Source organism: Chromobacterium phragmitis, assembly GCF_003325475.1.
Classification (GTDB): domain Bacteria; phylum Pseudomonadota; class Gammaproteobacteria; order Burkholderiales; family Chromobacteriaceae; genus Chromobacterium; species Chromobacterium phragmitis.
Genome location: NZ_CP029495.1, coordinates 4,565,580 through 4,620,011 on the forward strand (window position 1 = coordinate 4,565,580; position 54,432 = coordinate 4,620,011).

General features: G+C 64.1%; 61 protein-coding genes (2 of these 61 running past the window's edge). 31 read left to right on the forward strand and 30 right to left on the reverse strand.

The genetic code is table 11. The annotated features are described in order from the left end of the window. The 3 genes in view from DK842_RS21585 to DK842_RS21595 are tightly spaced (each overlapping or abutting the next) and all read right to left on the reverse strand, a layout consistent with a single transcriptional unit that may run on beyond the window. Positions 1–263: the 5' portion of a hypothetical protein gene (locus tag DK842_RS21585; RefSeq protein WP_114063331.1), read on the reverse strand. Its footprint begins 2,710 nt before the window's first position; the window shows 263 of its 2,973 coding nt (coding positions 1–263); it begins with the start codon at positions 261–263; the stop codon falls past the left edge of the window. Next, positions 260–685 carry a DNA polymerase III subunit chi gene (locus DK842_RS21590; RefSeq protein ID WP_114063332.1) on the reverse strand — a complete coding sequence of 142 codons (426 nt, stop codon included), beginning with the start codon at positions 683–685 and terminating at the stop codon, positions 260–262. Before DK842_RS21590 ends, DK842_RS21585 begins: the two co-directional genes overlap by 4 nt. Continuing rightward, complete coding sequence (locus DK842_RS21595) at positions 672–2,237, reverse strand: leucyl aminopeptidase (RefSeq protein ID WP_114063333.1); 1,566 nt, start codon at positions 2,235–2,237, stop codon at positions 672–674. Before DK842_RS21595 ends, DK842_RS21590 begins: the two co-directional genes overlap by 14 nt. Before the next feature lie 194 nt (positions 2,238–2,431). Here DK842_RS21595 and lptF point away from each other — a divergent pair, with 194 nt between their 5' ends. The 6 genes from lptF to DK842_RS21625 all read left to right on the forward strand — a co-directional run bounded on the left by lptF (position 2,432) and on the right by DK842_RS21625 (position 9,192). Continuing rightward, on the forward strand, positions 2,432–3,538 hold the full coding sequence (gene lptF, locus DK842_RS21600) for an LPS export ABC transporter permease LptF (RefSeq protein ID WP_114063334.1): 1,107 nt from the start codon (positions 2,432–2,434) through the stop codon (positions 3,536–3,538). Positions 3,539–3,548: 10 nt separating this feature from the next. After that, a complete protein-coding gene (gene lptG / locus DK842_RS21605; protein WP_114063335.1) occupies positions 3,549–4,625 on the forward strand; it encodes an LPS export ABC transporter permease LptG in 1,077 nt (358 codons plus the stop codon). A gap of 1 nt (position 4,626) precedes the next feature. Further along, positions 4,627–7,197 carry a [protein-PII] uridylyltransferase gene (locus DK842_RS21610; RefSeq protein ID WP_114063336.1) on the forward strand — a complete coding sequence of 857 codons (2,571 nt, stop codon included), beginning with the start codon at positions 4,627–4,629 and terminating at the stop codon, positions 7,195–7,197. A gap of 182 nt (positions 7,198–7,379) precedes the next feature. After that, positions 7,380–7,826: a GNAT family N-acetyltransferase gene (locus tag DK842_RS21615; RefSeq protein ID WP_269779803.1), complete on the forward strand. Its 447-nt coding sequence runs from the start codon at positions 7,380–7,382 to the stop codon at positions 7,824–7,826. 16 nt (positions 7,827–7,842) lie between these two features. Then, a complete protein-coding gene (locus DK842_RS21620; RefSeq protein WP_114063338.1) occupies positions 7,843–8,604 on the forward strand; it encodes an alpha/beta fold hydrolase in 762 nt (253 codons plus the stop codon). Between the two features lie 72 nt (positions 8,605–8,676). After that, the gene (locus DK842_RS21625; protein ID WP_114063339.1) at positions 8,677–9,192 is read left to right on the forward strand and encodes a MaoC family dehydratase; all 516 of its coding nucleotides are present in this window, start codon (positions 8,677–8,679) and stop codon (positions 9,190–9,192) included. 50 nt (positions 9,193–9,242) lie between these two features. Here DK842_RS21625 and DK842_RS21630 read toward each other — a convergent pair whose 3' ends face one another. From DK842_RS21630 to DK842_RS21640, 3 genes are all read right to left on the reverse strand, one after another. Continuing rightward, complete coding sequence (locus DK842_RS21630) at positions 9,243–10,019, reverse strand: substrate-binding periplasmic protein (protein ID WP_114063340.1); 777 nt, start codon at positions 10,017–10,019, stop codon at positions 9,243–9,245. A gap of 180 nt (positions 10,020–10,199) precedes the next feature. Further along, on the reverse strand, positions 10,200–11,150 hold the full coding sequence (locus DK842_RS21635) for a GMP reductase (RefSeq protein WP_114063341.1): 951 nt from the start codon (positions 11,148–11,150) through the stop codon (positions 10,200–10,202). A 183-nt stretch (positions 11,151–11,333) separates the two neighbouring features. After that, positions 11,334–11,981 (reverse strand): ParA family protein, encoded by a 648-nt coding sequence (locus DK842_RS21640; protein WP_114063342.1) that lies wholly within the window; start codon positions 11,979–11,981, stop codon positions 11,334–11,336. Positions 11,982–12,084: 103 nt separating this feature from the next. Here DK842_RS21640 and DK842_RS21645 point away from each other — a divergent pair, with 103 nt between their 5' ends. After that, the gene (locus tag DK842_RS21645; protein WP_114063343.1) at positions 12,085–12,744 is read left to right on the forward strand and encodes an HAD family hydrolase; all 660 of its coding nucleotides are present in this window, start codon (positions 12,085–12,087) and stop codon (positions 12,742–12,744) included. A 45-nt stretch (positions 12,745–12,789) separates the two neighbouring features. Here the strand turns inward: DK842_RS21645 and DK842_RS21650 are convergent, their stop codons facing one another. Then, entirely contained in the window at positions 12,790–13,725 is a 936-nt protein-coding gene (locus DK842_RS21650; protein WP_114063344.1) for an exopolyphosphatase, read from the reverse strand. 25 nt (positions 13,726–13,750) lie between these two features. Beyond that, the gene (locus DK842_RS21655) at positions 13,751–14,365 is read right to left on the reverse strand and encodes an IMPACT family protein (RefSeq protein ID WP_114063345.1); all 615 of its coding nucleotides are present in this window, start codon (positions 14,363–14,365) and stop codon (positions 13,751–13,753) included. 121 nt (positions 14,366–14,486) lie between these two features. Here DK842_RS21655 and DK842_RS24170 point away from each other — a divergent pair, with 121 nt between their 5' ends. From DK842_RS24170 to DK842_RS21695, 9 genes are all read left to right on the forward strand, one after another. Continuing rightward, positions 14,487–14,615, forward strand: coding sequence for a hypothetical protein (locus tag DK842_RS24170; protein WP_268877738.1), 129 nt, complete (start codon positions 14,487–14,489; stop codon positions 14,613–14,615). Positions 14,616–14,707: 92 nt separating this feature from the next. Beyond that, positions 14,708–15,130 (forward strand): NfeD family protein, encoded by a 423-nt coding sequence (locus DK842_RS21660; RefSeq protein ID WP_114063346.1) that lies wholly within the window; start codon positions 14,708–14,710, stop codon positions 15,128–15,130. Positions 15,131–15,139: 9 nt separating this feature from the next. Then, positions 15,140–16,081: an SPFH domain-containing protein gene (locus DK842_RS21665; protein ID WP_114063347.1), complete on the forward strand. Its 942-nt coding sequence runs from the start codon at positions 15,140–15,142 to the stop codon at positions 16,079–16,081. Between the two features lie 60 nt (positions 16,082–16,141). Beyond that, a complete protein-coding gene (locus DK842_RS21670) occupies positions 16,142–16,675 on the forward strand; it encodes a septation protein A (RefSeq protein ID WP_114063348.1) in 534 nt (177 codons plus the stop codon). Further along, positions 16,675–16,977: a YciI family protein gene (locus DK842_RS21675; protein ID WP_114063349.1), complete on the forward strand. Its 303-nt coding sequence runs from the start codon at positions 16,675–16,677 to the stop codon at positions 16,975–16,977. The genes DK842_RS21670 and DK842_RS21675 overlap by 1 nt, the downstream gene beginning before the upstream one ends. Beyond that, positions 16,974–17,240 (forward strand): BolA family protein, encoded by a 267-nt coding sequence (locus tag DK842_RS21680; protein ID WP_114063350.1) that lies wholly within the window; start codon positions 16,974–16,976, stop codon positions 17,238–17,240. Before DK842_RS21675 ends, DK842_RS21680 begins: the two co-directional genes overlap by 4 nt. A gap of 20 nt (positions 17,241–17,260) precedes the next feature. Then, complete coding sequence (locus tag DK842_RS21685) at positions 17,261–18,049, forward strand: peptidylprolyl isomerase (protein WP_114063351.1); 789 nt, start codon at positions 17,261–17,263, stop codon at positions 18,047–18,049. 28 nt (positions 18,050–18,077) lie between these two features. After that, on the forward strand, positions 18,078–18,860 hold the full coding sequence (locus DK842_RS21690) for a peptidylprolyl isomerase (protein ID WP_114063352.1): 783 nt from the start codon (positions 18,078–18,080) through the stop codon (positions 18,858–18,860). A gap of 181 nt (positions 18,861–19,041) precedes the next feature. Beyond that, the gene (locus DK842_RS21695; RefSeq protein WP_114063353.1) at positions 19,042–19,770 is read left to right on the forward strand and encodes a peptidylprolyl isomerase; all 729 of its coding nucleotides are present in this window, start codon (positions 19,042–19,044) and stop codon (positions 19,768–19,770) included. A gap of 14 nt (positions 19,771–19,784) precedes the next feature. On the opposite strand, the gene DK842_RS21700 is transcribed toward DK842_RS21695, so the two are convergent. Then, positions 19,785–21,098, reverse strand: a complete 1,314-nt coding sequence (locus DK842_RS21700) for a chitinase (RefSeq protein ID WP_114063354.1) — start codon at positions 21,096–21,098, stop codon at positions 19,785–19,787. Between the two features lie 336 nt (positions 21,099–21,434). Here DK842_RS21700 and DK842_RS21705 point away from each other — a divergent pair, with 336 nt between their 5' ends. Then, positions 21,435–21,881: a globin family protein gene (locus tag DK842_RS21705; protein ID WP_114063355.1), complete on the forward strand. Its 447-nt coding sequence runs from the start codon at positions 21,435–21,437 to the stop codon at positions 21,879–21,881. 52 nt (positions 21,882–21,933) lie between these two features. Here DK842_RS21705 and DK842_RS21710 read toward each other — a convergent pair whose 3' ends face one another. Both DK842_RS21710 and DK842_RS21715 read right to left on the reverse strand, forming a co-directional pair. After that, a complete protein-coding gene (locus tag DK842_RS21710; RefSeq protein WP_114063356.1) occupies positions 21,934–22,614 on the reverse strand; it encodes a DsbA family protein in 681 nt (226 codons plus the stop codon). Positions 22,615–22,619: 5 nt separating this feature from the next. Continuing rightward, complete coding sequence (locus DK842_RS21715) at positions 22,620–23,480, reverse strand: MBL fold metallo-hydrolase (protein ID WP_114063357.1); 861 nt, start codon at positions 23,478–23,480, stop codon at positions 22,620–22,622. A 141-nt stretch (positions 23,481–23,621) separates the two neighbouring features. On the opposite strand from DK842_RS21715, the gene DK842_RS21720 reads away from it, so the two are divergent. The 4 genes from DK842_RS21720 (at position 23,622) to DK842_RS21735 (ending at position 27,969) form a co-directional block, all read left to right on the forward strand. Next, on the forward strand, positions 23,622–24,551 hold the full coding sequence (locus DK842_RS21720; protein WP_114063358.1) for a LysR family transcriptional regulator: 930 nt from the start codon (positions 23,622–23,624) through the stop codon (positions 24,549–24,551). A gap of 164 nt (positions 24,552–24,715) precedes the next feature. Further along, positions 24,716–25,498 (forward strand): class II glutamine amidotransferase, encoded by a 783-nt coding sequence (locus DK842_RS21725; protein ID WP_114063359.1) that lies wholly within the window; start codon positions 24,716–24,718, stop codon positions 25,496–25,498. Between the two features lie 57 nt (positions 25,499–25,555). Further along, positions 25,556–27,361: a putative nucleotidyltransferase substrate binding domain-containing protein gene (locus tag DK842_RS21730; protein WP_114063360.1), complete on the forward strand. Its 1,806-nt coding sequence runs from the start codon at positions 25,556–25,558 to the stop codon at positions 27,359–27,361. Further along, on the forward strand, positions 27,361–27,969 hold the full coding sequence (locus tag DK842_RS21735; RefSeq protein WP_114063361.1) for a 3'-5' exonuclease: 609 nt from the start codon (positions 27,361–27,363) through the stop codon (positions 27,967–27,969). Before DK842_RS21730 ends, DK842_RS21735 begins: the two co-directional genes overlap by 1 nt. 130 nt (positions 27,970–28,099) lie before the next feature. On the opposite strand, the gene DK842_RS23205 is transcribed toward DK842_RS21735, so the two are convergent. After that, a complete protein-coding gene (locus DK842_RS23205; RefSeq protein ID WP_145964117.1) occupies positions 28,100–28,288 on the reverse strand; it encodes a hypothetical protein in 189 nt (62 codons plus the stop codon). On the opposite strand from DK842_RS23205, the gene DK842_RS21740 reads away from it, so the two are divergent. After that, positions 28,272–28,946, forward strand: a complete 675-nt coding sequence (locus DK842_RS21740) for a hypothetical protein (RefSeq protein WP_114063362.1) — start codon at positions 28,272–28,274, stop codon at positions 28,944–28,946. The genes DK842_RS23205 and DK842_RS21740 overlap by 17 nt on opposite strands. Positions 28,947–29,009: 63 nt before the next feature. Here DK842_RS21740 and DK842_RS21745 read toward each other — a convergent pair whose 3' ends face one another. Further along, positions 29,010–30,632, reverse strand: a complete 1,623-nt coding sequence (locus tag DK842_RS21745; RefSeq protein ID WP_114063363.1) for a methyl-accepting chemotaxis protein — start codon at positions 30,630–30,632, stop codon at positions 29,010–29,012. A gap of 216 nt (positions 30,633–30,848) precedes the next feature. On the opposite strand from DK842_RS21745, the gene DK842_RS21750 reads away from it, so the two are divergent. Further along, on the forward strand, positions 30,849–31,046 hold the full coding sequence (locus tag DK842_RS21750; RefSeq protein WP_114063364.1) for a hypothetical protein: 198 nt from the start codon (positions 30,849–30,851) through the stop codon (positions 31,044–31,046). Positions 31,047–31,156: 110 nt separating this feature from the next. After that, on the forward strand, positions 31,157–31,813 hold the full coding sequence (locus DK842_RS21755; RefSeq protein ID WP_168191752.1) for a DUF3313 domain-containing protein: 657 nt from the start codon (positions 31,157–31,159) through the stop codon (positions 31,811–31,813). 1 nt (position 31,814) lies between these two features. On the opposite strand, the gene DK842_RS21760 is transcribed toward DK842_RS21755, so the two are convergent. From DK842_RS21760 to DK842_RS21770, 3 genes are read right to left on the reverse strand one after another with little or no spacing between them, the layout of a single operon-like run. Further along, entirely contained in the window at positions 31,815–32,315 is a 501-nt protein-coding gene (locus DK842_RS21760) for a GNAT family N-acetyltransferase (RefSeq protein ID WP_114063366.1), read from the reverse strand. Between the two features lie 13 nt (positions 32,316–32,328). After that, positions 32,329–32,907 (reverse strand): GNAT family N-acetyltransferase, encoded by a 579-nt coding sequence (locus DK842_RS21765; protein WP_198414596.1) that lies wholly within the window; start codon positions 32,905–32,907, stop codon positions 32,329–32,331. Then, entirely contained in the window at positions 32,904–37,097 is a 4,194-nt protein-coding gene (locus tag DK842_RS21770; RefSeq protein ID WP_168194955.1) for a sensor domain-containing protein, read from the reverse strand. The genes DK842_RS21765 and DK842_RS21770 overlap by 4 nt, the downstream gene beginning before the upstream one ends. 241 nt (positions 37,098–37,338) lie before the next feature. Between DK842_RS21770 and DK842_RS21775 the strand changes: the two genes are divergently transcribed. Next, positions 37,339–38,163: a hypothetical protein gene (locus tag DK842_RS21775; RefSeq protein ID WP_114063368.1), complete on the forward strand. Its 825-nt coding sequence runs from the start codon at positions 37,339–37,341 to the stop codon at positions 38,161–38,163. Here the strand turns inward: DK842_RS21775 and DK842_RS21780 are convergent. Further along, positions 38,160–38,789, reverse strand: coding sequence for an FMN-binding negative transcriptional regulator (locus DK842_RS21780; RefSeq protein WP_114063369.1), 630 nt, complete (start codon positions 38,787–38,789; stop codon positions 38,160–38,162). The two genes, DK842_RS21775 and DK842_RS21780, sit on opposite strands and share 4 nt — an antisense overlap. Positions 38,790–38,897: 108 nt before the next feature. On the opposite strand from DK842_RS21780, the gene gntR reads away from it, so the two are divergent. The 3 genes from gntR (at position 38,898) to DK842_RS21795 (ending at position 41,956) form a co-directional block, all read left to right on the forward strand. Then, complete coding sequence (gntR, locus tag DK842_RS21785; RefSeq protein WP_114063370.1) at positions 38,898–39,917, forward strand: HTH-type transcriptional regulator GntR; 1,020 nt, start codon at positions 38,898–38,900, stop codon at positions 39,915–39,917. A 184-nt stretch (positions 39,918–40,101) separates the two neighbouring features. Next, entirely contained in the window at positions 40,102–40,602 is a 501-nt protein-coding gene (locus DK842_RS21790; RefSeq protein ID WP_114063371.1) for a gluconokinase, read from the forward strand. A gap of 46 nt (positions 40,603–40,648) precedes the next feature. Continuing rightward, positions 40,649–41,956, forward strand: coding sequence for an MFS transporter (locus tag DK842_RS21795; protein WP_114063372.1), 1,308 nt, complete (start codon positions 40,649–40,651; stop codon positions 41,954–41,956). A gap of 46 nt (positions 41,957–42,002) precedes the next feature. Here DK842_RS21795 and DK842_RS21800 read toward each other — a convergent pair whose 3' ends face one another. From DK842_RS21800 to DK842_RS21835, 8 genes are all read right to left on the reverse strand, one after another. Continuing rightward, positions 42,003–42,635, reverse strand: a complete 633-nt coding sequence (locus tag DK842_RS21800; RefSeq protein WP_114063373.1) for a nucleotidyltransferase domain-containing protein — start codon at positions 42,633–42,635, stop codon at positions 42,003–42,005. 132 nt (positions 42,636–42,767) lie between these two features. Further along, positions 42,768–43,217, reverse strand: a complete 450-nt coding sequence (gene nudB, locus DK842_RS21805; RefSeq protein ID WP_114063374.1) for a dihydroneopterin triphosphate diphosphatase — start codon at positions 43,215–43,217, stop codon at positions 42,768–42,770. Then, positions 43,218–43,838 (reverse strand): response regulator transcription factor, encoded by a 621-nt coding sequence (locus tag DK842_RS21810; protein WP_114063375.1) that lies wholly within the window; start codon positions 43,836–43,838, stop codon positions 43,218–43,220. A gap of 9 nt (positions 43,839–43,847) precedes the next feature. Further along, the gene (locus tag DK842_RS21815; protein ID WP_114063376.1) at positions 43,848–45,134 is read right to left on the reverse strand and encodes a mechanosensitive ion channel family protein; all 1,287 of its coding nucleotides are present in this window, start codon (positions 45,132–45,134) and stop codon (positions 43,848–43,850) included. A gap of 39 nt (positions 45,135–45,173) precedes the next feature. Further along, positions 45,174–45,866 (reverse strand): lipoprotein-releasing ABC transporter ATP-binding protein LolD, encoded by a 693-nt coding sequence (gene lolD, locus DK842_RS21820; RefSeq protein WP_114063377.1) that lies wholly within the window; start codon positions 45,864–45,866, stop codon positions 45,174–45,176. Next, on the reverse strand, positions 45,859–47,097 hold the full coding sequence (locus tag DK842_RS21825; protein WP_114063378.1) for a lipoprotein-releasing ABC transporter permease subunit: 1,239 nt from the start codon (positions 47,095–47,097) through the stop codon (positions 45,859–45,861). Before DK842_RS21825 ends, lolD begins: the two co-directional genes overlap by 8 nt. Before the next feature lie 12 nt (positions 47,098–47,109). Then, positions 47,110–47,331, reverse strand: a complete 222-nt coding sequence (locus DK842_RS21830; protein ID WP_168191754.1) for a hypothetical protein — start codon at positions 47,329–47,331, stop codon at positions 47,110–47,112. Between the two features lie 61 nt (positions 47,332–47,392). Then, entirely contained in the window at positions 47,393–48,205 is an 813-nt protein-coding gene (locus DK842_RS21835; RefSeq protein WP_114063379.1) for a C40 family peptidase, read from the reverse strand. A gap of 63 nt (positions 48,206–48,268) precedes the next feature. Here DK842_RS21835 and DK842_RS21840 point away from each other — a divergent pair, with 63 nt between their 5' ends. After that, complete coding sequence (locus tag DK842_RS21840; protein WP_328589937.1) at positions 48,269–49,888, forward strand: ABC1 kinase family protein; 1,620 nt, start codon at positions 48,269–48,271, stop codon at positions 49,886–49,888. A gap of 104 nt (positions 49,889–49,992) precedes the next feature. Then, entirely contained in the window at positions 49,993–50,967 is a 975-nt protein-coding gene (locus DK842_RS21845) for a hypothetical protein (RefSeq protein ID WP_114063381.1), read from the forward strand. Positions 50,968–50,973: 6 nt separating this feature from the next. On the opposite strand, the gene DK842_RS21850 is transcribed toward DK842_RS21845, so the two are convergent. Continuing rightward, the gene (locus DK842_RS21850; RefSeq protein ID WP_114063382.1) at positions 50,974–51,768 is read right to left on the reverse strand and encodes a transporter substrate-binding domain-containing protein; all 795 of its coding nucleotides are present in this window, start codon (positions 51,766–51,768) and stop codon (positions 50,974–50,976) included. Positions 51,769–52,027: 259 nt separating this feature from the next. Here DK842_RS21850 and DK842_RS21855 point away from each other — a divergent pair, with 259 nt between their 5' ends. After that, a complete protein-coding gene (locus DK842_RS21855) occupies positions 52,028–52,381 on the forward strand; it encodes a DUF2325 domain-containing protein (protein WP_114063383.1) in 354 nt (117 codons plus the stop codon). 31 nt (positions 52,382–52,412) lie between these two features. Here DK842_RS21855 and DK842_RS23210 read toward each other — a convergent pair whose 3' ends face one another. The 4 genes in view from DK842_RS23210 to radA are tightly spaced (at most 5 nt apart) and all read right to left on the reverse strand, a layout consistent with a single transcriptional unit that may run on beyond the window. Next, complete coding sequence (locus tag DK842_RS23210; RefSeq protein WP_145964118.1) at positions 52,413–52,835, reverse strand: hypothetical protein; 423 nt, start codon at positions 52,833–52,835, stop codon at positions 52,413–52,415. Positions 52,836–52,840: 5 nt separating this feature from the next. Then, positions 52,841–53,038, reverse strand: a complete 198-nt coding sequence (locus tag DK842_RS21860; RefSeq protein ID WP_114063384.1) for a zf-HC2 domain-containing protein — start codon at positions 53,036–53,038, stop codon at positions 52,841–52,843. After that, a complete protein-coding gene (locus DK842_RS21865) occupies positions 53,035–53,595 on the reverse strand; it encodes a sigma-70 family RNA polymerase sigma factor (RefSeq protein WP_114063385.1) in 561 nt (186 codons plus the stop codon). Before DK842_RS21865 ends, DK842_RS21860 begins: the two co-directional genes overlap by 4 nt. Before the next feature lie 4 nt (positions 53,596–53,599). Next, on the reverse strand, positions 53,600–54,432 hold the 3' portion of the coding sequence (gene radA / locus DK842_RS21870) for a DNA repair protein RadA (RefSeq protein WP_114063386.1). It continues 529 nt past the right edge of the window; the window shows 833 of its 1,362 coding nt (coding positions 530–1,362); the start codon falls outside the window, past its right edge; the stop codon is at positions 53,600–53,602.

Genomic DNA, 54,432 nt, shown 5'->3' on the forward strand with positions numbered 1-54,432 from the left:
TCCGCCGGTTTGGACGTCGCCAGCAACTCGTCCAGCGTCAGCTCGGGAATTTCCAGCTCGGGCTCTGCGCCGCCTTCGTGCTCCAGCTGCGCGGCCAGCGTATCCAATTCGGATGAGAAATCGAATTCGGGAACCTCGACAGGCGCTTCCGCCTCAGCCTCCTCGGCCAAGGTCGGCACCGCCTGCTCCTCCACCACTTCAGTCAGGATCGGCAGATTGAGGCCGCTCCAATCAGGCTCGCCGGCTTTCTGCGACTCAGTCATGGCGTTTGGCTCATGTCGTGATGTTCGATCTCGCAGCCCTGCTCGCGGTAGGCGCGAAAGCGCTCGCGAGCGGTGGACAGCGACTCGGGGTCGCGCCCCACTATTTCCAGAATGCGCTCAAACCTGCCGATTTCATAGGGCAAATGCGGCCCCAGGTTCAACAGGACGGGATGGGACAAGCCGTCCGGCAGGCTTGCGGCAAGCCATACCGGGGTCTCAGCCGCCTCCGGCGCCCCGAGCCGGCAATGCGGCACGAAGCGGGTATCGCCGAAACTCCACAAGCGGTTGCTGAACACCTCCACGCTGCGCTCGCTCTCCAGCCAGATCAGCAACCGTTCCTTCTTGCGCTGCACCGTGTCCGCCAACCGGCAGGCAAAGGCCTGCGGGTCGGAGACATTGGTATAAAAATCAATCTTGGTCATCTTCCGCCACTTCGGGCGCTTCGCGGCGCGGGCGGCCGCGGCGAACCACGTTGCCCAGCGCGATGTCGGCGCGGTCTTGCAAGAACTGAACCAGGAGCGGCACGGGACGCGCGGTGGCGCCCTTGTCCTTGCCGCCCTTCCAGGCAGTGCCGGCGATGTCCAGGTGAGCCCAATCGTATGCCTTGGCGAAACGCGACAGGAAGCAGGCCGCGGTGACGCTGCCGCCCGGGCGGCCGCCGATATTGGCCATATCGGCGAACGGACTCTTCAACTGCTCCTGATATTCATCCCACAGCGGCATGTGCCAAGCGCGGTCGGCGACTTCCTCGCCGGCGGCCAGCAGCTCGCGCGCCAGGCTGTCCTGATTGCTGTATAGGGCCGTGGCGATGTGGCCCAGCGCGATCACGCAGGCGCCGGTCAGCGTGGCTACGTCGATCACGGTGGCCGGGCCGAAACGCTCGGCGTAGGTCAGCGCGTCGCACAGGATCAGCCGGCCTTCGGCGTCGGTATTGAGAACTTCAATGGTCTGGCCGGACATCGAGGTGACGATGTCGCCCGGCTTCACCGCGTTGCCGGCCGGCATGTTCTCGCAGGTGGGAACGATGGCGATGATGTTGAGCGGCAGATTCATTTCCACCGCGGCGCGGAAGGCGCCCAGCACCGTGGCGGCGCCGCACATGTCGTACTTCATCTCGTCCATGCCTTCGCCCGGCTTCAGCGAGATGCCGCCGGAATCGAAAGTGATGCCCTTGCCCACCAACACGATGGGCCTGTCTTCCTTGTTTTTGGCGCCGCTGTGCTTCAGCACGATCAAGCGCGCCTCTTCCACGCTGCCCTTGGCGACGGACAGGAAAGAATGCATGCCCAATTCAGCGATCTCCGCCGGCCCCAGCAGCTCAGCCTCCGAACCGAAAGCCTCGGCCACCTTGCGCGCTTCCTCTGCCAGATAGCTCGGCGTGCAGACATTGCCCGGCAGATTGCCCAGATCCTTGGCCAGCCGCATGCCGTTGCCGATGGCCGTGCCTCGCTGCAGGCCCTTTTCGCCGTCGGCCAAATCGCTGCGGCGCGGCACGGCCAGCGTCAGCTTGCGCGGCTCTCGCACCGATTCGTCCTGCTTGCTCTTGAAGCGGTCGAAGCGATACAGCGCGTCCAGCGTCACCACGGCGGCTTGCTCCACCATCCACTCGACATCGTGCTTTTTGACGGTCAATTCGGACAGGTAGCTGACGGCCTCCGACGCCGAGGTCTGCGTCAGCGCCCTGACCGATGCGCGCACGGCTTCGCGATATTCCTTGGCGCGGAAATCCCTTTCCTTGCCCAGGCCAACCAGCATCACCCTGTCGCACAGGGTATGCGGCACCGAATGCAGCACCAGCGTGCTGCCCAGCTTTCCCTCCATGTCGCCGTGGCGGATCACGTCGCTGATGAAGCCGTTGGAAATGCGATCGAGCAAATCGGCGGCAAAAGTCAGCTTGCGCGATTCATACACGCCGACTATCACGCAGGCGACGCGCTGCTTCTCCGGGCTCCCGCTTTTTATGTTAAATTCCATAGGTACTCCGCTGTAGAACGAGTGTCGTCGCTCACCTCATGACGGCCGTCTAAGCTAGGGTCAGACGGACGGCTACGCCGCCGGTGAACGCAGGATTGTTGTATTGGTCCAAATTTGCCGGAATTGGCGCTTCAGAATTGTCTCATCGAATTATCACAATGCTTTTCACAAAAAGTCAAAAAGGCACTGAATAAATGGTTTTTCAAAAAAGCCTGACACGGGAATTGACTTTAACCGCGCTGGGCGTATTCATCGTGCTCCTCGCCATCATCGTTTCCACCCAGGCCATCAATCTGCTGGGGCGGGCGGCCGAGGGCCAGATCGCCAACGAGGCGGTAGCCGCGCTGATCGGTTTCTGGACATTGGGATTTTTCCCGGTGCTGATGATCCTGACCGTGTTCGTCAGCGTGCTGGTAGTGTTCACCCGCGCCTGGCGCGATCATGAAATGGTGGTCTGGCTGTCTTCCGGCCTGTCGCTGCGCGACTGGATCTGGCCGATCATGCGCTTTACCCTGCCGCTGGCCGTGCTGGTGGCGGGCGTCACCTTGTTCGTCGGCCCCTGGGCGGACCAGCGCAGCCAGGACTACGCGGAAATCATCAAGCGCCGCGAAGAGATCTCGGCGATTTCGCCCGGCGTGTTCAAAGAATCGGCATCGTCGAGCAAAGTGTATTTCATTGAAAATTATTCGGGTTTGCACAGCGCCGCCACCAATATTTTCATGCAGGACATGACTGAAGGAAAAGTCAGCACCATTTTCGCCAAGCGCGGTTATATCTCGATCAAACCCGACGGAGAGCGCGTGCTGGTATTGGAAGACGGCAAGCGTTATGTCGGCGAACCTGGCCAGGCGGATTACCAAATAGGCGAATTCAAGCGTTATACCGCGAGCCTGGGCGACAGCCAGGTGGCGACCGGTCCCGCCAGCAACCGGCAATCCATCCCCACCCGCGCGTTGATAGCAGGCAGCGGCAACCCGGAATATCGCGCGGAGCTGGCCTGGCGGCTATCCATGCCATTCAGCTGCATTTTCCTGGCGCTTCTGGCGCTGCCGCTGTCTTATTACAATCCGCGCAGCGGCCACACCTACAACCTGCTGTTCGCGCTGCTGGCCTTTTTCCTCTACCAGAACGGCCTGACCCTGACCCGCAACTGGGTGGGCCAGGACAAGGTGGGCGTCTGGGCCGTGGCCCTGGTGCATGCGCTGATGCTTGCGGCCGCGCTGCTGCTGCTCAAACACCGCGACCGGCCGCAAGCGCCGTTCTCCCAATCCATGCGCCTGATGTTCAGCAAAAAACGCTAAGCCTGCTTCGATGAAACTCATACACCGCTATATCGTCAGCACGCTGACCCAGTCCACGCTGTTCACCCTGCTGGCGCTGCTGGGCCTGTACGGCTTTTTCGACCTGCTGGGCGAAGTGCCGTCGCTGGGCACCGGCAGCTACACCGCAGGCGTGATGGCCACCTACGTGGCGCTGCTGATCCCAGGCCACGCCTATGAGCTGATGCCGTTGGCCGTGCTGATAGGCGGCATGGTGGCGATGACTCAGCTGGCCAGCTCCAGCGAATACACGGTGATCCGCACCTCCGGCGTCACGCTGCGCCAGATCGCCGCCACCTTGCTCAAATTCGGCCTTGGCTTCGCGGTGGTCACCATCCTGCTGGGCGAGTTCGCCGCGCCATGGGCGATGCAGGAAGCCGAACGCACCAAACTGACTGCCACCCACTCCATCGTCGCCAAGGAGTTCCGCTCCGGCACTTGGGTAAAGGACAACCAGAACTTCATCAATGTGCACGAAATGCTGCCGGACAATACCCTGCTCGGCATTCGCATCTACACTTACGATCAGGATTTCAAGTTGGTGCGCATCCGCATGGCGGAGCGCGGCACGTTCTCCAAACAAAACCGCAGCTGGAAGCTGGAAAACGTCAAGGAAACCGTGCTGGCCGGCGACCATGCCGCCAGCGCCGCTTACCCGACGCTGCAATGGAAGTCCATCGTCGAGCCGGAAATCCTGTCCGTGCTGCTGGTGGTGCCGGAACAAATGTCGGCGCACAACCTGCTCACCTACATCGAACACCTGAAGAAAAACAAACAACAGACCCAGCGCTATGAAATCGCGCTGTGGAGCAAGCTGTTCTATCCGCTGGCCTGCATCTCGATGGCGCTGGTGGCGCTGGCGTTCACTCCGCAGCAGCGGCGCCACGGACAGCTGGGCATCAAGCTGTTCGCCGGCATCTGCCTGGGCGTCAGCTTCCACTTCGTGAATCGTCTGTTCGGCCACCTGGGCCTGTTGTACGACTGGAACGCCATCCTGTCGGCCACGCTGCCCACGCTGATCTTCCTGCTGGGCGGCATCGCCATCATCGCGAAACAGGAGAGGCGCTGACATGACGCTTGCGGCCACTTCCCTGCAACACTGGCGCCAGGCGCTGGCCGACAAGCGACAACAACTGGCCGACGCCTACCATGCCAATCGCGATGCGCCGGCCTTCCTTCGCCGCTACAGCCAGGCGGTGGACGAAACGCTGGCCGCGCTGTGGCGCGAGCAAGGCCTGAACGAAGCGGCCGCGCTCGCCGCCGTGGGCGGCTACGGTCGCGGCCAGCTCTTTCCCAGTTCTGATGTCGACATTCTGATCCTGCTGCCCGACCCCACCCCTGCGGAAATCAAGGACAAGGTCAGCCACTTCATCGGCCTGATGTGGGACATCGGGCTGGAGATCGGCCACAGCGTGCGCACGCTGGACGAATGCCTGCGCGAGGCGGCCGGCGACATCACGATAGAAACCAATTTGCTGGAAAACCGGTTGGTGGCTGGTCCCGCCATACCCTGGCGCGAGATGATGGCCAAGCTGGAAGCGCAACGCGACCCTCTGGCCTTTTTCGAGGGCAAGACGCGGGAGCAGCAACAGCGCCACACTCGCCATTTCGGCGTCAGCAACAATCTGGAGCCCAACCTGAAGGAAAGCCCAGGCGGCCTGCGCGATCTGCACACGATATTGTGGATCAGCAAGGCCGCCGGCCTGGGCGACAATTGGGACTCGCTAGTCCGCCGCGGCATCCTGACCTTGGCCGAGGCCCGGCTGATCAAACACAGCGAGGAAGAGTTGCAGAAGCTGCGCATCGATCTGCACCTGCTGGCCCGCCGCCGCGAAGACCGCCTGATCTTCGACCTGCAGCAACAGGTGGCGCAGGCCTGGGGCCTGGCCGACACGCCGGCCAAGCGCGCCAGCGAGCAGCTTATGCAACTCTACTTCCGCGCCGCCAAGACGGTGAACCAGCTCAACGGCATCCTGCTGCCCAATTTGCGCGGCCGCATCTATTGCCAGGTGCCGCGCGTCACCCAGCACATCAACGAATACTTCCATGCGGTCAACGGCATGCTGGGCATCCGCGAGGTCCACGTCTTCGACAAGCACCCGCATGCGATGCTGGAAGCCTTCCTCACCCTGCAGCGCCATCCGGAGCTGTCCGGCTTCGCGCCGCGGATGTTGCGCGCGTTGTGGCACGGCCGCAGCCAGATCAACGACGATTTTCGCCGCGATCCGCGCAACCGCGCCACCTTCATGCAGATATTCCGCGAGCCGGCCGGCCTGACCCGCACGCTCAGGCGCATGAACCTGTACGGCATCCTGGGCCAGTACCTGCCCAACTTCGGCCAGATCGTCGGCCAGATGCAGCATGACCTGTTCCACGTGTACACCGTGGACGAGCACATCCTGATGGTGGTGCGCAATCTGCGCCGCTTCGCCATCAGCGCCTACAACCACGAATATCCGTTCCTGTCGCGGCTGATCAATGATTTCGAACGGCCGGAGGCATTGTACCTGGCCGGCCTGTTCCACGACATCGCCAAGGGCCGCGGCGGCGACCACTCCCAGCTAGGCATCGCCGACGCCGAAGCCTTCTGCCGCGATCACGGCCTGAGCGACGAGGACACCCAGCTGGTGGGCTGGCTGGTGGGCCAGCACCTGACCATGTCCAGCATCGCGCAAAAGCAGGACATCTACGACCCGGAAACCGTGCAGCGCTTCGCCGAGCTGGCGCAAACCCCGCGCCGGCTGGCCGCGCTTTACCTGCTGACCGTGGCCGACATCCGCGGCACCAGCCCCAAGGTATGGAACACCTGGAAAGCCAAGCTGCTGGAAGATCTGTACCACGCCACGCTGCGCGTGCTGTCTCGCGGCGGCGAAATCGACCTCGCCTCCGAGCTGGAGGCGCGCAAGAACCAGGCGCGCGCCCAACTGCGGCTGCACGCGATACCGGACGGCGCCGAGGCCGGGCTGTGGGCGCAGCTCGACACCGTCTACTTCCTGCGCCACGAAGCCAAGGAAATCGCCTGGCACGCCCGCGTGCTCAATCGCCAGCTGGCGCCGGACGCGCCGCAGGTGCGCGCGCGGCTGGCCGACGACCACGAAGGCCTGCAAGTGCTGATCTATTCGCCGGACAAGCCGGAGCTGTTCGCCCGCGCCTGCGCCTTTTTCGGACGCACCAACTACAGCATCGCCGACGCCAAGGTCTACACCACCCGCCACGGCTACGCGCTGGACACTTTCCATGTCTTCGTCCCCGAGCATCACGATGGCGACTACCGCGACATGATCAACTTCATCGAATTCGAGCTGGCCGCGGCCCTGGCCGCCGACAAACCCTTGCAGCTGCCGCCGCAAGGCCGGATCAGCCGCCACCTCAAGCACTTCCCCATCACGCCGCAGGTCTCCATCCGTCCAGACGACAAGGACAACTATTTCATCCTGTCCATCGTCGCCGGCGATCGCCCCGGCCTCCTGGCGCGCATCGCCAAGGTGTTGGCCGATTACCGGCTCAGCGTGCAATCGGCCAAGATCATGACGCTGGGCGGCCGCGCCGAGGACTCCTTCCTGATTTCGGGCGGCGCGCTGAAGGACGACAAGACCACGCTCTCGCTGGAGGCCGCGCTGATCGCCGCGCTAAGGGTATAAATTATCGTTGGAACATTTCATGTCAAACGATAATATTGCATTGCACAATGCAAGGAGCATGACATGAGCGATATCCTGCGCGACATCCCCGACCAGATCGAAAGCGAACGCCTGACACTCCGCAGCCCGATGCCGGGAGACGCCCCATCGTCTACGCCGCCGTCAGCGCCTCGCTGGCGCAGCTGCGCGCCTTCCCCGCCTCCATGCCGTGGGCGCTGGAGGAGCCATCGATCGAGACCTCCGAATCCTTTTGCCGCCAGAGCCGCGTCGACTACCTGGCCCGCAAAGGGCTTCCCATGCTGCTGTTCTTGAAGGACGGCGGCCATTTCGTCGGCGCCTGCGGCCTGCACCAGCTCTCGTGGCGGCACCGGCAGGCGCACATCGGCTACTGGGCCCATCGCGACTGGCAGGGACGGGGCCTGATCGGCGAGGCCGCGCGCGCGGTATGCGATTTCGCCCGCCAAGAACTCGGCTTGCGCCGCATCGCCTGCCTGGCCGACGCGCAAAACCTGGCCAGCCGCCGGGTGGCCGAACGCGCCGGCTTCGCGCTGGAAGGCATCATGCGCAATGAGCGCATCGCGCCGGACGGCTTCCCGCGCGATACCGCGCTATACGCCCTGATCAACTAAATCGCAGGATCCGACGATGAAATCTCATCAACTCAGCCAACCCGCCGCCCACCTGCGCTATCACGACATTCCCGGCCACGGCGCGCCGCTGATCATGCTGCATGGCCTGGGCTGCGCCTCCTCATTCGACTATCCGCGCCTGCTGTCCGAACCCGGCCTGGCCGGCCGGCGCGCCTTGCTCGTCGACCTGCTGGGCTTCGGCTTCAGCGATAAGCCCGATGATTTCAACTACGCGCCGGATGCCCAGGCGCGAACGCTGGCGGAGTGGATCGCGCGGCTGGAGCTGCGCGAATTCGACCTGTTCGGCCACAGCATGGGCGGCAGCATCGCCATCGAGCTCGCGACGCTGCTTCCGGAGCAGGTCCGGCGCCTGGTATTGGCCGAACCCAATCTGGACAGCGGCGGCGGCGTTTACAGCCGCGCGCTGGCCGTCCAGGATGAGCGGGATTATATCGTCTGCGGGCACGCCGACATCGTCGCCGCCTTCCGCGGCCACAATCCAGCCTGGGCTGGCAGCATGGCCGTCGCCTCGCCGCTCGCCGTGCACCGGGCCGCCAAAGGGCTGATCCAAGGCGGCGCCGTCAGCTGGCGCGAACAACTGCTGGCGCTGGCCATGCCGCGCTGCGTGATTTTCGGCGAGCGCTCGCTGCCGGACCCGGACGCCGATGGCTTGCCCAAACACGCCATCGCCACCCGCATCGTCGCCGATGCAGGCCATTCGCTGGCGTGGGACAATCCGGCCGGACTGGCGGCGGCGATTGCGGCGTCGCTCGATTAGGAATGATTCTTTGACCATTAACTGAGACGGCGCTATGCTGCGAGTCTGACATTACGTTAACGTAAGTTAATCATGCTCTACTTCGAAGACCTGCAGCCAGGCCAGCGTTTTCTCAGCGCCGGCTACACGCTGAGCGAAGAAGAAATCATCTCCTTCGCCCGCCAGTTCGACCCGCAGCCTTTCCACACCGATCCGGAAACGGCGCGGCAAACCTTCTTCAACGGACTGGCCGCCAGCGGCTGGCACACCAGCAGCCTGTCGATGAGACTGGTGGCGGAGTCCGAACTGGGGCGCGCGGCCAATGGCCTGATCGGCATGCAGATCGACAAGATGCGCTGGCCGCAGCCGACACGCGCCGGCGACACGCTGCGAGTGGAAGTGGAAGTGCTGGAAAAGCGCCGTTCTGGCAGCCAGCCCGGATTCGGCGTAGTCAAGGTGAAATGGACCACCCGCAATCAGGACGATGCGATAGCGATGCAGCTGGAATGCGCGATCTGGCTGCAATGCCGCTCCTCGCTGCCAACCGAAACCCAACCCGCCGCCGCGGCTCGGCATGAACGCCGAGCCATTCAGACGCAAAACGGCTGAGCCCGTCTTTTCGCCCGCGCCGCGCCATGCGGCGCACCGGCTCCGCGCGACTATTTGCCGCCGACTCCATCGCCCATGCCGGGAAAGTAGCGCTGAAAGATCGCGCGGTACTCTCCGCTCTGCTTGAACTGGCGCAGAGTCCGGGAGAACGCCGCCACTGTCTTGGGGCTGACCGTGCGCCTGCTGAAGATCAGGTATAACGCGTCCTCCTTCAGCACCGCGCCCGGCAACGCCGCGATCTGCTCGCCGCCGGGAATCCTGAAACGCTCCTGCGCGCCGTTGGCCTGGCTGGCCACGACATAATCGACGCGGCCCGCCAGCAGCTTGCGGAAGTTGGCGTCGTCGTCCACCGCTTCCTCATAGTCGTTGTCGCGCCTCACCGCGGCCCAGAAGTCGGGGGAGACCGCCGCGCCGCGCACCACGCCCACCAGGCGTCCCTTCAGATCAGCCAATGAGTGGTAAGCCAGCCGATTCAGATTGTCGCGCCGCACGAACAACAGCCAGCGATCCTGCGCCAATGGTTCGTCCGGATAATAGCAATGCGCCTCTCGCTCCGCGTTCCGAAAGGCCGAAAACAAGCCATCGTTCTGTCCGGAGTAGGCCATGCTTTGCGCTCGCGCCCAAGGATACTGGCGGATCTCCACCGGCTGCCCCATCAGATCGAAAACGCGCCTGATCACCTCGACGCTAAAACCCGGAGCCTGCTGCTCGTTGACCGTCTCATAAGGCGCCCACTCATCGGTGCCCAGCTGCAAGGCGGCGGCCAAGCAGGCCGCCCCGGCCATGCCGATCGCAGCGCCCAACAGCCAGCATCCAATACGCGGCATCGCATTCTCCCGCCCAAAACGGGAGCGAGCCCACCGGCAATGCGGGGACCGGCATCGGACAGCGCTACGCTCCGTGCTTCATCATAGTTCGCACACGAAACAACAACCCCGTTAACCGCCGCCGCAACAAAAACCCCGCTGCCGCGGGGTTGCGCTCCATCCAGACAAAAATATCCGGCTTCAGCGGTAGACCTGGATCATCTCGACATCGCGCAGCGCGGCCAGCGCGCTGCCGCCTGCGTAGCTGACCGAGGACTGCAAGTCTTCCTGCAGTTCGCGCAGCAGCTTGGGAATGCTGCCCTTGTATTCGACCAGGATCTTCTTGCCTTCGACGTTGACATAGGCGCCCTTGTTGAACTGCGAGGCGCTGCCGAAGTATTCCTTGTAGTGCTTGCCGGCGATTTCTACGATGTCGCCGGCCGATTCGTCGTAGCCGGCGAACAGCGAACCCGCCATCACCATGGTCGCGCCGCAGACCAGCGCCTTGGCGATATCGCCGTGCTCAACGATGCCGCCGTCGGCGATCACCGGAATGCTCACCGCGCCCACACAGTCGCGCACGGTGGAGACCATCGGACGGTGGAAGCCGGTCTTGTTCTTGGTGATGCAGACTCGGCCGCCGGCGATGCCAGCCTTGATCGCGTCGCAGCCCCAGATTTCCAGGTCGCGCGCGGCCTCGGCGGTGGCGACGTTGCCGCCGATCAGGAAGGTATTCGGGAAATGCTGCTTGATGTGCTTGATCATGCGCTCCGCCTTCACGCACCAGGCGTTGGCGATGTCCAGCGTCATGTATTCGGGACTTAGGCCGGCGGCTTTCAGCGCGTCCAGCTGCTCGTAGGTGTCGTCGTTGACGCCGACGCTGATCGACGCGAACAGACCTTGCTCCTGCATGTAGCGGGTGAAGGCGACCGCGTCGACATTGAAGCGGTGCAGCGTGTAGAACCAGCCTTCGCGGGCGAACAGCTCGCAGGTCTCGGCCGACACCACCGACTTCATATTGGACGGGTAGACCGGCATCGCGAAGCGGCGCGGGCCGAATTGCACAGAGGTGTCGCACTCCTTGCGGCTGTCCACCACGGTTTTCTTCGGCACCAGATATACGTCGCCGTAGTTGAGTTCGGTCTTGATCATGCGTGTGCTCCCACAAAAACAGGTTTGGATGAAAAAAACAGGGGCCCCAAACAAAGACGGGAGCCCTATAGGCTCCCATTTGCAGCTACCCCTGCGATGCCTGTCTTCGGCTCGCACGTAGTTACGACGCAAAGCTACGCCGATTAAATCTCGACGTCAAGAGTCTGCATGTAAAAATTGTTGCTATTTGTCGCACCAGGCCGCCGGGTCTTCTCCCAGCCAATGCAAAATGGGCAGCCAAGCTTCGCGATCCCGCCCGGTTCGCGACACCGGCAGGTCGAACAAGGACATCCCCGCCGAAGCCGCCTGCACGTAAAGCTGGGTATCCCGCAGCCAGCTAAGCACCGGCACGTCGTGCCGCGCCAGGAATTGTTCCAGCTCTCGCGCCGAACGGGTGCGCGGATCCACCCGCATGCCCACCACCGCCATATAGGCCTTGTTCTTGCGGATGGCCTTTTCCTCCAGCATCTGCTCGAAAAAGGCCTCGCTGGCCCACATGTCGAACGGCGAAGGCTGAATCGGCACGATCACGTGCCCCACTTGCGACAGCAGCGAGGTCAGCTTCTTGCCGTGCAGGCTGGCCGGACTGTCCAGCACCACCACCTCGGTGCCGCGCGGCGGGCGCCTGGGCTCGTTGGGCGCCACTTCCCAGCCAGAAATGCCGGGCAAAGCGTGATCGCGCCGGGCCAGCCAGTGCAAGGAGGTCTGCTGGCGGTCGACATCCCCCAACATCACCTTCTTGCCACGGGCTGCAAAATAAGCGGCCAGATTGGTGGCCAGCGTCGACTTGCCGCTGCCCCCCTTGGGATTCGCTATCAGTACCGACCTCACCCTCGCCTCCCTCGCCTTGTGCTTGACCGGGATCACTATACCAGAGTCATCGCCCTTGCCGGCAGCCGGCTAAACCGATAGTTTCGGGTAGAAAGGAGATCGCATGAACCGTAGTTTTGACGCTTTGCTGTTCGATATGGATGGCTTGATGCTGGACACCGAGACCCTATCCTGCGCCGCGACCCGCCGCGCGGGAGCAGAATTGGGCATACCGGTGGACGACGCGATGTTGATGGGAATGGTGGGGCTGTCCGAAGCCCGCTGCGCCCACTACATCGCGGAGTATCTGGCAAGCGAGGAGTTGGCCGCGCGGCTGCAGCAGACCAGCCGCGCATGCTATCGCCGCATGCTGGAACAGGAGGAAATTCCACTGAAAACCGGCATCTTGGAGCTGCTGGACTGGGCGGCGAGCCAAAGCATTCCGCGCGCGGTAGCCACTTCCACCCGGCGAGAGATCGCTGACGTCAAGCTGGCGCGCAGCGGGCTGGCTCATTATTTCCGGCACACCATTGCCGGCGACGAAATCGCCCGCACCAAGCCGGAACCGGACATCTATCTCGCCGCCGCCGCCCTGCTGGGCGCGCGGCCCGAGCGCTGCGTGGTGCTGGAGGACTCCCCCTACGGCATGCAGGCCGGCATCGCCGCCGGCGCCAGGGTGATACTGGTTCCTGACCTGATCACGCCCAGCGATGCGCAGCGCGCGCAAGCGCTGGCGACCTGCGGCGACCTGTCGCAGGCGCTGGCGATCCTGAAAACGCTATAGACGCGACGGCGGACCCGCGCGCGGGACTCGCCCGCCTTGAGCCCCTCAGCCGTGACCGCGGATGCGGGCGATCAGCTCATCCAGCACGTCGTCGGCCTGATCGTGCCCGACCTGGCAGGTGCCCGCCGCCTCGTGGCCGCCTCCGCCGTACTGCAGCATCAGCGCGCCGATATTGGTGCGGGAGGTGCGGTTGACGATGGATTTCCCCACCGCGAACACCGTATTCTGCTTATTCAGCCCCCACATCACATGGATGGAGATGTTGCAGTCAGGAAACAGCGCGTAAATCATGAAACGATTGGTCGGGTAGATGGTTTCCTCGTGCTGCAAATGCAGCACCACCACATTGCCGTGCACCCGCGCGCAGCGGCGGATCTGTTCCTTGGCCAGCGTCTCGTACTGGCGATACAGCGCCACCCGCTCCTGCACGTCTGGCAACGCCAGGATCTGGTCTATGCTGTGGTTTCGGCAGTAACCGATCAAGTCCATCATCAGCTGGAAATTGCCGACTTTGAACTCTCGGAAGCGCCCCAGGCCAGTACGCGCGTCCATCAGGTAGTTGAGCAGCACCCAGCCGCTGGGATTGAGGATTTCGTCGATGCTGAACTGGGCGGAGTCGGCCTTGTCCACCGCCGCCATCATCTCGTCGCCGATGTCGGGGAAGGCCTTCTTGCCGCCGTAGTGGTTGTACACCACGCGGGCGGCGGACGGCGCGCGCGGATCGATCACGTAATTGTCGACATCGGTGGCGTTGCGCAGCGTTTCCGACAAATGGTGATCGAACACCAGATGGGCTTTGGCGACATAAGGCAGATTGGTGGTGATGTCGTCGCCGGTGATTTCCACCTTGCCGTCCTGCATGTCCTTCGGATGGGCGAACATCACCTCCTTGATCAGCTTGAGTTCGTTGAGCAATACCGCGCACACCAAGCCGTCGAAATCGCTTCGCGTCACCAGCCGGTACTGTTTCTGCTGCGTCATCTGCGCCTCCCGTTCCGTGTCCTCGTCAGCCGTCCGGCGACGCCACCTCCAGCGCGCCGGCCATCCGGTCGGCCAGTTCGGCCAACCTCGCCTCCACATCCGCCTCGGGCAGCTCAACCGTGAGCCATACCCGATCCGCGTACTGCTGATCCGCCACAGCCAAATCCATCTCCTGGCACGCGCGCCTCAAGCGCGCCTCGCCGGAGAACGCCACCGCCAGCCGCCGCAAACAAGTGCGGCTCAGCGGCGCCAGCTCAGCCTCGGCCAGCGCGGCGTTGACAGCTTGAGTGTAGGCTCTGACCAAGCCGCCCGCACCCAATTTGATGCCGCCGAAGTAGCGCACCACCACGGCCAGCACATTGACGATGTGCTTGTGCTGCAGCACGTTGTACATCGGCCTGGCCGCCGTGCCCGACGGCTCGCCGTCGTCATCCAGCATGGAGTCGCCGTCGTCATCCAGCATGGAGTCGCCGGCGCACAGCAACACCGCGCAGTAGTGGCGTGCATCCGGCCAGCGGGCGCGTATGGCCGACAGCTCGCGCATCGCCTCGTCGCGGCTGGCCACCGGCAGCACGATGCCGATGAACCGGCTCTTGCGGATTTCCACCTCGGCCTGGGCCTTTTCTTGCACCTGGAACATTCAACCCATCCTGCGGTCTGAAACGGGCGGGCATTGTAAACCCGGAGGCTGCGATCAGGCACCGCCGGCGTCGCATTCTCGGACTAAACTGAAAACGGGCACCCACCCGGAGGGCTTGGCCATGACCACCCTGCTTCTGCTTATTCCCGTGATCGCCGCCGGCCTGTGGCTGTATGTGAGGACATGCTGGCTGGACAGCGAGGACGCCATCCATCTGTCCCATCACCTGCCTGATCGCGACCACGTCTGAGCCTTGTCCGCGCCGCCGCCCGCCGGCGACCCCGTTGTCATTCGTAAGAAATGGCCGGACAATAACCGTGATGATCGCCCGCTGAGGAATGCATGTCGCAACTCACCTTCTGGTTCGGCTGCGCGCTGGTCGCGCTGATCGCCGAATTCGTTTCAGGCACCTTCTATCTGTTGATGGTGGCGCTGGCCTTGGCCTGCGGCGGCATCGCCGCCTGGCTCGGCGCCCCGGAACACTGGCAATGGCTGGCCGCCAGCGTCAGCGGCTCGGCAGGCCTGTTCGCGATCTACCGCCGCCGCCGCAAGCTGATGCGCCCCCCCGCTCCGCAAGATGATCCCGACTGGGGCCAGCAGGTGGAAATCCGCGCGCTGACGACCCCCGGCCACGCCCGCATCCACTACCGCGGCGCCGAGTGGGACGCCCTGCTGCTGGACAATCGGCTGGACGCCGGCGGCACTGGCTACATCTCAGGCCGCGAAGGCAATCTGTTCAAGATCTCGTCACAACAACCGCAATAAGAGAGCCCCATGGAAATCGTCCTGATCCTGTTTCTGGCCGTCGTCATCTTCATTTTCAAGTCGCTGGCGGTGGTGCCGCAGCAGCACGCCTACATCGTCGAGCGGCTGGGACGCTACCACGCCACGCTGACGCCCGGCCTCAACATCATCACCCCGTTCATCGACCGCATCGCCTACAAGCACAGCCTGAAGGAGATCCCGCTGGACGTGCCCAGCCAGATTTGCATCACCCGCGACAACACCCAGCTCAAGGTGGACGGCATCCTGTACTTCCAGGTCACCGACGCCAAGCTGGCGTCGTACGGCACCAGCAATTACATCGTCGCCATCACCCAGCTGTCCCAGACCACGCTGCGCTCGGTGATCGGCAAGCTGGAGCTGGACAAAACATTTGAAGAGCGCGACGACATCAACCGCAGCGTAGTGGCCTCGTTGGACGAAGCCGCCATAAACTGGGGCGTCAAGGTCTTGCGCTACGAGATCAAGGACCTGGTGCCGCCGCAGGACATCCTGCACGCGATGCAGGCGCAAATCACCGCCGAGCGGGAAAAACGCGCCCGCATCGCCCAATCCGAAGGCGTGAAGGTGGAGCAGATCAACCTGGCCACCGGCGCGCGCGAGGCGGCGATCCAGAAATCCCAGGGCGAGATGCAGGCCACCATCAACAATTCCGAAGGCGGCAAGCAGGCGGCGATCAACCAGGCGATGGGCGAAGCCGAGGCGATCCGGCTGGTGGCCGACGCCACCGCCGACGCGATCAACCGCATCGCCGGCGCGGTCCGCACCGAGGGCGGCATCGAGGCGGTCAACCTGAAAGTGGCCGAGCAGTACATCGACGCCTTCGGCAAATTGGCCAAGGAAAACAATACCATCATCATGCCGAGCAACGTCGCCGACGTCGGCGGGTTGGTCGCGAGCGCGCTCAGCGTCGTCAAACAAACTAACCGTTAATCCCTTCGCAAACCCCGGCGCGGCTTGAATCTGGCCGCGCCAGCCCCCATAATCACCCGCATGAAATTTTTTACCGACCTCCTCCCCGTCCTGCTGTTCTTCGGTGCCTACTGGCTGACGCGCGACATGTTCGTCGCCACCGGCGTGGCCATCGCCGCCACCGCGGTGATGGTGGCCTGGGCCTGGATCAAGCACCGCAAAGTGGACACCATGCAATGGGTCAGCCTCGGGCTGATCGTGGTGCTGGGCGGCGCCACGCTGCTGCTGCACGACAAGCACTTCATCATGTGGAAGCCCACCGTGCTGTACTGGGTGATGGGCGCCGGTCTGCTGATCAGCGAATTCGCCGGCAAGAACGGCCTGCGGCTGATGATGGGCAAGCAAATCGAGATGCCCGGCCCGGTGTGGCGCAAGCTCACCTGGGCCTGGTGCGGCTTCTTCGCCTTCATGGGCGGGCTGAACCTGTTCGTCGCCTACCATTTCAGCGAAGACGTCTGGGTCAATTTCAAGCTGTTCGGCGGCATGGGCCTGATGCTGCTGTTCGTGATCGCCCAAAGCCTGTTCCTGGCCAAGTACATCGAGGAAAAGAAATAATGCTGTACGCCATCATGGCGCAAGACGCGCCCGGCACGCTGGACAGGCGCCTCGCCGCCCGCCCCGAGCACCTGGCGCGACTGCAAGCGCTGCAGGACGCCGGACGTCTGAAGCTCGCCGGCCCGTTCCCGGCGATAGACAGCGTCGACCCTGGTCCCGCCGGCTTTTCCGGCAGCCTGATCGTGGCCGAGTTCCCGTCGCTGGCCGACGCCCGATCCTGGGCCGATGCCGACCCCTATCTCGCAGCGGGCGTCTACGCCGGCGTGGAGGTCAAGCCGTTCCGCCAGGTGTTTCCAGCATGAGCGATACCGTGCGAATGCTGGAGGCCGCGCTGCGGGCGCTTGAGCCGGAACATCTGGACATCCAGGACGACAGCGCGCAGCATGCCGGCCATGCCGGCGCCAGGAGCGGCGGCGGCCACTATACGCTGACCATCGTCAGCGCGCGCTTCGCCGGCCTGAATCGCGTGGCGCGGCACCGACTGATCTACCAGACTCTGGGCGAACTGATGTCCGGCCGCGTGCACGCGCTGGCTATCCGCGCCCTTACGCCAGAAGAACTCTGAATTTCCATTAAAGGAACAATATGAAATCTTCCCGCATCGCCGCCTTGCTGTTGGCTGCCGCGATCAGCCTGCCGGTCGCCGCGGAGTCGATCGCAGTGGTCAACGGCGCCGCCATCGACAAATCCGAACTCGACGCAGCAGTCGCCAACGTGGTGCAGAACAGCGGCGGCAAAGTACAGGACAGCCCCGAGCTGCGCGAGCAGTTGAAGAACTCTCTGATCGGCCGCCAGCTGATCCTGCAAGAGGCTTCTCGCCGCGGCCTGGACAAGCAGCCGGCTTTCGTCAAGCGCATGGACGAAGTGCGCGCCGAGCTGCTGCGCGACGCCTTGTTCGCCGACATCGCCGAAAAAGCCAATGTCGGCGACGCCCAGATCAAGGCCCGCTACGACGAGATGGCCTCACAGCTCTCCGGCACCAAGGAAGTCCACGCTTATCAAATCACGCTGGGCAGCGAGGCCGACGCGCAAAAAGTCATCGCGCAACTGAAAAAGGGCGCCAAGTTCGACGAGTTGGTCAAGACCCGTTCCATCGACCCCAACGCCAAGCAAAGCGGCGGCGACATGAACTGGGGCAATCTGTCCCGCATGGAGCCCAAACTGGCCGACGCGCTCAAGGCCATCGCCAAAGGCCAAATCAGCGCCGCGCCTTATCAATCGCCATTGGGTTGGCACGTATTCAAGGTTGCCGACGTCCGCAATGCCCAGCTTCCGCAGCTTGACGCGGTGAAGCCCCAAATTGCCCGCCAGCTGCAGGAAGAAGCCATTGCCAAGGCCGTGGAAGACCTGCGCGCCAAGAGCAAGATCCAGTAACCCCTCCTTAATCCGGGAATAGAACAACATGCGTAAACTCCTGCTGCAAACTGCCCTGGTAGCCGCTTTCGCCGGCAGCGCCATCGCCGTGGCCGGTCCGACCGTGAACGGCCAGCCGATCTCCGACGCTCGCATCGACGTCGTGGTCAAAATGATGGAAGCCCAGGGCCAGAACGTGAATCCTCAAGCCCGCGATCAGATCAAGGAGCAACTGGTGAACGCCGAGGTGCTGCGTCAGGAGGCCGTGAAAAAGGGCCTGGACAAATCGCCCGAGTTCGCCGCCGAAGTGGCCAACATGCAAGCGATGGCGCTGGCCAGCCGTCTGATCAAGGACTACGAAAAGGCCAATCCGGTCAGCGAAGCCGACTTGAAGGCCGAGTACGACAAACAGGTTGCAGCGATTCCGGAAGTCAAGCAATACCATGCCCGCCATATCCTGGTGAAGACTGAAGCCGAAGCCAAGGCCGTGATCGAAGCGCTGAAGAAGGGCAAGGCCTTCGACAAGCTGGCCAAGGAAAAGTCGATGGACCCGGGCAGCAAGAACAAGGGCGGCGATCTGGAATGGCAGGAAGCCAGCATTTTCGCCGCTCCGTTCTCCGAGGCGATGACCAAGCTGGCCAAAGGCGAAGTGACCGCCAAGCCGGTGAAGACCGAGTATGGCTGGCATGTGATCAAGCTGGACGACGTTCGCAGCCAACGCAACGTGCCGCAACTGGAGGAAGTTCGTCCCCAACTGACTCAGCACGTCATGAGCGCTCGCATCGAGAAGTACATCGCCGACCTGAAGGCCAAGGCGCAGATCCAGCAATAAGCATCCGCGCTGGCTCGACGGGGACGGCCTGCCGTCCCCGTTTTGCTTGACAGCGCCCCCCTCCGCGCTTACCTTCGCGCACATTCGCAAGCAGGTCCGCCCTGCCCTTGTCGCTCGCTGCCGTCGGCAGCCCATCCGGAAGCGCCATTAGCCGGCCGCTCTCCCTTTACAGGAAACTCAGATGACCATCACCGTCAACGGCGTTGAAATCAGCGAAGACATGATCGCCTCCCAGCTGGACCACTACGCAGACACCCCCAGCCCGCGCGACACCGCCATCCAGCAGCTGATCCTGCACACGCTGCTGGTGCAGCAGGCCAAGAGCGAAGGCCTGGACGTGGCCGACGAGCAACAGGCCATCCAGGCCCTGCTGGACCAGAAACTGGAAGTGCAGCCCATCGACGAAGCCAGCTGCCGCGAGTTCTACGAACGTTATCCCGAGCGTTTCAACACCGGCGAAAGCGCCGTGGCCAACCATATCCTGCTGCCCAAGGGCGAAGGCCTGGAAGCCGGCCTGATCAAGGCCAAGGCCGAAGGCATCCTGGCCGAGGTGCAAGCCAGCCCGTCGCGCTTCGCCGCGCTGGCGCAGGAACACTCCACCTGCCCGTCCGGCAAGCAAGGCGGCGGTCTCGGCCAGTTCGGCCGCGGCCAGATGGTGCCGGAATTCGAGCAAGCCGTATTCAGCACCGAAGCTGGCCAGATCACCCCGCGCCTGGTGGAAACCCAGTTCGGCTACCACATCATTCAGGTGGAACAGCGCGAGCAAGGCGGCAAGATCGGTTTCGATGAGATTCAGGAGCGCCTGCAACAGTACCTGACCGACATGGCGGTCAACCAAGCCATGCACGAATACCTGAACATGCTGGTTTCCGCCGCCGAAATCAGCGGCTACCAGATGACCGCCGCCTGAGCGACGGCCCCGCGTCACCTAGCCGCCCGCGTCCCGCCGGCGGCTTTTTTCACGCTCGCCGCAGCCGGCAACTGGCGCAGGCTGGCCGCCACCGGCTGGGAGAAGGCGTAGCCGTCGCGACGATCCCAGTTGATGGACCACGTCATCGCGCCGCGGAAGCTCGGGTAGGCCTGCGCCGGCTTGACCGCTCCGCACCCCTGCAGCGCGGTCAGGCAAGTCAGCGCTTTGGCGACGGTGTCCGGCGTGACGAAGCCGGAATTGGCCGAACTGCGCCCGGAGGGCACGCCGAAGGCCACCTGATCCGGCCTGAGGCCCTTGAAGCTGCCGGACGCGCCATTGCCGATGGCGAAGCCCTCGATCAGCATCTTGCTGCCCCCTACCAGCATGTCCACCGACCCCTCGGCCAACGCGCCGGTGGAATACGGCGAATACAGCCCGCCATTGTTGTAATACTGCACGTGGATCACCGAGAGCTCGTCGCGCAGGCCGTCGATGATGGGCAGATAGGCGCCCCAGTTGCCGCCGTAGGCCACATAACCGCCCTGGACATAGGGATGCTCGGGCGCCATCGACAGATAGAAACGCGGTCCGATCTTGGCCTTCAGTTGTTTCACCGCGGTCACCAGATTGCTCACGACCGGCGCGCCCACCGATACTCCGCTCTCCAGATCCAGATCGATGCCGTCAAAACCATACTGGCCGATGATGGCGGCCAGACTGTTGACGAAATTCTGAGTCTGAGCCGCGCTGTTCAGCGTCACCGACCCGTTCTGCCCGCCCAGCGACAACACCACCCTCTTGCCCTTTGCCTGCTTGGCGCGGATGTCCTGGATGAACTGAGCGGCGCTGCCGGCAGCCGGGTCAAGCGCGAAGCTGACGTTGCCGTTGCCCGCGTCGTCGGCGAAGGCCACCACGATCACGTCCCAGTCATCGGACACCTGGGACAACGGGAAGGCCGGCCCGCTGGGATTGGCGAAATTGTGCCAATAACCCACCAGCGCGTGTTTGGCGAAAGGCGCGGGATCTCCCGGCGGCGGACTCGGCGGAGCGGGAGGATTCGGCGGCGCGGGCGGAGTCGGATCGCCGCCTTCGCAGCCGCCGCCAGCCTTCCACAAAGTCGGCGTCGCGGCGGGGTTCCAGTTGGCGCCGGGATAAGCGGTATGTGACACCAAGGCGGTGTAATTGGCGCTCTGGTAGGCCACCACATCGCCAGCCTGGTAAGCCCTCCCCTCCGCCCAAGCCTGGCAAGCCGCCCAAGCAGCCTGGCCCTGCGCCAGCCATGCCGCCGCGGCCAATAGCTGGCCCGCTTCTCTCATCGTCATCCGCATCGGGTATCTCCTCGCGTCGGTTAAATGGGTGCTTTATTGGTATCAAATTGGTATTTAATCGTATGTCGCCAGCAGTAGCATTCAAGCGAAAAATGTCAAATAAATATCAATCCATCTGCAAACTACAATTCATTCACGCTATCGCATTCGGATAAGGATGGCGCGCCCTGATCTTCGGTTCCTCCACCCAGCCTCTCGGCCGGGCCGCCGGGATTGCCTGGCAATGGATACGCTCAATGCCGCGCCGGCGCTTTCGCTTTTCGCCCGTCGCTTCTGTCTTTTGCCATCCTGTCCATTTGCTATCCTGAATGCATTACCCGCAGCAAGGAGCGAGACATGTCCCTCACCCAGCAGCAAATCCGCCTGGTCCAGGAAAGCTTCGCCAAGGTGGAGCCCATCGCCGACGACGCCGCCAAGCTGTTCTACGACAAGCTGTTCGAATACGCGCCCGATCTGCGCTCGCTGTTCAAGAAAGACATGGCGACGCAGCGGCACATGCTGATGTCGACGCTGAAGCTGGCGGTCAAGGGCCTGGACGATCTGCAGCAGCTGGCGCCGGTGCTGAACAAGCTTGCCCAGCGCCACGTCGATTACGGGGTCAAGCCCGGCGACTACACGCCGGTCGGCAACGCCCTGCTGTGGACGCTGAAACAAGGGCTCGGGGAGGAGGCCTGGACTCAGGAGCTGCGCGCCGCCTGGGTGGACACCTTCCGCTTGATGGCGACGGTGATGAAGCAGGCCGCCTATCCGGAGCAGCTGCCGACGTCCCACGCTGAAGAATGAAAAAACCGCCCCTCCCGGAGGAGCGGCGGCAAAGGGTGGACTTCAAAATGGCTTAGCGGCAACTGTCTGGCGTGCAGAACAGCGCGTCGTCGACCGACTCGGCCTTCGGCAGGCGCTCGGCAAGCGCGGCGGCCAGTTGCGCGGGCTTGCCCAGCCAGCCGGACAACTCCAGCCGCTCCAGCTTGCCGTCCTGCTCCAGCACCACCGACGGGAAACCGCGCAAGCCCAAACGGCCCATCTGGCGGCGAGTGTCGTCGATGTGCGTTTCGGCCTCGTCTCGAGCGGACTGCCAGGCCGTCCGGAAGGATGCCGCGTCCGCGCCCAGCTCCGTCGCCAATTCGCTCAGCACCGAGAACTCAGCGATGCGGCGCCCTTCCTGGTAATGGGCGCGCTGGATGCGGGCCAGCATCGCCAGAGGCAGGATGCCCAGCGTGTCCGCCGCCAACACCGCCGCGATCGGCAGGTTGGAAGCCAGCGGCGCGCCGATGTCGTTCAGCAAACCATCGTAGTACGCGTCACCGAAAGGCTGGCCGCTCATCTGGGCGATGCGCTTGTCGTGCGGCATCACGTAAGCGCGCCAGTCAGCGGTGATCACGCGGCCCTCTTCCTCATCTATCATGCCGCCGGCGTGCATTTCCACGCTGACGCCGGGCAGCGCGGCCGCTGCCTGCAGCAGCGGGGAGGCGCCGTAGCACCAGCCGCACAGCGGGTCGTAGAAGTAATGCAGTTTCATGCTGGTCACCACTTCATCTCGCCCTTGCGCACCTTGGCGCCCAGCTCCAGCGTGGAGACTTCGGCCGCGTTCGGGTAGGCCTGCTTCATCGCCTCGATCAGCTCGCCGCTGTTGCGGGTTTCGGCATTCTTGGCTTCGAAGGTCTTCAGGTAGTCGCGGGTATAGCGGATGGCGGACACGTCCATCTTGTCGCCGGCGATCATGTGGCCCGGCACCACCACTTCCGGCTTCAACGCTTCCATGTCGTCCAGCTGCTTGTACCAGCCTTTGCGTTCGGCGTCGTTCTGAGTGTCGGCGGTCCATACATGCATGCCGGAGTAGATGCCCACGTTGCCGACGATGGCGCGGATGGACGGAATCCACATATAGCCGCGGTGCGCCATCACGCCCTTGGTGTCGCGCAGTTCCAGCGCCTTGCCTTCCAGCATGATTTTGTCAGTCTTCAACGCGGTCGGCAGCAGCGGCTTGGCTTGCGGCGCGTTGGCGCCCATCTTCGGGCCCCAGAACGCTACCTTGCCCTTCACATTGCCCTTGATGTGGGCCAGCACTTCCGGCGCGGCCACCAGCTCGGCCTTGGGGAAAATCTGCTTCAGCACCGAAGCGCCGAAATAGTAGTCCGGATCGGCCTGGCTCACGTAGATGGTTTTCAGGTTCTTGCCGCTGTCCAGCACCTTGGCGGCGATGCGGTAGGCGTCGGCGCGGGTGAAGCCGGTGTCGATCAGCACGGCGTCCTTGTCGCCGGTGACCAGCACGGAAGAAACATTGAAGCTGTTGCCGTCGGCGTTGTACACCGACAGTTTCAGGTCGCCCGCATGGGCGAAACCGGCGGCGGCGAGAGCGGCGGCGATCAGGGTTTGGCGGATCATAAGGTGACTCCTTGGTCTAATGCCGGCGCCCGCCGGCGGGTTGAACTGCGTTTCAATGAAGATGCGCACACTATAAGCGCAGGAATCGATCCAATAAATGGGTTAAACTGCACATTATTGTTTCTCAAATCGTACATATAAATGGACCGACTCACCGCCATGCAGGTATTCGCCGAAGTCGCCCAATTGGGCAGCTTCACCGCCGCCGGCGACAAGCTGGACATGTCCCGCCCCATGGTCACCCGTTACGTCGAAGAGCTGGAGCAATGGCTGGGCGTGCGGCTGCTGCAACGCTCCACCCGCAAAGTCACGCTCACCGACGCCGGCCTGGCCTGTCTTGCCCGCTGCCGGCAGATGCTGGAACTGGCGGACGAGGTCCGCGCCGACGCCAGCCAGCGCGACGGCCAGGTTCGGGGCCTGCTGCGCGTGGCCGCCAGCACCTCCTTCGGCCTCGCGGTGCTCGGCGACGCGGTGGCGGAGTTCAGCGAGCGCCATCCCCAGCTGCGGGTGGATCTGCAGCTGGGCGACCGCGCGGTCAACCTGATTGAAGAAAGAATAGACCTCGCCATCCGCATTACCAACGAACCCGATCCCGGCCTGGTGGGCCGCCGGCTATGCGACTGCCGCTCGCTGCTGGTGGCCTCGCCAGCCTACCTGGCCCGCCACGGCGCGCCCGCCGCGCCCGAAGACCTTGAACGCCATCGCTGCCTCAGCTACAGCAACTTCGGCCGCAGCGAATGGAAGCTGACGCGCGGCGGCGAGGAAAGGCGGGCGCGGGTGGCGGGCAACATCAGCGCCAACGAAGCCAGCGCGCTGCTCAGCGCCGCCATCGCCGGGGCCGGCGTCGCGATGCAGCCCAGCTATCTGGCCGCGCCCCATGTCAGCCGGGGCGAGCTGGTGGCCTTGCTGCCGGACTGGCAGCCCATGGTGCTGGGCATACACGCGCTCTATCCTTCGCGGCGGCTGGTGCCGCTGGCGTTGCGCAGCCTGCTGGACTTCCTGGTCGACCGCTTCGGCGGTCCCCTGGCGCCATGGGACATCCCTACCGCGCTGGCCGGCCGCACCGCTTGATCGCGCCCGTTCGCTTATACCGTTCCAGCATGAGCGCATAACTTTTGCTATCGACCCGCTCGGGACGATTGCCTGCGCCCGCCAGATCGCCTAAGCTCAGCTACAAGACCACCCGGCGGACAAGCCGGAGCCGTGCAACCCGTATCAGAAGTGGAATCACGCCGATGTGCCAGCTGCTGGGCATGAATTGCAATATCCCGACCGACATCCTGTTCTCATTCGAAGGCTTTCACCGCCGCGGCGGCCTCACCGACCACCATGCCGACGGCTGGGGCATCGCTTTCTTCGAAGACAAAGGCTGCCGGGTGTTTCTCGACGACAAGCCATCGGTGGAATCCCCGGTCGCCGATCTGGTGCGACGCTACCCGATCAAATCGGAAAACGTGATCGCCCACATCCGCAAAGCGACCCAGGGCGTGGTCAACCTGGCCAACACCCACCCCTTCATGCGCGAGATGTGGGGCCAGTACTGGATATTCGCCCACAACGGCAATCTGGACGGTTTCCAGCCTGAGCAAGGCCGGCACTACCGCCCGGTCGGCACCACCGACTCCGAGCGCGCGTTCTGCCATCTGATGGAAAGGCTGCGCGCCAAATGGGCGGAGCCGCCGGAACTGGAAGCGTTGTTCGAAGAAGTGGCTCGACTGGCCGACGAAATCAGCGCCAGCGGCGTGTTCAACTTCATGCTCAGCAACGGCGAGGCGCTGTTCGTACACTGCTCCACCCATTTGCACTACATCATCCGCCGCGCGCCGTTCGATACCGCCCACCTGGTGGACGACGACGTCAGCGTCGACTTTTCCGCCGTCACCACCCCGCGCGACCAGGTGGCGATGATCGCCACCCAGCCGCTGACCGACAACGAGAGCTGGACCGCGCTGTCGCCCGGCGAACTGATCCTGTTCCGCGACGGCGCGCCGTTGCTGGTCCGCAAACCAGCCGCCTGACACCCGGGCGGCGATAGCGGTTATGCTGAAGGAAACCATCCTCGGCACGGAACCGCCATGAGCCGCTTCGACCTCAGCCAGCCGCCGTTCGACAACCTCAGCCCCGCCGAGCGCGATGCGCTGGAGGCGCGCGCCGATATCGTTTACTACGCCGACGACGCGCAGATCATCGGCCCAGGCCAGTCGATAGACGCGCTTTACATGGTGATCAAGGGCGTGGTGTGCGAGCTGTCCGATGACGAAATCCTGTCCCGCTATCATTTGCGCGACGTGTTCGACGCCCGCGCCCTGGTCTCCGCCCGCGCGGCCAGCCGCTTCGTCGCCGAGGAGGAAACGCTGCTGCTGGCGATGCCACGCGACGCGGTGCTGGCGCTGACCGACAGCAACCCGCGCTTCGGCGCCTATTTCTACGCCGGCGTCGCCGAAAAGATGGGCATGCTCGCCCAGCGCGCCGGCTACCGCGAGCTGCAAACCCTGCTGGCCGCCACCATCCGCGACGCCGGCTGCCGACAGCCGGTGTTCATCGATGCCGCCGACAGCATCCGCGACGCCGCGGCCGCGATGAAGGCGCGCCGCAGCAAGTCTGTGCTGGTGCGCGACGGCGAACGGCTGGGCATCTTCACCACCACCGATTTTCGCGATGTGATCCTGAACGGCGTGGCCGGCACGGAACCGGTCGGCCGGCATTGCGGCTACCAGCTGCTGACCATAGACATCGACGATTTCCTGTTCAACGCGCTGCTATTGATGACGCAGCGCAATCTGCGCCGGCTGGTGGTGACCGAAAACGGCCAGGCGGTCGGCATCCTGGCCCAGGTGGACGTGCTGTCCTACTTCTCCAACCACTCCCACCTGATCGTCCAGCGGCTGGACCGCGCCGAAACGCTGGACGAGCTGGCGGACATCGCCGGCCAGATAGACAGGCTGGTGCGGATACTGTCCGGCCACGGCGTGAAGCCGCAGCAGCTGGGCCGATTGGTGCAGGCGCTGAACGCCAGGCTGTTCGCCCGCGCCTGGAGGATGATCGCCTCGCCGCGGCTGGCGGAGAACAGCTGCCTGCTGGCGATGGGATCGGAAGGGCGAGGCGAGCAGATCCTCAAGACCGACCAGGACAATATGCTGCTGCTGCGCGACGGAGAAGATCTTCCCGAAGCCGCCGCCTGTTGCGACGCCTTCTCCGCCGCCCTCGCCCGCTTCGGCTATCCGCCCTGCCCCGGCGGCGTGATGGTCAGCAATCCGCAGTGGCGGCTAAGCCGCAACGCCATGCGCGACCGCATCTATGGCTGGCTGACCCGTCCCGACGGCGAAAGCATGATGCGACTGGCCATCTTCTGCGACGCCGACCCCGTCTGCGGCGACGCCTCGCTGCTGGCCGACTGCCGCGACTATCTGCAAGCGCGGCTGCAAGACGACGCCGGCTTCTTTTCGCGCTTCGCCCGCGCCGTAGATCTGTTCGATACTCCGCTGGGGCCCTTCTCGCGGCTGCGCACCCGCGTGCGCGACGGCCGCGAATTGCTGGACCTGAAAAAGGGCGGCATCTTCCCGCTGGTGCACGGCCTGCGCGCGCTGGCGCTGGAAAATGGCATCGCCGCCGCCGCCAGCGCCGAGCGCGCCCGGCAGCTGGCTCTGGCCGGAAAGCTGGACGCGCGGCTTGCCGACGACATCCAGGAAGCGCTGGGTTTCCTGTCCCAATTGCGGCTGGAGCGCGGCCTGAGCCGGCTGGACGCGGGCCAGCCACCCGACAATCTGATCGAGCCGGAAAGCCTGTCCACGCTGGAGCGCGACCTGCTCAAGGACGCGCTGGCGGTGGTCAAGCGTTTCAAGGCCCAATTGCGCCACCACTACCGGCTGGGGAGCTTCTGATGCTGGCCACGTTGCGGCGGCGCTGGCTGCTCGCCCGGCTGCGCGATCCGGCCCGCGCCGCCCTGCTCGACGAGCATCCGGACGAAATCGTCAGCCTGGACTGCGAAACCACCAGCCTGAACGCCGCCGAGGCTGAATTGCTGGCGATAGGCGCGGTCAGGCTGCGCGGCGACCGCATCCTGCACAGCGAAGCGCTGTGCCTGCTGGTCAGGCCGGAGGCGGAGCCCAGCGCCGGCAATATCGCCGTGCACGGCCTGCGCCGGCGCGACCTGGCGGAAGGCATTCCGCCGCGGGAGGCGGTGGAGCGGCTGCTGGATTTTATCGGCGGCCGGCCGCTGCTGGGCTATTACCTGGAATACGACATCGCTGTGCTGGACAAGTATGTGAAACCGCTGCTGGGCATAGGCCTGCCGCAACGGCGGATCGAGCTGTCCGCCCGCTACTACGATTACCGCTTCCGCCAGCGTCCGGACGCCAACATCGACCTCAGCCTGGATGCGCTGCACCAGGCGCTGGACATGCCAGCATTGCCGCGCCACGACGCGCTCAACGACGCGCTGAGCGCCGCGATGCTGTACCAGGCGTTGCGCCGGCGAGGCTTCGGCTAGGGGTTCGCCCCCGCTCGGGCAAGCTTTCAATCCGCAGCTTGCGCCGCAACATCTGCAAACACTTACCGGAGAAAACTGTCCATCCCTGGCACGGCTATTGCTTGACAACTCACAGCCAAGCCATTGTTTCCTATGGAAAATCATAAAATCCAATATTCCCATCGGCGACGACGGCAGGCAGCGACAACAAGGCGGCAATAATTGCCGGCCGCGCGGGAGCCTCGCTCCAGCCGGCCGCCGCCAAGGACAGCAGCGGATCCGTGTAGCGCTGCCCGGCAACCTCGTTTTCCAGGAGAAGCACCATGTCCGTAAGCAGCACCGACACTTCCAACGGCTATTGGCAACAACGGCAGTCGCTGCACCAGCAGCGCAGGCATGACTTCAGCCAGCTCACCCAGTCCGTCCAGCAGGGCGACCTCGCCGGCGCGCAGCAGGCGCTGGCCGCGCTGCAGCAGTTGAGCGGAAACCCCAACGCCGGCAGCGGCTCCGACTTCAGCGCCATGCTGACCAACGCGATCTCCGCGACTTCGTCAGCCTCTGGCGCCTCGGCTACCAACGCCGACAATCCCTTCGCCTCTCTGAACGCAGCCCAAAACGCGTCGTCCGGCTCCAGCGGGGGCAATACCATTGCCTCGCTGCTGAACGCGCTGGGCCAGGATTTGCAGGCCGGCAACCTGAGCCAGGCGCAGCAAGCCTTCCAGCAACTGCAGCAAGGCCTGCAACAGGCCGACGCCGCCCAGCCTTCCAGCGGCCATCATCGCCACCACCATCGCCATGGCGGCGGCGAACAGCAACAGCAGAACGACAGCCTGGCCAGCGTGCTGGGCGCGGCCAGCGGCAACGCCGCCTCCGGCAACAACGCCGGCAGCGCGCTCGCCTCCCTCAATCAACAACAAACCCAGGCGGCGCTCAGCCTGTTCCAGGCCAACGCCGGCGGCAACGACATCGGCAGCCTGCTGATGGCCATGTCCATCTGAACCGCCGCGCCGGCAAGCGGAACGGACGCCCAGGCGTCCGTTCCGCGTGTTCCGACAATGGGACTACACCCTGAACCGGGATACCGTGGCGCGCATTTCCGCCGCCAGTTCGTTCAACCGTTCGGCCGCAGCAGCAGTGGCGCCCGCCGTCTCGCTTCCCTCGCCGGACAGCTGGGCGATGCGCTCCAGTTGCTGGGCGATGGCGGTGCTGGATTCAGCCTGCTCGCCTATCGCCGCCGCGATCTCGCCCACCAACTCCACCGCCTCGCCGGCCCTGCCGCTGATCTGGGTGATGGTGGCGCCCGCCTCGCCGGCCGATTGCTCGCAGCCGCGCACCTCGCCCACCACCTTGTCCATGTGGCGCACCGCGTCATGCGACTGCTGCTGCATCTCCTGGATCATGCCGTCTATCTGCAGCGTGGCCTGGGCGGTGCGTTCTGCCAACTGCCTCACCTCGTCCGCCACCACCGCGAAACCTCGGCCCATCTCGCCGGCCCGCGCGGCCTCGATAGACGCGTTCAGCGCCAGCAGATTGGTCTGGTCCGCCACGCCCTTGATCACCTCGGTCACGCTGCCGATCGCCGTCACCTTGTCCTTGAGCTTGTCCACGGTGCCCGCGGCCTCCTTCACCGTCGTCACCGAGGACTGGATCTGCTCCACCGTGCGCAAAATCACCCGTTCGCCCTCCTCCGCCAGCCGGCCGGATTCGCCGCTGACCCGGCTGGCCTCCCGCGCCCGGTCTCGCACGTGGGCGATGCTGACGGTCAATTGCTCCACCGAGGCAGCCATGCTGGCGCATGCCTGCGACGACGACTCGGCGCTCGCGGCCAGCTCGCCCGCCGTCTCGCGCATGCCGCGCGCTGAATCGGCGACGCCGCCTACCTTGCCGCTGACTTCGGCGAAGCTGTTTTGCAAGGTTTGCAGCAGCGAGTCCAGCGCCCGCATCGCATCGGCGATTTCGTCATTGCCGCCGGTCTGGGTGCGCCGGGTGAAATCCAGCCGACGCGCCACATCCTCCACCGCGTCCCGCGCCTGCTCCAATGGCTGGGTGATGGATCGCCGCAACAAGTAGCCGGCGACCAGCAGCACCGCCACGCCCAGGACAATGATGGCGATCATGAAACTGACGGTGGCCGCGTAGCCGGATTCGGCATTGGACCTTTCCCCCCCCGCGTCTTCGCGGCTGGTCTTGACCATGTCCTCCACCAGGTCTCCCATCTTTCCGGCCGCGCCGTTGATCTTGGGGTTGTAGACCGGCGGCGGATGGTCCGGATCGGCCTTGGCGGCCGCGATCAGCGGCGCCACCGCGTCGCGGTACTCGCCCAGCAAACCCTGGAACTGCTCGCTCTTGCTCAACTGCTCCGCGGCCAACGGCAGGGCCCGATAAGCATCCAACAAGCGCCCCAGCGCCTCGCGATGGCGGCCGATGCCCTCTTCCGCCTTCTGCTTGACCGCCAGATCGCGCGAAGCCAGCAATCGCAATGTCTCCAGCCTCATGCTGGTGAGCTCGGAACTGAGACTGCGGGAGATGTCCACCTCGGCCAGGGACACCTCGTCCAGCTTGCGCAATTGCTGCTGGGTCGATGCCAGGCGCTGCAGGCTGACGCCGCCCAGCAACAGAAATGCCGCGATGGAAAGGAGAATCAAGGCGGCAATGCGCCAACCGACATTCAAACGCAATTTCATGTCCAACACCCCACTTTGTCCTTGAAAGAACAATTCAACTCAGTGTAGACCAGCTTGCGCCGCATCCTCGCGCCGCGTCAGCGGAGGCCAACGTGCATAATTCGCGTCAGGATATTCATTTGCGAAAACGCAGATTTTCTTTGGAAAATGTTGAACGCATATAAAAGCGGAGTAAAATCCAACAGCGTTCGTTCTCAACCACAAAGGCGCTCGATCATGAAACCCGGTAATGCCGACGCGGACGGCCCCAGTCCGCGCAATCTGCTGCAATACTGGCTGCGCAAGCTCAGCGGCTCCCGCCTGAGCGTCCATGACAAACTGCACTACGAACCCATGCAGGAGGAGTTGCTGCTCAACCTGATGGTGATCGTCTGCATCCTGCTGCTCGCCGTATACGCCTACCTGCGCCAATAAGCCCCTGCTATTCGCTCACGGACTCTCCACGGGCCTCCTGCTCGCCGCGACGCCGAACTATGCTGTCAACAAGTTGTCATCGCATGATCGCTTCCGACAAAGGCTTTTCCATGAAACTCTCCGCATTGGCGCTATGCTGCCTGTTTTCCCTGCCGGCCTGGTCCGCTCCCGCCGACAACCTGTTCACCGTTCCCTTGGATGCGTTCCAGGAAGGCAAGATGATTCCCGGCCAACAGGTATACCTGAAGCCGGGCGTGAATCTGAAAAGCTATCATGCGGTCATGCTGGAGCCGCTGCTGTTTCTTCGGCAGGCTGAAAACGGCGATTGGCAGCTGTTGCAGTCCGGCGACGAAAATGCCATCGCCGCGTATTTCCACGACCGCCTGCAAGCCGAGCTGAAGGCAGCCGGCGTGGAAGAAGCGCTGCGGCCGGAACCCGGCGTCGCCCGGCTGCGGGTGGCGGTCACCGGCGTCAGCCAAGGCCGGCCCGGCGTGGACGCGATGGACCTGCTGCCGATCAAGGCCGTATTCAACCTGGCTCGCCTCGCTGCCGGCAAAGAACCTTATCTGCTCAAAATCGCCAGCATGGCGCAACTGGAGGACGCGCAGGACGGCAGCCTGCTGGCCGGCACCGTCAACCTGCGCCAAAGCGAAAAGAACAAGACCAAGGAGCAGCCGATGACGCTGGAACTGATCAAGCCCCTGATAGACGAGTGGTGCCGCCAGAGCGCGCGCCAGTTGGCCGCGCACCTGGGCAAGGCGCCGTGACTCAGAGCGGCTTGCGCATGAACACGCTGTACGGGTCTTCGCGGTAATCGCCGAACGGCGGGCAGAAATCGTAGCCGGCTCGCTGGTACAGGCCAATCGCTTCGCGTTGATGGATGCCCGTCTCCAACGCCATTTCCGCGCAACCGCGCGCGCGCGCCTGGGCCTCCAGAAAATCCATCAGCGCGCGCGCCGCGCCTTTGCCTCGACACTGCGGGCGGACATACATGCGTTTCAGCTCGCCATATGCCGGCGCGCACCACACCGCGCCGCATCCCACCGCCTCGCCGTTTTCGTCGCGTACCACTGCGAACGCCGCCTCCGGCCGCAGCAAGGCCTCGACATCGACGCCATGATGGCTCTCAGGCGGATACAAGGGCTTCTGGTAAGCGTCCAGCTCGTCGATCAGCGCCAGCGTATCGGGCTGGTCCGGACGCTCCAACCGGATGGATAGACCGGCAGCGGCTAGCGCCGGGCGTTTCTCTTGTCGTTCCTGCAATGGCATCGACTGGCTTTCCTTAAGTTGACGATGAATCCCGGGCGAGCATGTCTCGCCGGTACTTGACGAAGCCAAGCTTGGCGTCGCCGCGAAATCCCGCCCGCAGAAAGAGACGATGCGCGTCTTCCCGGCCCGCGGCGCTGAGCAGCATGATCTTGGAACAGCCGCGCGCCAGGCAGCGCCGTTCCGCCTCCCGCAACAACGCCGTCCCCAGCCCCCGACCGCGCCAACTGGCATGGACCACGACATTTTCCAGCACCGCGAACGGCTGCTCGCCGTACATCGCGTCTTCGCAAAAACCGAGCCAGGCGGTGCCGGCCAACTCGCCATCGCACTCGCACACCAGCACCTGTGCCCGCACACCATCCGCCAGGCTGTCCAGGCGCGCCGGCAGCACCTTCACCCTCTCATCGCCGGTCAATTGGCGGTACAAGTCCGCCAGCGCAGCGGCGTCGGCTCCCTTGGCCAGCCGCATCGCCGGCGTCATTTTGGCGCATTCGCCCATGCCGCGCTCCATCATGGCAAGGCCCGCCAAAAAGCGGGCCTCAAAATGGGAAAACGACAATCTAACAGAAAACCGCTCGCCCGAGCCTTTCATGCCGACGGCAAATCCGTCGCGACCGCTTCGCCCTCCGGCTGCAGCCAGGTCTCGTCCTGCCGCCACTGGTTGCACCAGTCCATCACCTTATCCGCCTCCATCGGCCTGGCGATGCCGAAGCCCTGCGCGTAGGGGCAGCCCAGTTCCCGCAACAGAGCCGCATGCTCCAGCGTCTCCACCCCCTCGGCTATCGCCTTGCGGCCGAAAATGGTGGCCAGCTCGATCACACCCTCGACGATGCGCCGGTCGTCCAGATTGCCTATCATGTCGTGAACGAAGCTGTTGTCTATCTTCAGGGTATCCACCGGCAAGCGGCGCAGATAGGTCAACGAGGCGTGGCCGGTGCCGAAATCGTCCAGCGCGAAATGCACGCCCTGTTCGCGGCATCGCTGCAGCACCCGTATCGTCTGCTCCACGTCGCCGGCGGCGCTTTCCAGGATTTCCAGCTCCAGATGCCAGGGCGGAACATTGGGATAGCGCGCCAGCACCGTCGCCAGTTGCTGGCTGAAATCCGTCCTCAGCAAATAATTGGTGCTGACATTGGTGCTGATCTTGATGTCGAAGCCGGCCTCCGCCCAGCGGGACACCTGGCCCAAAGCGGCGTCCATCACCCATAGGCCGAATGCCGCCTCCAGCTCGTTTCCGGCCAGATGAGGCAGAAACTCAGCCGGCGCCAGCAAGCCTCGTTTGGGATGATGCCAACGTATCAGCGCCTCCACGCTGATCACCTCTCCGCTCTTCAGGTCCACCACCGGCTGATAGAACAACGCGAATTCGTCGCGGCCCAGCGCCTGCCGCAGCAGCTCCAGGAATTGCCTATGCTCCTGCGCCTTGCGGTCGTTTTCCGGATCGAACAGCTGATAGCGGTTCTTGCCCGCGTCCTTGGCCAGATACATCGCCTGATCGGCGTGGCGCAAAAGGGTGTCCGGATCCACATTGTCCTGCGGAAACAAACTGACGCCTATGCTGGCGGTGACGTTGACCTCTGACTCGCCCACTCGCATCGGCCTCGACGCCGTCGCCAGCACCCGGTCCAACACCAGCATGCACTCCTCCGGCGAGCCGACTTCCGACAGCAGCACCACGAACTCGTCGCCGCCCAGCCGCGCCAGCGTGTCGTCGCCGCGCAGAATGGCCTTGAGATTGTTGCTCACCGCCACCAGCAGCTGGTCGCCCACCGCATGGCCGTACTGGTCGTTGACCGCCTTGAAGCCATCCAGATCCAGGAAACACACCGCGCAGGACTTGCCGCTGCGCGTGGCGCGGACAATGGCCTGGCGCAAACGGTCCGACAGCAGCCTGCGGTTGGGCACGCCGGTCAACGGATCATAGTGGGCGACGCGGTCCAGCTCGGCCTCATGCTGCTTCAGCTGAGAAATGTCGGAGAAGATGCCGATGTAGTGCTGCACCTGCCCCCTCTCATCCCTCACCACGGAGATGGACAGCAACTCGGCGTACAGCTCGCCGTTCTTGCGGCGGTTCCACAGCTCGCCGCGCCAGAAATCATGCCCCTTGACCGAGTTCCACAATTCCTCGTAAAAGCTGATCGGCTGCTTGCCTGAAGCCAGCAGGCTGGGTTTCTGCCCGATCGCCTCCTCCGCGCCATAGCCGGTGATGCGGGTGAAGGCATTGTTGACCTTGGAGATCACGCCCTCCGGGCTCACCATCATAATGGCTTCGTAGCTGCTGTCGAATACCGCAGCGGCTTCTTTCTGCGTCTGCTCGAACACCTTGCGCTCGGTGATGTCGGTATGGGTGCCGGACATGGTCAGCGGCTCGCCCTGCTCGTCGCGCTCCACCACCCGGCCGCGCGACAGTATCCAGCGCCAGTCGCCGCCGCGGGTCCGGCAGCGGATCTCCACCTCGTGGCTGTTCAACTTGCCTTCGAGGTTGCGCTTGATCGAATCGCGGGCTCGCGCCGCGTCTTCCGGGTGCAGGTGCTCGTACCAGTTTTCCGCCGTGATGTGCATCTCGCCCGGGCCGTAGCCCAGCATGCTTTCCCAGCGCGGGCTGACCTGGAAGCGGTTGGTCTTCAGGTTCCAGTCCCAAAATCCCTGGTCGGAGCCGGCGATCACCCGCGCGAGCTGTCTTTCCCGGTCGTGCAACTCCTGTGCGGCGCGGTGCTGCTCGGTCAAATCGCGTCCGAAAGCGATGTAGCGGCCATCCTTCATCTTGCCGGAAGTCAGATCCACGCTGATCGCGCCGCCCTTCTTCAGCCTCAGCTTCCATTCGGAGCGCAGGAAGGGGCCGTTGTTGATCTTGGCAAGATGCTCTGCCAACAGGCCCAGGCACTCGGGCGCCACCAGATCGTGGATATGCATTTCCCGCAACTCTTCCACGCCGTGGCCGGTGAGCCGGCAGGCGGCCGGATTGGCGAAAATGAAATAACCGTCCACATCGGTCACCCAGATCGCGTCGCCGGCCTCGTTCAACACCAGCCGCAAATCTTCGTCGGCTCGCTTTCGCTCGGTGATATCGGACAGATTTCCCACCAGCCGAACCGCCGCGCCACGCTCGTCCCACTCCACCGCGCGGCCGCGCACCTGCAGCCAGCGCACGCCATCGTCCTGCTTCGCCAGCCGGAAATCCACCTCGATCCGCGGCGTCTTGCCGCGCCGGTGCGCCTCTATCGCCTGCAGCACATACGGCAAATCCGCCGCGTGCACCAGTTGGCGGAAGAAGCGGAAATCGCCGCTGTCCTCCTCCGGCTGGGTGCCGGTCACTTCGTAGTAACGCGGAGAGCGGTAAACCTTGCCGCTGCGCAGGTCCCAGTCCCAAAAGCCGTCGCTGGTGGCTTCGGCAACCAGTTGCAGCCTCGACTCGCTGGCCTTGACCTGCATCGCCATCTGCTTGCGTTCGGTGATGTCCTGCATGGTGCCATAGAGGCCGACGATGGCGCCGTCCGCGTCATGCCTAGCCTCGCCGCGCATCGTCAGCCAGCGCATTTCCCCATCGGGCCGCTGCAATTCCACGTCGCACTCATAGCCCATGCCCACCAGCCGGCAGCGCTCGACAGCGTCGGATAGCATGGTCCAGCTGTCCACCGCGAAATAGCGCCGCATCGCCGGATAACCAGGCGGCGCAAAGCGCTCCTCCAACCCGAACAGCCGATACGCCTCCGGCGACCAGTAATGGCGATCGGTCGCGAACTCCCAACTCCAACTGCCTATTCCCGCCAGTTGCTGCGCCTGCTGCAGCGCCGCCTCATTGTCGCGCAGCAGATTTTCCGCCTGCTTCTGCAGAGTGATGTCTCGAGAAATGCCGAACAGCCCTCCCAGACGGCCGTCTGCGTTGTAGATCGGCCCCTTGGTCACCAGAAACACCAGCTTCTCGCCGTTTTGCAGCGTCAGTTGCTCCTCGTGGGTCTGTACCCTGCCGCCTTGCATGATCAGGCGATCCTGGGAGATCAACTCCCGCGCGGTCTCTTCATCGAACAGCTCGCGGTCGTCCCGTCCCAGCACCTCCCGCCCGGCCTTGCCGACGAAGGCCAGCCCGGAGTGGTTGACCAGCAAATAGCGGCCCTGCACATCCTTGACGAAGACCGCGTCCGACGTGCTGGACACCACCGCGTCCAGCAAGGAGCGATGCAGCTCCACCCGAGACAAGGCATGGCGCAGCGATTCGGAAAGCAGGCTGACCGCCAAACCATTCAGCGCCAGAAAGAGCAGTTGCAACTTGCTGTGCCAAGGCGTTTGCCCCGCATGCAATGCCGGCGTCGCCAGCAGATCCGCGGCCAGCACAGCCAGCACGGTCGCCAGCAGGCCCGGGCCCGCTCCGCCCATGCAGGCGCCAAGGATGATGGGCAACAGAAACAGTATCAGCATCGGGTGCTTGTCTAGCTCCGGCCCCAGCAAAAACTGCCGCAGCCCGAGCACGCAGGCAAACAAGGCCAAGGCTGTCATGTATCCGGCCCAGCGCGGCAGACGGCCGGGGCCGATGCCATTGGACAAGGCGCCGAGCCATGCCATTTGCTCGCCACAGTCACGAGACGGCACCGATCTCAACGCCAGCAACAGCAACACCGATGTCACCAGAACGAAAAACATCCCTTTGGCTATGGACAGCGGCATTGCCCGGCCCGCATCAAGCCCCGCCAGCAACTGGTCGGAAAAGAAAATCCAGGCCAGCGCGAACATCGCGTAGCCCGGCACCGCCAGCAGAATGAAGCGGGTCCTCGGGTTGCTTGCCATAGGGATTCCTCTGCATCCGGGGCCGCGCCCGGCGATCGTCATCCGCGCCGCGCAGCGGCGCCTCCCTGTCCGCCCATTCGCCGCCACCTGATGCCGAGCGCGTTATCCGGGCTTGTCCAATACAGGTATAGCATTCGCCCCGTCGCATGCGCGCCGCGGCGAAAACAGGGATTCAAACCGTTCTAGCCTGAACTATGCTGAGCGAAGAATCGTTGTTCATACATAAATGAGGTAATCGGGGATGGAATTTTTGTTCGATCTGGATGATCCCCTGCAGTGCCTGGAGCACATCTATCAGCACCTCAGCCCCCTGGTGGTGGCTTTTCACCCCAAGAAAAGCGCGGGGCGCACCGGCCCCTGCTTCGGCAGCGGATTACTGCTGGGCTATCGCGGTGAAAAGTTCATCGTCACAACCGAGGCCGTGCTGTCCACCGCCTGCGTCAACCACGGGCAGAACGTAGTCGCCTGCATCGGCAAGACTCAATGGCCATTGCGGCAACTACGTTGCGCAAGTCCTCAGCATCTGGATCTGGCGGCGCTGCATCTTCCCGCCGACTGGCTGAGACGCTATCCGGTGGAGCGCTGCTTCGAATTGGATCACGGCGCGCTGCCGGACCCGATGGCCAGCGCCTTCACCTTGTTGCTGGGCTACCCGGTCAGCAACGGCAGGCCTGCCGGGCCGCTGAACTCCACCATCGGCGTGGTGTCTCGCCCCTACCTCAGCCACACCCGCCGCAACCAGGTGGCGCAACCGCTGTTCCTGGAGTTCGACAGCCGCGACATCCTCAGCCGCTGCCGGCTGGACAAGTCCACGCTGCAGGCGTTCTACCAGTTGAACGGCGCGCCGGCGATCAGCCTTTATCACTCGTTCCAGGAAGACAGCAACCGCTTGACCGCCTACCTGCAAGGCGTGGTGGTGGAGTGGGATCATGCCCGCATCGGCGCCACCGCCACCTCCACCGCCCAGCTCAATTCGTTTTTGGATGGTTTCCTGCAGCGCCTGCAGCAAGATGGAGAAGCGGTCCAGCCCGAGCTGGCCGCCTTGCTGGCCCGTTTCCGCCATTAGCCGCCGCGCGCCATCGCGTCCGCCACCGCACCGGCGCGGCCATCGCCGCTCGCCGCCAGCCCCGCCCGCATGCCTTGCCGGGCGGCCGCGGGCTGGTTCTGGCTGAGCTTGTATTTGCCATCCAGCCGCTCAACCGTCAGTTCGATGCCGACGATGGCGCGCAGCATCATGTCCAGGTAGTCCGCCGGCGCGTCGGAGACGCGCCATGGCCGCGGCATCGCCGCCTCATGCCTGCTAGTCAGGGCCTCCAGCAGCGCGCGCAGCCAGACGGGATCATCCATCGCCCGCAACTTGCCGCGCGCATGCACCACCATGTAGTTCCACGTGGGCACCACCTTGCCGTGCACCGTCTTGTCCGGATGCCATGACGGGCTGATGTAGGCATCGTCGCCCTGGAATATCGCCAACGCCTGCGGCGCGTCTTCCAGCAGCCTCCACAAGGGATTGGCGCGCGCGACATGTCCTCTCAGTTTCAGCACGCCCTGATCCTCCACCGTCATCAGCGGCAGATGGTTGACCAGCGGACCATCTTCTCCGTTGATCGCCACGGCGGCCAACGGCCGGCCCCGCATCAGGCTCAGCAGAACGGCCGGATCGGCCTCGACGAAATGGCTGGGCTGGTACATGATGGGCTCCGGGAAAAATCACGACATTACAAGCAGTCGTCAGCGCCCGGCAAGCGCGTCCGCCGCGATACAATGACAATTGTATTGCCAATCCATCTTGAGAAACCCATGTCCAGAAAACCGCGCGTCCGCTCCGGCAGCGGCGTCACCATGCATGACGTGGCCAAAGCGGCCGGCGTCAGCGCCATCACCGTGTCCCGAGTGCTGAATCAACCGAAGCAAGTTTCCGAGCCGCTGCGAGAAAAAGTGATGCAGGCGGTTGACGCCCTGGGCTATGTGCCCAGCCGCTCCGCCAGCACGCTGGCCTCGGCCAAGTCGCGGACCGTGCTGGTGCTGATTCCCTCCCTGGCCAACACCGTGTTTCTGGAAACGCTGGCCGGGATCGAAACCGTGCTGGACGCCGCAGGCTACCAGATGCTGATCGGCAACAGCCATTACGACGCGGCGCAGGAATTTCAATTGCTGCGCGCCTATTTGCAGCATCGGCCCGACGGCGTGCTGATCACCGGCCTCAGCCATGCGGAACCGTTCGAGCGCATCCTCAGCCAGCACGCCCTGCCCGTGGTCTACATGATGGACCTGGCCGACGACGGGCGATGCTGCGTAGGCTTTTCGCAGGAGGATGCCGGCGCCGCCATCACGCGCCACCTGCTGGAGCGGGGCAAGCGCCGCATCGGCTTTCTCGGCGCCCAGCTGGACGAGCGGGTGATGAAACGGCTGGAAGGCTACCGCGCGGCGCTGGACGCGGCCGGCTGCCGCGACGCCGGACTGGAATGGCTGGACCCGCAGCCATCCAGCATGCAGATGGGGGCCGACATGCTGGACCGCGCGCTGGCGGAGCGCCCGGATTGCGACGCCCTGTTCTGCTGCAACGACGACTTGGCGATCGGCGCGCTGTCGCGCAGCCAGCAGCTGGGCCTGGACGTGCCGGGCCGACTGGCCATCGCCGGATTCAACGATTTGCAGCCCTCCGCCTGGTGCACGCCCACGCTGACCACGGTGGCCACGCCGCGGCGCGAGATAGGCGTCCATGCCGCCCAGTCGTTGTTGAAGCTGATCGATGGCGAAGAGCCGGAATCGCGCCGAGCCGACCTTGGCTTTCGCCTGATGCTGCGCCGCAGCAGCTGAAGTTCGCCATCTGCTCGCCGGCATCTGTTATGACAACATTGTTGCGATACCACTACAGCATGGTCCGGACAAGCGATGAAACTTGATCCAACTGCTTGTTGAGGACTTTTTGTTAGCGCTAACATCATCACCAATTCGCCGGCTTCATGTCGGCGATCCTTTCCATTGAAATGTTAGCGCTAACATGAAAAACGGCAATATCGTGGTGATGGGGGTGGCCGGCTGCGGCAAAAGCAGCGTGGGCCGCCTGCTGGCGGAAGCGACCGGCGTCAACTTCATAGAAGGCGATGCCTTCCACCCTCCGGAAAACATAGAACGCATGCGCGCCGGCGTCCCGCTGAACGACGATGACCGCGCCGGCTGGCTGGCCAATCTGGCCGACAAGCTGCGCCAGGGGAGAGAGTCGGGCCAGCCCATGGTGCTGGCCTGCTCGGCGCTGAAGCGCCGCTACCGCGACGTGCTGCGCGGCGGCGACCCGGATCTGCGCTTCGTCCACCTGCGCGGCGACAAGACGCTGATCGCCGAGCGCATGCGCGGGCGCAGCGGCCACTTCATGCCAGAAAGCCTGCTGGACAGCCAATTCCGCGACCTGGAACCCCCCGGCGCGGACGAGGCCGCGATTCCCTGCGACGTCAGCTTGCCGCCCGAAGCGCTGCTGCCTCTCATCCTGGCCGAACTGGACTAGACCCGAACGATTCAACGCAAAGGCAGTAACAAAGAGGAGAACAACAATGCACGCCCCGTCCCCGCAACAAAATAAGATTCCCACCCGCCGCTGGCGCATAGGCTGGCTGCTGGGCATCGGCATACTGGTCAATTACTTCGACCGCATCAGCTTGTCGGTGGCCGCGCCGCAGCTGCAACAGGAATTCGGCCTCAGCAACGGCGAGCTGGGCCTGCTATTCAGCGCCTTCTTCTGGAGCTACGCGCTGCTGCAGATTCCCACCGGCGTGGTGCTGGACCGCTTCGGCGCCACCCGCATCGGCCGCCTGGGCGCGCTGCTGTGGGGCGTGGCCGCCACCCTCACCGCCTGCGCCGGCGGCTTCGCCGGCATCTTCGCCGCCCGCATGCTGCTGGGCGTGGCCGAGGCGCCGGGCTTCCCGGTCAGCGCCAAAGCCACCGGCTACTGGTTTCCGCGCCGCGAACGGGCGATGGCCACCGCCATCTTCGACGCCGCCGCCAAGTTCTCCAATGTGATAGGCGTGCCGCTGGTGGCGTTGGCCGTGGTCCATCTGGGCTGGCGCTGGGGCTTCGGCGTATCCGCCATCCTGAGCGTGCTGTACTTCATCGCCTTCTATCTGATCTACCGCGACCCCAGCGCCGACAAGAAGCTGAGCCAAACGGAGCGCGACTACATCGTCCAGGGCGGCGCGGCCGAGGAAGGCGTCAGCCAGCAAAGCTCGATGGCGATGCTGGGCTACCTGCTGCGCCAGCGCAAGGTGTGGGGCCTGTCCATCGGCTTCGCCGCCTACGGCTACGTGTTTTACCTGTTCTTGACCTGGCTGCCCGGCTATCTGGTTCAGGCGATGCATATGGACATCCTGAAATCGGCGTGGTTTTCCGCCATTCCGTGGATGTTCGCCACCCTGTCCGACCTGTTCGTCGGCGGCTGGCTGATCGACAAGCTGATCGCCCGCGGCCACGATGAAACCCGTGTGCGCAAGACAGTGCTGCTGTGCGGCATGGCCATGGGCATGGCGGTGTTCGGCGCGACGACGACGACCGACCCCTACATCGCCATCATCTGGATCACCATCGCGCTCAGCGGCCTGGCCGCCGCCGCCCCGGTGGGCTGGTCGCTGCCGTCCTTGATCGCGCCGCGCGGCGGCACCGGCACCGTCGGCGGCATCATGAACTTCGCCAACAACATGATGGGCGCGGTCGCGCCCATCGTCACCGGCTTCATTGTCGGCGCCACCCATTCCTTCGCCAATGCCTTCCTGGTGGCCGGCTTCATGCTGGTGATCGGCATCCTGGCCTTCGTCTTCCTGCTGGGCCGCATCGAGCCCCTGCCCGAGCCCGGCGTCTCCCCGGACTAAGGCAGCCCCTCGGCCCCGGCGCAAGCCGGGGCTTTCAGGACATCGCTCACGCCCGCGGCGGCCCCGCCACGCGAAGCACCAGCGCCGCTATCGCCGGGTCCCCGGCATTCGGCTTCAACGCCCTCTCGAACGCCAGCCAGCCCTCCCCGTCATGCCGCTCCAGCCAGCGCAGCGCTTTCTTCGGCCCCTCGAACCACATGCCCCGCAACGCGAAGTAGTCTTCCAGCAAGGCTGTCAACAGCCAGACGCGGCGGTAGTCGCCCTCGGCATCCCCGCGCTGGATACGCGCAGCCATCTTGTGCGCCCAGTCCCGGCGCGCCTGCGCTTCATCTTCTGCCAGTGCTTGCGGTCCGGCGGCATGAAGCGCGTCCAGCCTATCCAGAAAACGGCTCGCCTCCCCGCCTCGCTGGCTCAGGATTTTGGCTCCCCTCAACGCCAGGTGCGCCTCGGTCGGCGCATCCAGCGCGCTGTCCGGGTACAGGAACACATCCAGGTATTGGCCATCGACGCAGCGGGTATCCCGCGTCATCTTCGCCACCGCGCCAAAGGCGGCGATGTCGTAATCGCTGCCCTGATTGGCGCTGCCGTCGGCGCGAGAACCGTACAACAGCACCGTGTGCAGCCGCTCGTCGCGCGCCAGCTCGGCGACGATGCGCGGCATCAAATCGGTAAACATCATTCGCTCTCCTGGCGCTGTCCAACAGACGAGCATACCACCAATGCCGAAGCCATAATCCGCCGGCCATCTCTGCCGTCCGGACGCGACAAAGCCCGCCGAGGCGGGCTTGTTTCTCATATCAGCATCGGCGGCTCAGGCCGTCAGACCCAGCTTCTCCGGCAGCATGCGCAGCGCCTCGGCGTTGGATGGCGAGAACGCCAGCTCGGCGGCTTCGTTCCAGGGCAGCCAACGGTAGCCCAGGTGCTCGCGCGGCGCCAGCGCCACTTCGCATGGCACATCCAGCAGCAGGCCGAACACGTGCTCGTCGTTGTGGGTGACGCCTTCCGGGTAACGGTGCCGCCAGTGCTCGTAGATTTCATAGCGGTTGACGATGTGCCAGTCGCTAAGCGCGAAGCGGGACGCGTCCAGGCCGGTTTCCTCAGCCACCTCGCGCCGGGCGGTGTCCAGCAGATTTTCGTCGCCCTCGCGGCTGCCGGTCACCGATTGCCAATAGCCGGGCTTGTCCGCCCGCTCCATCAGTAAGGCCCGGCCGTCTCGACTATGGATCACCACCAGCACCGACACCGGCTGCTTGCTGCCCATCTAGACCTTGCCTCCCTGCGCGCCGGGCGCGGCCAGCATGCCGGCCAGTTCCACCGCGGATTTGACGCCCATTTTCTCGAACACCCGCGAACGGTGCACTTCCACCGTCTTCATGCTGATGCACAACTCCTCGGCGATCTGCTTGTTCAGCTTGCCGGCCAGGATCAGCTGCATCACCTCGCGCTCGCGTTCGGTCAACAGCGCCAGCGCCGCCGACACCTTGCGCTGCAGGCTGTGCCGCAAGCGGTTCTGCTCGTCCAGCGCCACCGCCGCCGCCGCGCGCTCCAGCAGATGCACGTCGTCGAAAGGCTTCTCGATGAAGTCGAGCGCGCCAAGCTTCAGCGCCGCCACCGCGTGCGGCACGTCGCCGTGGGCAGTCAACATGATCACCGGCGGGCAGTACGGCCAATGCGCCAGCTTCTCCAGCAACACGATGCCGCTGATGCCGGACAACCTCAAATCCAGCACGATGCCATTGTATTCGGCCGCGCCCGCGTCGGCCAGAAAGGCTTCGCCGCTGTCGAAACCGTCCGCGCGGTAACCCTGTCCGTCCAGCAGCCACACCAGCGACTGCCTGACCGCCTCGTCGTCGTCAATGATGGCCAGCCGTTTCGCGCTCATGCCGCCTCCTCAGCCTTGGGCCGGCTTGTCGCCGATGATGCGCACTTCCCGCTGCGGGAACGGGATGTCGATATTATGCTGCTTGAACAAGCGCCAGATCGCCAGGTTGATGTCCGACTTCAACCCCATGAAGCCGTTTTCCGGGTCCGCCACCCAGAAGCCCAGTTCCATGTTGATGCCGCTATCGGCAAACAGGGTGACGAAGGCGTTGGCCCCTGGGTCCTTCAATACCCGCGGGTGATCCGCCGCCTGCTTCAGCAGTTCGATGGCCAGTTCCAGATCGGTGCCGTACGCTACTTGCACCGGCAGGCTGGTCCACATGTTCTTGTCGGAGTAGGACTGGTTGATCACAGTGTTGGACATCAGCGCGTCGTTCGGAATCAAGGCCTCGGTGCCGTCTGCGGCCTTCAGCACCACGTAGCGCGAAGTCATTTTGGTGACGTAGCCGATCCGGTTGTCCACCATCAGCCGGTCGCCGATGCGGATGGATCGATCCAGCAGAATGATGAAGCCGGACACGAAGTTGCTGGCGATCTTCTGCAGGCCGAAGCCCAGGCCGATACCGACCGCGCCGCCGAACACCGACAGCACGGTCAGGTCGATGCCCACCACCGGCAGCGCGATCAGCACTGCCACCACCACCAGCGCGGTGCGGGTCAGCTTGGCGAACACGATGCGCAGATTGGAATCAAGATGCTTGAGCTTCATGATGCGGGCTTCGATCACACGGCTGGCCCACAGCGCCACCACCACGATCACCGTCACCCACAACAGGCCATTGATGATGGTCAACAAGTCCAGCTTGGTCTTGCCGATCGAGAAGCTGATCGACTCCAGCCAATCCATCACAGCCACGTCGAAGCCTATGGTCCAGCTGACGAAGCCCAGCCACAGCACGGTGGCCAGGAAGTGCTCGGAATGCCGCTCGAAGCGGCTATGCGGAAAGGCCTGGCGCACCACCGCCGTGCACAGCCGGATCACCGCCAGCCAGAACAAGAGCGCGCTCAGAATATGCAGCACCAGCATGGGCGCGTGCTCCAGCCGGCCCCAGGCCAGGCTGACCAGCACCACCAGCACCTGGGCCGATACCGGCAGCACCAGCCGGAAGCCGGTATAGGGCAGAAAACGGTCGTAGCGTTCCGGATGTTCGGCGAACCAGTGGCCATACAGCCGGCGCGCCAGCGCGTAGGCCGCCAGCACGCACATGAAGCCCAACGCCAGCTCGATCAGGCCATTCTTGGTCTGCAGCGCGTCAAGCAGCGCGAAAAAATCCATTTCCTTGCGGATGAACAGCAATGTCCGACTCCTTGGTCAAAACGCGGCGGCAAGCCGCCGTCAGGCAGAAACGGTATCCGACCCGGCCAGCCGGCCTTCGTTCAGCCGCAACACCCGTTGGGTGCGGCCGGCCAGTTCCAGATCGTGGGTGACGATGATCAGGCTGGTGCCCAGCGTGCGGTTCAACTCCAGCATCAGCTCGAATACCTGGCGGGCCGTCTGCGCGTCCAGGTTGCCGGTCGGCTCGTCCGCCAACAAGCAGGCCGGTTGCGTCACCAGCGCGCGGGCGATGGCGGCGCGCTGCCTCTCGCCGCCGGACAGTTCGCCCGGCTTGTGCGGCAGCCGCTTGCCCAGCCCCACTTTCTCCAGCATCTCGGTTGCGCGGCGCGCGGCCTCGGCCTTGTCCATGCGGCGGATCAGCAGCGGCATCATCACGTTTTCCTGCGCGGTGAATTCCGGCAACAGGTGATGGAACTGGTAGACGAAACCCATCGATTCGTTGCGCAGGCGGCCGCGCTCTGTTTCGGACAGCTTGGACAGGTCCTTGCCCAGCACCTCCACGCTGCCGGAGCTGGGCGAATCCAGCCCGCCCAACAGGTGCAGCAGCGTGCTCTTGCCGGAGCCGGACGCGCCGACGATGGCCAGGTGTTCGCCCTTGCTCACTTCCAGATCGATGCCGGACAGCACGTCCAGCGCCAGCTTGCCCTCTTGGTAGCGTTTGCCCAGCCCGCGGCAGCTCAGTACCTTATTCATAGCGCAGCGCCTCCGCCGGTTGGGTACGCGCGGCGCGCCAGCTGGGATACAGCGTGGCGAACAGCGCCAGCAACAGCGAAATGATGGTGATGGTGGACACATCGCCCCACTGCACGTCGGACGGCAGATAGTCGATCATATAGACGTCGCTGGACAGGATCTTGCTGCCGATGATGCGTTCGATCACCGGCACGATCACGTCCAGGTTCAGCGCGACCGCCACTCCGCCGACCACGCCGGCCAACGTGCCCAGCACCCCGGCCACCGCGCCCTGGATCACGAAGATCTTCATGATGCTGCCAGGCGACGCGCCCAGCGTGCGCAGGATGGCGATGTCCGCCTGCTTGTCTGTCACCACCATCACCAGCGTGGACACCAGGTTGAAAGCGGCCACCGCGACGATCAGGGTCAGGATGATGGTCATCATCCGCTTCTCGATCTGCACCGCGCGGAAATAGTTGGCGTTGGTGTCGGTCCAGTCGGTCACCAGCAGTTGCGGCAGCCGCGGCCGCAGCTCAGCCTTCAGTTGCGGCGCCAGCATCGGATCGTCCAGCTTCAGCCGCACGCCGCTGACCGCGTCGCCCATCCGCTCCAGCACCTGGGCGTCGCGCAGGTTGACCATGGCCAGCGAGGCGTCGAATTCGAACATGTCCACCTTGAACACGCCCACCACGGTGAATTGCTTGGAGCGCGGCACCATGCCGGCTGGGGTGATGTTGCCCTGCGGCGTCATCAGCGTCACCTTGTCGCCGACGCCGACGCCCAGCTGGCGCGCCAATTCGACGCCCAGCGCCATGCCGAAGCTGCCCGGCTTCAGGTCTTCCAGCTTGCCGGACACCATGTGGCGGCCTACGTCCACCACCTTGTTCTCCAGCGCGGGATCGATGCCGCGCACCAGACCGCCCCGCACGTTGCCGTAGGCGACGAACAGGCCCTGGCTGCTGACGAAGGGCGCGGCCGCCTGCACATGCGGCTGCTTGGACAGCATGGCCTGCGCGTCGCGCCAGCCGGTCAGGCGGCCGTCGTAGCCGCTGACTTCCAGATGCGAGGCCACGCTGAGGATGCGGCCGCGGATCTCCTTCTGGAAACCGTTCATCACCGACAGCACGATGATCAGCGCGGCCACGCCCAAGGCGATGCCGACGATGGAAATCGAGGAAATGAAAGAGATGAATCCGTTGCGGCGCTTGGCCCGCAGGTAGCGCAGCCCGATAAAGGCTTCAAATGGCATGTTCCGCTTTTCTCACTCAGGTCGGTAGGGATTTTCCAGGCTTTGCATCATCGCGACCAGGAAATCGCGCACCTGCGTCTCCTCGCAGCCCATCAGCACCGCGTCCTCGAACGCGTCCTGGGCCAACTGGGCGATTTCCTCAAGGTTCTCGCGCATCACCTTTAGTTTCTCCACGCAGGCGACGATATTGCCTTCCGGATCTCGCCAAACCGGTATTTCGATTTTCAATGCCATATTCCTGTTCCTGAAAACACGATGCCCGCGCGAAGCGGGCATCGTTTCCGGACCGCGCCGCTCAGTGCCGGCCCTTTTTCTTCTTGCCTGCTGACTTCGCCGCCTTTTCCGCCTTGGCGCCCTTCTTGCCTTTGGCAGCCGATGGCGCGGGCTTGCATTTCTTGCCTTTTCGGCACTTCGCCGCTTCGGGTGCCGCCGACGACTTGGCAGCGGATTTCACGCTGACGTCATCGGATGTATCGGCCGCCTGCCCTGCGGTGCTACGATTGACCCTGCGCGCGCCATTGTAACGCGCCGTCCAGTAGCTCTGCGACAGGTTCGACACTTCAATGTTCTTGCCCGTTCGCGGCGCGTGGATGAATTTGTTGTTGCCCATGTAGATGCCGACATGGGAGTAATTGAAGCCGCGGGTATTGAAGAACACCAGGTCTCCCGGCATCAGTTCGCCGCGGCCGACCGATTTGCCCACCTTGGCCATCCCGGCCGCGGTGCGCGGCAGGTTCACCCGCAGCGACTTCTGGAACACGTAACGGATGAAGCCGCTGCAATCCAGTCCGTCGTCGGGAGAGTTGCCGCCAAATCGATAGGCGACGCCCAACAGGCTCATCGCTTGCAAAAGCAGGTCGCCCACCGCATCCTCTTGCGGAGCGGCGTACTTGGATATGGGGTCATCCGATTTGTCGGCCGCCGGGCTGTCTGCGGCGGCCTTCCCCTCGGTCGGGGCCTTGTCCGGTGTGGCCTTGTCCGGCGCGGCTTGGGCAAAAACCATGAAGCCCGCCAGCGCCAGCGCTGATAAGCGGAGTTGCAATTTCATAGGCCGCACTCTATCGGACGGGACCGGTAGTGTAAAGCCAAGCGGGACGGCGAAAAGCACATGATTCGGGAAACCTTGATTGCAATGCGGGACTTACCGCGATTAAGAGAAATCAGCGGAATTTTGATCCGTCATGGCCTGGGAGAGTTCGCCCAGCGGCTGAAATTGCCGCGCGCGATGGAAAAGGCCGGCGAATGGCTGAACCTGTCGCTGCCGGAAAACGAATCCGGCCAGCCGACAGCGGTGCGGGTTCGGCTGGCCTTTGAAGAACTGGGCCCCACGTTCATTAAGCTGGGCCAGATCCTGTCCACGCGGGTGGACGTGTTTCCTCCGGACTGGATAGAAGAGTTCGAGAAACTGCAGAATCGCGTGCCGCCGGTGCCGGCGGAAGCGGTGCGCCGCCTGGTGAAAGAGGCGTTGGGAAGCGAACCCGGCGAGCTGTTCGCCGAGTTCGACATGCGGCCGATAGGCTCCGCCTCCATCGCTCAGGTTCACCGCGCCAGGCTGAAAGATGGCAGCGAAGTGGCGGTGAAGCTGCGCCGTCCCGGCATTGCGGAAAAGGTGGAGGCCGACCTGCGCATCCTGGCCCACCTCGCCCACCTGCTGGAGCTGGAGTTTCCGGAGTTGCGCCGCTACCAGCCGTCCGGCATCGTCGCCCAATTCTCGCGCTCGCTCAGACGCGAGCTGGATCTGGCGATAGAAGCGCGCAATATGGAGCGCTTCGCCAAGGACTTCACCGACGATCCCTTCGTCACGGTGCCTCAGGTGCACTGGGCCTACACCAACGCCGCGGTCAATGTGCAAAGCTATGTGGACGGCGTGCCGGCCAGCGACCTGGCCCGGCTGCGCGACAGCGGCCTGGACCCGGTGCTGCTGGCCCAGCGGGGCGCGGACGCGGTGCTGAAGATGATACTGATCAACGGCTTTTTCCATGCTGATCCGCACCCCGGCAATGTGTTCTTCCTGTCCGAGCACCGGATCGCCTTCATCGACTTCGGCATGGTGGGCCGCATCAGCCACGTTCGGCGGGACGAGATCGTCGACCTGCTGTCCGCGGTGGCCGAGCACAACGAGCACGGCATCATCGACGTGCTGATAGAGTGGACCGGCAACACCCCGGTGGACATGCAGAAATTCGCCGACGAGGTGGGCGAGTTCATGTTCCAGTACGAGCACGTGCCGCTGAAAGGACTGAACATCAGCCAGTTGATCGCCGACATCATGGCGCTGATCCGCAACCACGGCATCGTGCTGCCCCCGGACATGGCCATGCTGTTCAAGGCGCTGGTGACGCTGGAGGGGCTGGGCCGGCAGTTGAACCCGGAATTCCAGCTGGTGGCGCACATCACCCCCTTCGTCAAGGAGCTGATCGTCGCCCGCTATCACCCGGCGGCGCTGCTCAAGCGGGGCCGGCAATCGCTGTCCGAAGGGCTTGAGATGATCTCCGGCCTGCCGCGCGACCTGGTTCGGGTCGGCCGCGACATGCGCCACGGCAAATTCCGCGTCAACCTGGACCTGCAGCGGCTGGACAATTTCGGCAAACAGCTGGACCGCAGCAGCAACCGGCTGACCATGGGCATCGTCACCGGCTGCCTGATCATAGGCTCCTCCATCGTGATGACGGTAAACGCCGGACCCAAGCTGTTCGGCCTGCCCTTCTTCGGCTTCGTAGGCTTCATGCTGGCGCTGTTCAACAGCGTGTGGCTGGTCTGGTCGATCTGGCGCTCCGGCAAAGACTTATAACCTCCGGCGCAGGCTTTGGAACCATTGGCAATACGGAGGGACGCGGCATCAAGTCAGGCGGCGGCGAGCCGATAGCGTGGGAGTACGCCTTCAGGGACGCCGCCATGAAAATCGCCTCCGCCACCGTCAATCTCGGCAGCAGCTTCAGCCAGAGCCAATCCCTCACCATCAAGCAAAGCGTCACCGTGGACCAGGCATCCCGTCCGCCCCCTTCTTCGCCAACAGACAGTGTCAGCCTCAGCAGCGAAGCCGCTCAAAACAGTCTGCTGGACCAGTTGGGCTCGGACAAGGACGCCGCCTACAATCTGATCGCCGCGATACTGGAAAAAGCTTTCGGCATCCATTTCAAGCTGTGGCGCTTCCAGCCCTCCCCCCAGGACACCCCGCCGCCGCCAGACTCCGCGCCGCCGCAAGTCAGCGCGCGCCAAGACATCGACTATCAGGAGCAGCAACAGCTGACCTTCTCCGCCAATGGCCAGATCACCACACAGGATGGCAAGCAGCTGCAGTTCTCACTGAGCGTGCAGATGCAAAGCAGCTACCAATTCCACAGCAGCCAAAGCTTCCAGTCCGGCGGCAAGAAAAGCAGCGACCCGCTGATGGTGAACCTGGGCGACGGCGCCGGCGGCCTGAGCGGCGCCAGCGTCAGCTTCGATCTGCAGGGCAACAGCCAGATGGTCGATCTGCCCTTCTCCAGCCAGGGCGGCTGGCTGGCGTTGGACAAAAACGGAGACGGCAAGATCAACGACGGCGGAGAGCTGTTCGGCCCGCAGTCGGGCGACGGCTTCGCCGATCTCGCCAAGCTGGACGACAACCGCGACGGCGCGATCGACGAGAGCGACCCGGCCTTCGCCCAATTGAAAATATGGACCGGCCGCGATAGCGGCGGCAAGGACCAGCTGAGTTCGCTGAAGGATGTCGGCATCGGCGCCATCCTGCTGCCCAGCGTCGACGCGCCGTTGACGCTGGGCGCCAATCCAGGCGACGCCGATCCGCTGGCGCAAATGCGGCGCGCCGGCGTGTTCGTGAAAGAGGACGGACAGGCCGGCATGATCAGCCAGCTGGACGTCTACGGCTGACAGCGCCTACTTCGGCCGGCTGACGATGTCGGCCATGAACCACTTGCGCGACAGCGCCTGCAGGGTGCCGTCGCGCTGCAAATGCCCAATCGCCCGATTGACCGCGGCCAATAGCTTGGCATTGCCCTTGCGCAGCACCACGCAGGCGTCCTCCCGCGCCAGCATGCGCCCGGCCGGCGCCAGTTCGCCGTGCGATTGCAGGCTCAAATTGAACGCCGCCAGGCGATTGATCACGATGGCGCTCACCTCGCCGCGGCGCAAGCCATCGTACTTAGTGGGGTCGTCGGGATACAGGTGGATGTGGGCTTGCGGCGCGTTTTCGCGCAGCCATTGCTCGTAATTGGTGCCCGCGCTGACGCCGACATGGGCGCCGGCGAGATCCGCCGCGCCGCGAAAACGCGCCAAGTCCGCCTTGCGCACCACCAGTTGCAAGCCCGAATAGGTGTAGGGAATGGAAAAATCAAAGCGCGTGGCGCGCTCCGGCGTGGCTACCACCTGATTGATCACCGCGTCCAGCCGATCCGAAGCCAGGTTGTCCAGCATGTGATCCCATACCGTTGGCAGGAAGCGCGCCTTCAGTCCCATCTGCTTGGCCAGCGCTCGCCCGAAGTCCACCTCGAAACCTTGCAACTGCCCATCCTTCCACAGGCTGTACGGCGGGAACGTCCCCTCCAGGCCGATCACCAGCTCGCCGGACTGCCGCGAGCGGCTCCACGCGTCGGCGCCTGCCGCCCCCGGCCCGGAAACCGCCAGCCATGACAAAGCGCAGCAAATCCAGATCTTTGCAAGCCTCTCTCTCATTTCCTTCCCCTCATCCAAGGCACACTGGCACTAAGGGCAAAACCGCTCATTACAAAATAGGCGACCGCCAAGAGCACAGCTTGAAAAAACCCCTGAAAAACCATTGTCCGCCAATCGTTTGCGGAAATTCTCAAGCGTTGACCAGCCCCCCGGCATGCCCCGCGCGGCTTGCAACTGAAGAAAAAAATCTTGAAAAACGCGATTGACTCTGCAAATGATAATTATTATCATTTCTAAAAACTCACACAGGAGCTAGACGATGAATGCCATGCTGGTTGGAGCCGATACCCTGGGCAACATCCCCGACGTGCTGCAAAACTACGGCATCACCATTCACCGCCACCTAAGCGGACGCAACAGCTCGCACCAGCGCAAGGTGGATCGCCTGCCGGCGGGCACCGACCTGCTGATCCTGTTCACCGACTTCCTCGGCCACAACGTGATGCGCCATTTCCGAGAGCTGGCCGCCGAACAGCAAATCCGCTTCATCGCCTGTCGGCGTTCGGTATGCGCGCTCAAGCAATCGCTGACCGGCGCCGGCATGTGCGAACAACCTTGCGCCGTCTGCCCTCAGCGCAGCGGCGGCGACAAGCCGCTCAAGCGCAAACGTTGACGCGCCTGTTTCGGCAAACTTTTTCTCTACTCTACCTTTGTAGTTTCACGAGCCGGCCCCGCCGGCTCTTTTTTTGCCCGCCGCTCGCAGTCGTCGAACCACGGCCGCAGATCGTCGGCGAACGATTCCCCCAGCGCGGGTGGCGGCCACCACGCAATGGCGCAGCCATTGCCGCTCCAGCCTCGACCAGAGGCAGTTTTTTGAGCAAAACCCAGGCGCCGCGCCAATCCCCTTTTTTCTCGCCCAAGAGATGGTTGGCCAGCCACGCCGCCCGAGAGAGCGCGGCGGCGGAAAGATCCGGAGAGGCGAACAAGCCGGGCAATCGCGCGATCGCCTCGTCCGGGCGATCGTCATGAGTTCGCAGCAAGGCATCGAGAACGGCAACGGCGAACATGAAAAAGGCCTTTCCCCAAGGAGAAAGGCCCAGTGTCGCCAGCGACGGAAATGATGCCAAGGACATTACTCCCCAGTCGAGCCATCCTCCCCCTGTCCCGCGCGCCGCGCCGCTTCGCGCAAGGCGCCCAGCTGTTGCGAGAATTGTCGGCAATTGCCGCACAGGAACAAATGCATGCGGAGCCTCACATGCTCCGTCGCGCTAAGCGGCCGGTCCAGCCCGGCCGATATCAGCCGGCTGGCCGCGCGGCAATTCAGCTTCATCGCTCGCCCTCCCGGCTCCAGCGTATGGAAAAACACTCGCGCAGGCTCATCCGCGCGCGATACAACAGCACTGAACAGTTGGTCGCGGTGATTTCGAGATTGTTACAGATCTCGGCGATCTCCATGCCCATCACTTCCCGCATCGCGAACACCATCGCGGTGCGGCGCGGCATCACTTTGGAACACTCCTCGAACACCTCCCAGAACTGTCGCGAGATCAGCTGCCCCTCCGGCCCGCTCCAGGCGCGCACCGGCTCGCGCCAGTGGCCGTCCCGAGTGAACAAGCCGTCGAAATCGCCGTCGTCGCACTCATCGTCCAGCGACTCGAACAGCTTTTCCTTGCCCTTGCGGCGCAAGGCGTCGATCAGCTTGAAACGCAAGATGGACGTGAGCCAGGTGCGCAGCGTGGACTTGCCGGAGAAATTGTCCTTGGATTCCAGCGCCGCCAGCAGCGTTTCCTGCACCGCCTCCTCGGCCGCGTCGCGTTCGCGCAATTGCGCCAGCGCGTAGCGCAGCAAGTAGGGGCGTTCCTGTTCTATCGCCTGCGGATCGACCATGCGCCTACTCCCTGCAATATTCCACCGCCTGGTCCAGGCGGTCCACGGCCAATACCTTCAGGCCTTCTATTTCCTGCCGCGGCTTGTTGGCGGAAGGCACGATGGCGCGGGTGAAGCCGAGTTTGGCGGCTTCCTTCAACCGTTCCTGCCCGCGCGTCACCGGCCGCACCTCGCCAGCCAGGCCCACCTCGCCGAACACCACCAGTTTCTCCGGCAGCGCCTTGTTGCGCAAGGACGAAACCATGGCCAGGATGATGGCCAGGTCGGCCGCCGGTTCGTTGATCTTGACGCCGCCCACCGCGTTGAGGAACACGTCCTGGTCGAAGCAGGCCACGCCGCCGTGGCGATGCAGCACCGCCAGCAGCATCGCCAGCCGGTTCTGCTCCAGGCCGACGGTAAGGCGCTTGGGCTGGAAGCCGTGGCAGTCATCCACCAGCGCCTGGATCTCCACCAGCAGCGGCCGCGTGCCTTCCTGCGTCACCAGCACGCAGGAGCCGGCGACGTCGTCTCGATAGGAAGACAGGAAAATGGCAGATGGATTGGACACGCCCTTCAGGCCGCGATCGGTCATCGCGAACACGCCCAGCTCGTTGACCGCGCCGAAGCGGTTCTTGATCGCGCGTATCATCCGGTAGCTGGAATGGGAGTCGCCCTCGAAATACAGCACGGTGTCCACCATGTGCTCCAGCACGCGCGGGCCGGCCAGCGAGCCTTCCTTGGTGACGTGGCCGACCAGCAGCACGGTGATGCCGCTCTGCTTGGCCATCCGCGTCAGTTGCGCCGCGCACTCGCGCACCTGCGACACCGAGCCCGGCGCCGAAGTCACCTGCTCGGTGT

Bases quoted from the DNA above. Each gene is read 5' to 3' on its own strand.
- DK842_RS21590 (WP_114063332.1), bottom strand. From the start codon at position 685: ATGACCAAGATTGATTTTTATACCAATGTCTCCGACCCGCAGGCCTTT.
- DK842_RS21595 (WP_114063333.1), bottom strand. From the start codon at position 2,237: ATGGAATTTAACATAAAAAGCGGGAGCCCGGAGAAGCAGCGCGTCGCC.
- lptF (WP_114063334.1), top strand. From the start codon at position 2,432: ATGGTTTTTCAAAAAAGCCTGACACGGGAATTGACTTTAACCGCGCTG.
- lptG (WP_114063335.1), top strand. From the start codon at position 3,549: ATGAAACTCATACACCGCTATATCGTCAGCACGCTGACCCAGTCCACG.
- DK842_RS21610 (WP_114063336.1), top strand. From the start codon at position 4,627: ATGACGCTTGCGGCCACTTCCCTGCAACACTGGCGCCAGGCGCTGGCC.
- DK842_RS21620 (WP_114063338.1), top strand. From the start codon at position 7,843: ATGAAATCTCATCAACTCAGCCAACCCGCCGCCCACCTGCGCTATCAC.
- DK842_RS21625 (WP_114063339.1), top strand. From the start codon at position 8,677: ATGCTCTACTTCGAAGACCTGCAGCCAGGCCAGCGTTTTCTCAGCGCC.
- DK842_RS21630 (WP_114063340.1), bottom strand. From the start codon at position 10,019: ATGCCGCGTATTGGATGCTGGCTGTTGGGCGCTGCGATCGGCATGGCC.
- DK842_RS21635 (WP_114063341.1), bottom strand. From the start codon at position 11,150: ATGATCAAGACCGAACTCAACTACGGCGACGTATATCTGGTGCCGAAG.
- DK842_RS21645 (WP_114063343.1), top strand. From the start codon at position 12,085: ATGAACCGTAGTTTTGACGCTTTGCTGTTCGATATGGATGGCTTGATG.
- DK842_RS21650 (WP_114063344.1), bottom strand. From the start codon at position 13,725: ATGACGCAGCAGAAACAGTACCGGCTGGTGACGCGAAGCGATTTCGAC.
- DK842_RS21655 (WP_114063345.1), bottom strand. From the start codon at position 14,365: ATGTTCCAGGTGCAAGAAAAGGCCCAGGCCGAGGTGGAAATCCGCAAG.
- DK842_RS24170 (WP_268877738.1), top strand. From the start codon at position 14,487: ATGACCACCCTGCTTCTGCTTATTCCCGTGATCGCCGCCGGCCTGTGG.
- DK842_RS21660 (WP_114063346.1), top strand. From the start codon at position 14,708: ATGTCGCAACTCACCTTCTGGTTCGGCTGCGCGCTGGTCGCGCTGATC.
- DK842_RS21665 (WP_114063347.1), top strand. From the start codon at position 15,140: ATGGAAATCGTCCTGATCCTGTTTCTGGCCGTCGTCATCTTCATTTTC.
- DK842_RS21670 (WP_114063348.1), top strand. From the start codon at position 16,142: ATGAAATTTTTTACCGACCTCCTCCCCGTCCTGCTGTTCTTCGGTGCC.
- DK842_RS21675 (WP_114063349.1), top strand. From the start codon at position 16,675: ATGCTGTACGCCATCATGGCGCAAGACGCGCCCGGCACGCTGGACAGG.
- DK842_RS21680 (WP_114063350.1), top strand. From the start codon at position 16,974: ATGAGCGATACCGTGCGAATGCTGGAGGCCGCGCTGCGGGCGCTTGAG.
- DK842_RS21685 (WP_114063351.1), top strand. From the start codon at position 17,261: ATGAAATCTTCCCGCATCGCCGCCTTGCTGTTGGCTGCCGCGATCAGC.
- DK842_RS21690 (WP_114063352.1), top strand. From the start codon at position 18,078: ATGCGTAAACTCCTGCTGCAAACTGCCCTGGTAGCCGCTTTCGCCGGC.
- DK842_RS21695 (WP_114063353.1), top strand. From the start codon at position 19,042: ATGACCATCACCGTCAACGGCGTTGAAATCAGCGAAGACATGATCGCC.
- DK842_RS21700 (WP_114063354.1), bottom strand. From the start codon at position 21,098: ATGCGGATGACGATGAGAGAAGCGGGCCAGCTATTGGCCGCGGCGGCA.
- DK842_RS21705 (WP_114063355.1), top strand. From the start codon at position 21,435: ATGTCCCTCACCCAGCAGCAAATCCGCCTGGTCCAGGAAAGCTTCGCC.
- DK842_RS21710 (WP_114063356.1), bottom strand. From the start codon at position 22,614: ATGAAACTGCATTACTTCTACGACCCGCTGTGCGGCTGGTGCTACGGC.
- DK842_RS21715 (WP_114063357.1), bottom strand. From the start codon at position 23,480: ATGATCCGCCAAACCCTGATCGCCGCCGCTCTCGCCGCCGCCGGTTTC.
- DK842_RS21720 (WP_114063358.1), top strand. From the start codon at position 23,622: ATGGACCGACTCACCGCCATGCAGGTATTCGCCGAAGTCGCCCAATTG.
- DK842_RS21725 (WP_114063359.1), top strand. From the start codon at position 24,716: ATGTGCCAGCTGCTGGGCATGAATTGCAATATCCCGACCGACATCCTG.
- DK842_RS21730 (WP_114063360.1), top strand. From the start codon at position 25,556: ATGAGCCGCTTCGACCTCAGCCAGCCGCCGTTCGACAACCTCAGCCCC.
- DK842_RS21735 (WP_114063361.1), top strand. From the start codon at position 27,361: ATGCTGGCCACGTTGCGGCGGCGCTGGCTGCTCGCCCGGCTGCGCGAT.
- DK842_RS21740 (WP_114063362.1), top strand. From the start codon at position 28,272: ATGTCCGTAAGCAGCACCGACACTTCCAACGGCTATTGGCAACAACGG.
- DK842_RS21745 (WP_114063363.1), bottom strand. From the start codon at position 30,632: ATGAAATTGCGTTTGAATGTCGGTTGGCGCATTGCCGCCTTGATTCTC.
- DK842_RS21750 (WP_114063364.1), top strand. From the start codon at position 30,849: ATGAAACCCGGTAATGCCGACGCGGACGGCCCCAGTCCGCGCAATCTG.
- DK842_RS21755 (WP_168191752.1), top strand. From the start codon at position 31,157: ATGAAACTCTCCGCATTGGCGCTATGCTGCCTGTTTTCCCTGCCGGCC.
- DK842_RS21760 (WP_114063366.1), bottom strand. From the start codon at position 32,315: ATGCCATTGCAGGAACGACAAGAGAAACGCCCGGCGCTAGCCGCTGCC.
- DK842_RS21765 (WP_198414596.1), bottom strand. From the start codon at position 32,907: ATGAAAGGCTCGGGCGAGCGGTTTTCTGTTAGATTGTCGTTTTCCCAT.
- DK842_RS21770 (WP_168194955.1), bottom strand. From the start codon at position 37,097: ATGGCAAGCAACCCGAGGACCCGCTTCATTCTGCTGGCGGTGCCGGGC.
- DK842_RS21775 (WP_114063368.1), top strand. From the start codon at position 37,339: ATGGAATTTTTGTTCGATCTGGATGATCCCCTGCAGTGCCTGGAGCAC.
- DK842_RS21780 (WP_114063369.1), bottom strand. From the start codon at position 38,789: ATGTACCAGCCCAGCCATTTCGTCGAGGCCGATCCGGCCGTTCTGCTG.
- gntR (WP_114063370.1), top strand. From the start codon at position 38,898: ATGTCCAGAAAACCGCGCGTCCGCTCCGGCAGCGGCGTCACCATGCAT.
- DK842_RS21790 (WP_114063371.1), top strand. From the start codon at position 40,102: ATGAAAAACGGCAATATCGTGGTGATGGGGGTGGCCGGCTGCGGCAAA.
- DK842_RS21795 (WP_114063372.1), top strand. From the start codon at position 40,649: ATGCACGCCCCGTCCCCGCAACAAAATAAGATTCCCACCCGCCGCTGG.
- DK842_RS21800 (WP_114063373.1), bottom strand. From the start codon at position 42,635: ATGATGTTTACCGATTTGATGCCGCGCATCGTCGCCGAGCTGGCGCGC.
- nudB (WP_114063374.1), bottom strand. From the start codon at position 43,217: ATGGGCAGCAAGCAGCCGGTGTCGGTGCTGGTGGTGATCCATAGTCGA.
- DK842_RS21810 (WP_114063375.1), bottom strand. From the start codon at position 43,838: ATGAGCGCGAAACGGCTGGCCATCATTGACGACGACGAGGCGGTCAGG.
- lolD (WP_114063377.1), bottom strand. From the start codon at position 45,866: ATGAATAAGGTACTGAGCTGCCGCGGGCTGGGCAAACGCTACCAAGAG.
- DK842_RS21825 (WP_114063378.1), bottom strand. From the start codon at position 47,097: ATGCCATTTGAAGCCTTTATCGGGCTGCGCTACCTGCGGGCCAAGCGC.
- DK842_RS21830 (WP_168191754.1), bottom strand. From the start codon at position 47,331: ATGGCATTGAAAATCGAAATACCGGTTTGGCGAGATCCGGAAGGCAAT.
- DK842_RS21845 (WP_114063381.1), top strand. From the start codon at position 49,993: ATGAAAATCGCCTCCGCCACCGTCAATCTCGGCAGCAGCTTCAGCCAG.
- DK842_RS21850 (WP_114063382.1), bottom strand. From the start codon at position 51,768: ATGAGAGAGAGGCTTGCAAAGATCTGGATTTGCTGCGCTTTGTCATGG.
- DK842_RS21855 (WP_114063383.1), top strand. From the start codon at position 52,028: ATGAATGCCATGCTGGTTGGAGCCGATACCCTGGGCAACATCCCCGAC.
- DK842_RS21860 (WP_114063384.1), bottom strand. From the start codon at position 53,038: ATGAAGCTGAATTGCCGCGCGGCCAGCCGGCTGATATCGGCCGGGCTG.
- DK842_RS21865 (WP_114063385.1), bottom strand. From the start codon at position 53,595: ATGGTCGATCCGCAGGCGATAGAACAGGAACGCCCCTACTTGCTGCGC.